This window comes from Flavipsychrobacter stenotrophus, from assembly GCF_002954265.1.
Classification (GTDB): Bacteria; Bacteroidota; Bacteroidia; order Chitinophagales; family Chitinophagaceae; genus Flavipsychrobacter; species Flavipsychrobacter stenotrophus.
In genome coordinates this window covers 57,672-115,342 of the sequence record NZ_PPSL01000008.1, presented here as the reverse complement: position 1 = coordinate 115,342, position 57,671 = coordinate 57,672, and the positions used below count along the sequence as shown (strand labels likewise).

Below are 57,671 nucleotides of genomic sequence, written 5' to 3'. Positions count from 1 at the left end.
GGCTTATTTGATTGAGAAAGACTATTGGATAATGAATGTATTAAGTGGTCTTAGACAGCAAGGATTTGAATTTGAATTGAAAGGCGGAACTTCGCTGTCGAAAGGCTATAGACATTATTGATAGATTTTCCGAAGATATCGACATACACATTAAGCCACCAAAAGATTTGCCAGTTAACACAAACCCTAAAAATAACAAGCCCAGTGCAGTAAAATCTCTTAAGGACTATTACGACTGGCTGGCCCAAAACATAAAAATTGCCGGAATTATCTCAATTGTTAGGGATGAACAATTTGATAATACCGATACTTACAATAGCGGAGGCATAAGGCTCAAATACAAAAGCTATGCCGAGAAAGAAGATGGAGTAAAAGAAGGTATCTTGCTCGAAGCAGGGTTTGATAATGTAACTCCGAACGAGAGCAGAACAATAAGTTCATGGGCCTACGACAGAGCTTCGAACACAGTCGGTGTTAATATCATCGACAATAAAGCTGTTGGTATTACCTGTTATCATCCAGGTTACACGTTTGTAGAGAAACTTCAGACAATTGCTACTAAATTTAGAAAAGAACAAGAAACAGGCTATCAAAATCAAAACCTAATGCGCCAATATTATGATGTTTATAGCTTGCTGGTAAGTAGCGATGTTCAGGCATTCATTGGTACACAGCAATATATTGACCATAAAAATGTAAGATTCCCTAAGGTAGATTTATTGACCCCGATATCTCAAAATGAAGCATTTCTGCTTAGTGACCTAGCGTTGAGAGCGCAATTTATAGAGCGATATAAAACAACAGAAAAGCTCTACTATAAAGGACAGCCACCTTTTGAAGAATTGCTTGCTAGAATCACAGAAAATATTGATAAACTATAATTATAATTTAAGGCTTCGACTATTTAATGATAGTTCGACCAGTAAACACAGTGAATTCATACTGAATACATATTTTTGCTCATCTTAACCTATTGACTAATGGTACAACGAATGACCTGGTGTGCATTGACAGAATTGATATGTACCAAATACAACCCTGAAGTAAAATTATGGTCTAATTGCACCTGTTCATCAATCTTCCCGTTACTTAAGATGAAGGATTTTTTGTACACTACCTGACCCAGCAGATCTAATATTTCTACTATTGCTTCATTGTCTCCCGGTATCCATGAACCCGACAATGTAAATGAACCAGTGTTGGGGTTTGGATAGATACCACAGCTGATGCCATCAGCTGCGATCGGTGCTACACCCAGTGCTGCGCATTGCGCCGGCGTATATATATAGAACGCAAACCGGGCAGTATCTGTTCCGCAGGTATTGTTCAACACATAATAGGCTGTATCAACTCCCGATGTGATACCAGTTACAAGACCTCCTATCGAAGTTATTGAAGCATGGTTATTGGCCAAATACCAGGTACCACCCGTCGTATAATTATACAACCTTATAGTGTCACTCATACACAGACGCACCGGGCCAAAGATGTTGCCGGCGTCTGGTAATGTAATAATACTTATTGCAAGAGTGTCGGTAGTCGGAGCACCGCAGCCATTATTTACAGTGTAAGAGATTACTGCATTACCCACATTCGTGCCTGTGACTACCCCCGTGACATCAATAGTCGCTATGGCAGGATTACTGCTGGACCATGTACCACCAGGTATCCCATTAGTGTATAATGCGGTACTGCTTTGGCAGATCAACGATGAACCGGCAATAGGTATAAATGTTGGAATTGGAACAACAGTAACAGTTGTTGTGGCTAATGCAGTACCGCAAGAATTAGTTGTAGCGTAGGAAATAATAGCACTACCGGCGGCAACTCCAAATACAGCACCTACTCCACTCACTGTAGCAATTGCCAAATCACCACTACTCCACACTCCCCCAGGCACAACATCGGAAAGAGTAGTATTACTGCCAGCGCATACTGTAGTTGTGCCGGTGATGGCTGCCATTGCCGGCAAGGGAGTTAAAATAACAGACGTGGTTGCAGTGACAGTAAAACAACTGTTACCAACAGTTAGGGTATAAACACCGGACGAACCAGCAGTAGTGACGAAAGAAGCCGGATTAAGCAGACCAGCACTGTAGCCACCGGGCCCTGACCAGAAATAGCTGGTAGCTCCCGTAGCAGCTCCAATAAGAGACAAAGTTGCACCTGTACAAAGAGAACTGGTCACTGCACTTGCGGATACCGACGTTGGTGTGCTGATAACATTTACAGATCCTGTATTCGCAGAAGTACTACCACATACATTTGTGGTTGTCAGCGTGTACACACCGGCAGATAAAGAGCTGGTAATTAAACTGACAGGATTGAGTACTGATGAAGAATAACCATCTGGACCCGTCCAAAAATAAGTAGTAGTTATGGGGCTGGCAGCAGCACCGGTAAGTGTCAGCGGAGCCCCGCTACACAACGATGGATGAAGCTGTAGCCGTTACTAATGTTGGGGCGGTATTAACAGTAACAGAAGATGTAATGGCGATGGCGCTGCCACAAACATTGTTAGCAGTAAGCGTATATACGCCTGCAGATAGTGTAGAAGTTATAAAAGGTGTGGGGTTAAGCAAAGTAGAAGTATAACTATTAGGGCCCGACCATGAATACGATATTGCGATGGGGCTGGTAGCAGTGCCTGTGAGCGATAACGTACTGCCACTGCAGAGTGTTGTTGGCAATGCAGTTGCGGTCACAGCAGTTGGTACGGTGCGAATGATTATAGAAGACGTTGTAGCAACTGAACTGCCGCAGCTGTTGGTAGCTGTAAATGTATAAATGCCGGCCGATAAAGTGGTAGTGATAATACCGGCAGGGTTCAGATCTGTCGACGTATAACTATCTGGTCCCGCCCATCCATAAGTGGTGGCCAGAGCACTTACAGCGGTACCGGTAAGGGTAAGTGCAGACCCGCTGCATATTACCGTGGCAGATGGTGTTGCAGTTATTGACTGAGGCACATCGTTTACAGTTACAGGAGCAGTAATTCCAAAGGTATTGCCACAGCTATTGGTTGCGGTAAGTGTGTATATACCCGAGGACAGAGTTGTAGTGATAATACCAGCCGGGTTTAGGCTAGAAGATAGGTAGCCGTCGGGGCCATTCCACTGGTAACTGGTGGCATTAGTTACAACACCCGTAAGTGTAAGCGTATTGCCCGCACAGAGGGTCGGAGCAGATGCGGTAGCCGTAACCGCCGAAGGTACAGTATTGATAGTAATAGATGATGTCATAGTAATGGTACTACCGCAAATGTTAGTGGCTGTTAGTGTATATACACCTGCCGACATAGTAGAGGTGGTGATGCCAGCTGGATTAAGTACTGCGGAAGAATAACTGTCTGGCCCGCTCCATGAATAGGTAGTACTCAAAGGGCTGATGGCTGTACCGGTAAGAGTAAGCACATTGCCGCTGCACAAAGTTGTTGCAGATGTAGTCGCCGTAACGGCTATAGGCGCAGTATTGACAGTAACAGAAGCCGTTGTAGCGGTAGCGCTACCGCATAGATTGGTTGCAGTAACTGTATATACTCCAGCCGATGATGCGTCGGTAATTATCGCTGGTGGGTTCTGCACCGCAGATGAATAACTGCCCGGTCCACTCCAGGAATAAGTGGTAGTAATAGGGCTGGTAGCGCCACCTGTCAATGTTAATGCATCTCCTCTGCATAATGTAGTTGGGTTTGCAGTAGCTGCAACTGCAGTAGGTACCGTGTTAACTGTTAAAGTTGTTGTTGTTGCTGTCGTATTACCGCATACATTGGTAGCTGTCAGTGTATACACTCCTGCCGATGATGTGGATGTAGTAATTACAGGCGGATTAAGCACTGCAGCAGAATAAGTACCCGGGCCGCTCCACGAATAAGTGGTAGCGCCAATGGCAGTACCGGTAAGTGTTAATGCATCACCCAAGCATAGTGCCGAGGCAGACAATGCTGCTGTTACTGTTGTTGGTACGGTTAGGATGGTCACGGTAGTCGTGGTTGCAGTTGTATTACCGCACATATTGGTGGCAGTAAGCGTATATATCCCGCCCGACGTAGGTGAAGTAACAAACCCGGGAGGATTAAGCACCGCAGCGCTATAACTGCCTGGTCCGCTCCACGAATATGAAGTCGCCCCCGTAGAGGTACCACTAAGCGTAAGTGTGCCCCCAACGCAAACACCAGTAGCCGATACTGCAGCAGAAACTGCAGCAGGCAATGTGATGACCGTTATCATCCCCGTAGTAGTAGTGGCAATTCCGCAACTGTTGGAAGCAGTAAATGTATAAATACCAGTAGATGTAACTGACGTAACAAACGCAGGCGGGTTTTGAACAGAAGATGAATAACCACTTGATCCGGACCAGCCAAAAGAAGTAGCACCTGTTGCTGATCCAGTAAGTGTTAAGGAAGTTCCAGCACACAGAGTAGTCGCAGATGCGGTAGCAAGCAATGCTGTGGGTGCTGCTGTAACGGTCACAGAGGCAGTTGTAACTGTAGTGCTGCCACAGGCATTTGTAGCTACGAGGGTATATATACCTGAGCTGGCCGTGCTGGTTGAAAATGCAGGCGGATTTAGAAATACAGATGAGTAGCTATTTGGGCCTGTCCAGGAATAAGTAGCCCCTCCGGTAGCAGTTCCCGTAAGCGTAAGCACCCCTCCACTGCATAATGCAGTTGAAGAAGGCGTAGCAGTCACAGCCGTAGGTGGTACAGTACAACTAACCGTAGTAACAGTAGCGGTAGTAGTAACCGAAGCTGTACAAGAATTAGCATCAGTCACTACGACAGTATAGGAGCCGTCATAGGCGGCAGTAACTCCGGCACCAGGGATAAACGGGTTTTGATTGGTACTGCTGAAACCGGAGCCCGCGGGACCTGTCCAGCTATACGTGAATGGTGTATAAGTTCCCGTTGGTGTACTTGACAGTGTAAATGAAGTACCTGCGGTTACAGGTGTTGTATTGGCTGCAGTTACGGGGAATGAGGCATTCGGAATGCACATTCTGAAATCATCAACGGACACTCCATTATCAGAGCCACCAGGATCATCTACGGTCCAGGTAATTGAAAAAGCAGCACCCGGTGCTATTGAAAGTCCGGTCAACGATACTGTTTTGGGAGTTGTTGTCACCGTACCTGACGAACCACTTGCAGATCCAGAGCCACTCAACGCAGCCTGTATCGTAGCGCTTGATCCTGCAAGGGCGCCTGCACTTGTTGCTACTAACCCCGACCCGTTAGCATATCTCCATTGCTCAAAATTATAAGAAATAGTCAATGCTGTAATTGTAGATGCAGTAGCATTTGTAAAAGAACCCGTAATGTAGATGATACCGGCAGAGCCGGAATGTAGCAACCCCATTGACCAATCAGATCCCGCTCCATAGCACCATATCCCCCCTGTATTACTTGTACCGGTACCGGTACCCCTGAAAGTTCCTGAGTAAGACCATCCCAACGGGGCAGTGCCTAAACTAAATGAGTTAAAATTCTCGAAGTAAGAACCACTAAAACCAACTTGTGCACTCAGATTTACTGTAACAAAAAGCAATGCAACTAAAAGCAGGTTCCTAAAAGCGCTGCAATTATTCCATCTAAAACTTATTCTCGTCTTCCTGCACTCTGATCGGTCTTCCTTCACGTGTAATGAATACAGATTCTTATTTCCCATCTCCGAGTCTATTTTGGGCAAAAATCCACCAATTGTATTACCCCAATAACAGGTCATTGTTAACGCATGATTATCGAATTATTAAACGATTTCAGTACCTTTTTTTAAGATATTCATTTTCAAACAATTACAATATCTACAATGACACGATCAAAAAGAACAAGTATTTTAACTTATGATTTAATAAAATAAATTACCGCTATCTGCTTCAGCAATCGCTATTCCTTCAATAACTTTTGTATTACTTTCTTCGCACCAGATGTAAGTTCTACCACGTATATACCAGATGTGACATTGTTAAAGGGTATGTTTACTATACCACCTTGTGTTATACCCAAATCTTTACTGTAAATATTCACACCTGACAGGTCCATTATTCTTACACTTGTCTGCTCATTCCTGGTAGAAGTGAAAAGTATGTTCAACTCTTCAGATGCTGGGTTAGGCATCATGGTTAACTTTAGATCATTATCTGCAGATCTCGATTCTGACCTAAGCACCAATTCAAACCTTGCATCGCCCTGTGATGCTTTTTCTTTGTTGATTGTAAAGCCATATTCAGCTCCCGGCTTTAATTCCGTAAACCTTTCCAATAGCTTGTCATGCAGAAATAGAGTATTCCCCGAAGGAAGCGCTACATTTTCGGACTTGATTATAAAGTTCTGATTGTATGCGCTCGCAATACCAAGGGGTATCACTTTACCCGCACTGAAAGGACGATCATCTATTGCCATTTTACGACTGTCAGATGAAAGGCTGTAGAATACAAAATCAGCATTCAATTGTTTTACTGCATCAAACTTACTGTCTTCGGCATCAGTCGAACTATCATCAAACCGAAAATGAAGGGCATCCCAGATATGATAGTTGCTGTCGTAAATGCAGAGCGTCAGATAGTCTGAAGGCATTTTGAAAAGATAATTATTGTATGCAGCTGACTTATCGCTTTCTACAAAATTGAGTGAGTCGCCATTGTGAGCTGCGCGCACCTGAAAGCAGGTATTGGTCCCTATGTTATAAGGAATTGGCGTTGAAGTACCGATAGGTACTGTCACGAAGTTTCCACCGGCTCCCCATGTAGGATCCCAGACATAAAATGCGCCACCTTGTACATTGCCTGTTTGTGCAGCATGGTAAAGAACAGTACCAATGTCAACCGGAGATGGGTAAGGGTTACCTATCATGTTGAAAGACTGATGTAAAGGATCAGCATAGCCCTGTGCCAGAAAGACCGTTTGTGATCCCTGATTAATGTATCCGGACATTTTTACAACTACAGGCGAAGGGTCATACATACCATAGTACCCCAGATACCCAAGACCCTCCCCTTTTGTACCCCTGATAAATAAACGGATGCCCTGGAATCTCTTTATCTTATTGCTGTCGGCGGCAGATGAATTGATCTTTGTAAATGGCTTCCATCCTGGATCGTAACCCAGGGTATCATTCTCTGTATAAGGGTCTAGCCTGAATGCGGATGGCGCATTACTAGATGTAGAGGTAAATCCATTGCCGGCACCTCCGGGGCCTGTAATATCTATGTATCGCTGCAACTGGCTTAGCGATAGCGAAGAATTGAATGGGTGACTCCAGAAGCGATACCTGCGAAAGTGCCCCTGCACGTATTGGTCTACCTTTACTTTTCCGTATATTGAACTACCCGAAAGAGGCAATTCGGCTATCCTTGCCGTACTTAGCGAATCGCCTGATGCGAGTTCAAGACTATCGTTAGTAGTTAGTGTACCCGAGGTTACAAATAATGTAGTACCGATCACGAGACGTGCGCCTGTGTCTATTGTAGCACCAGCGATATTATCCAGCTCAAGATTGGAAATATTACCTTTCCCCTTTATCATTTGAGGTATCAGGCCATTCAATACTATTTTGCCCTGACCGGACACCGCGCTATTGTTGATCAATGTGCCTTTTACCGCTAGCTGACTGCCACTGGCAATAACCAATGCAGAGCCCGGGTTTAACTGAATATCTCTTGCAGCACCAGACAGTACAATCGAAGGCCCGAAAGTTGCTGTGCCTATCGACACATCGTCAGACACACCAGGTACAAAACCACACGACCAGTTGGTTGAATCGTCCCAGTCAGAAGAGGCACCCAGCCATGTCATGTGAATTGGGCTTATAGTTATAGTATCCGAAAGTACTGCAGAGCAGGCAGGATTGTGGGCACCCATCAAATAATAAGTATGTGGTATCGACATAACCCCTGTTGACAGAGAATATGCGGAACCAGCAAACGTAAATGACACTGGAGTACCACCATCAATAGAATATTCTACAACTGTCCCTATCGATCCGGAGAAATCTATACTACCTGAATATCCTGAACATGGCGGATTAATACCTGTAACCAACGTGAAAGGATCTGTGTATACAGCAACATTAACCGGGTAAGCGGTGCTGCCGCAAAGGCCGTCAGACACCGTTAAATTTCCATTGAATGTGCCGGGCATGCCCGCCGAAGGAATAGCCAATGTTATAGATGATCCACTTAGCGGGGTGGCTGCAATATCAGTAAAAGCGGCAGCATTAGCTGTCGTATCCCAATCAAGAATATAAACAGACGGGCTACCTACAACGCCACTAAAACTAACAGGTAGGGAAGTTGCAGGTTGACATATTCCTCCTATCGTTCCCAGAGCAATAGCAGGAGATTGATTCACAGTATCTGCTCCCGCCATATCTGACTGGCAGCCACCCGGGCCTATAGCCACTACCCTATACACACCCGGAACAGAAACAGCTGCAAATGAGATTGGTGCGGTGGCACCACTGAATGTAGCAACAGTAGTAGATGGAAATCTTCTTAAAAGATAGTTGACATCAGATGTCTGAGAGCCATCAAGACCGGCAACAAGGCCGGCCGCACTGCAGCCGTTACCACCGGTCACGTTGTAAACTATTGGATAATTATTGACTGTTACAGGTGCCGTGGTGGCGGTAATAGTACCGCACATACTGCCGGCAGAAAGCGTATAAACGCCTGAAGAAAGCATGGAAACAGAAAGCGACGGTGGATTTAATACACCGGCAGCATACGCACCCGGCCCATACCAGTGATAGTTGGTTGCACCGGTTGCGGTTCCTGTTAAAGACAGCGATGCGCCTGTGCATAATGAAATACCGGATGCTATAGCCGTAACGGATGATGGAGCAACGTTCACTACTGTAGTAACTGTATTGGTACCAGTTGCAAAACAACCATTCACATCTGTAACGACCAATAAATAGACATGGATTGCAGGCGTTGCAGAAACGGAAGAAACTACTACGGATAAATTGGTCGCGGAACTGACTATTGAAGAAGAATAACCCGATGGGCCACTCCAGACATAAGTAAAGGGTGCCGCTCCAGAACTAAGTGTGGAGGCAAGTGTAAGATCACTTCCCGCGCAAACATTCGCCGCAGCTGAAAGCGCAGAGATGACAGGCGAAGGATTGACGGTTACGGTGACACTACCTGACGCAGTAAAAGTACCCAAAGAGGTAACAATACTCACCAGAGAATAGGTAGTAGAAACAGGCAAAGTATCTACAATAAAACCACCCCCGGTACTATTTATAATTATTGATGCCGCTACCCCATTCCGGGTATAATTGATAACTGATCCCGGATTACCATAAAAAGTAACTGTGTCTGGATTGCCGGAGCACAAAGTAGTTGCATTGGTGGTTATCCCGGCCTTAGATGAAGGTGCAAGTACTACCCCCTTAAATTTAACTGCAGCGGTGCCTGCGGCAAGAGTTGTGACAGATGACCCCGCGCCGTTGTCTGCAACCTTTATCACTGTATTTACCGGTGTGGCGGCTGTGGTAGCATATATTATATAGGGCACTACAGTAAAATCAGCCGTAAGGCCACGGCATGCGGTGGTAGTAACGTTATATGAAAAATTATAGGTACCGCCTGTTTTAGTAAATTTCTGAATACCCGCAACGTCATCTGCCACATACATTGTTTTACTATCAGGCGAGATCATAAAAGCATAAGGGCTACTTCCCCCACCCGATGTAATCAGTATTGATGTAGCTGCAGCAGTAGGAGTACCCGTGCCTACCTGGTAAATACCAGGCGAGGGCACAACAGACGAGGTGTATAGCTGACCATTAAATATGCTGTTTACCCGTGTGCTGTTGGGTGTAGCTGACACCTGAGTATTGGCGGTTGCGCCCATTAACTGTGTACCCGCACTTGTGGGAGTACCCGTAGAGCATCCGGCACCATAATAGATACTCCCCGATGCAGTGGCTGAAGAATAATCATCATAACAAAACAAGGTAGTGCCCGGTATTACAGATACTCTTGAATAGGCTTTAGATGGCAAGACCGACAGTATCTCTTTACGAACACCTAACCCCGGAATAGTAGTTATACCCGCAACACCCGCTGTGGTATCAAAACCAGCAACAATTATGTGCGTACCTTCCGCATCCAGTGTCATAAATCCTTGTTCCTGCACATGTCCTACAGGTGCCTGTGTGAGCTTAACATTACCCGATGCTGTTGGAAAATTGAGTGCACCAATTGCCCCACCGCTTGTTGTATATTCAATAAGCGACACACTTGCAGATGATGTCGAATTTCCATTTTGCTTAAGCACAATAATATTCGCATTTGCAAAAGCATTGCTAACCACAACAGGCAAAGTTGCAAATACCGAACAACTGCCTGTTGACAGACTATAGCTGGTAGTTGCACTACCTTGCGAAAGCCCCGTGATAACACCACCGGGACTAACTGTAGCAAAGGCAGGGGCACTGATACTCCATACACCTCCGGGGTCTCCAGAAGACATTAGCGTACTTATCTGCCCCGGTATAAGCGATGCCGCACCCGATATCGCACCGGCATTTGGCGACGGATTGACGGTAGTAGTTACTGTATTGACACCTGTAGCATCACAGCCATTAGCATCTGTAACTATCAGTGTATAGACCTGTGTAGCTGGCGTAGCCGGTACCGATGTAATGGTCAGGGAGTTGGAAAGCAAGGTTGAGGTTGCTGAATTACTGTAAGACGATGGCCCGTTCCATGTGTAGTTATAGCTCGGCGATGTTGCCGAAATAGAAGAGGTAAGATGCAAAGCAGACCCTGCGCATAAAATACCCTCTCCTGAAATGGACAAGATAGCAGGACGCGGCAATATGGTAACAGTAGCTGAGCCAGACATTCCAATACTACAGCCCGACGCGCCGTCTGTTCCTGCAACTGAGTAGGTGGCGGCAGCTGTTACCGCCGCAAAAGCAAGTGTACTACCTGTGCCCGCAACCGGACTACCTATCGCTGTTGCGCCACTATACAATTGATAGTTTGTGCCCGATTGAGAACCGTTAAGCCCAATAATTATGCCCGTACCACCCAAACAATAACCACCGGTACCGGTTACAGTATAGATACCCGGCGAGCCAACTGTGGTTGTTACCGTATTTATGCCGGTTGCGCGACATCCATTGGCATCAACTACCGACAGAGTATATACCGGATTCCCTGGCACCGACGGTATCGACGTTACATTTACTGAGTTTGTTGTAGCAGATGATGCAGACGATGTAGTAAAAGATCCGGGTCCTGTCCAGGTATAGGTATAAGGTAGGGCTCCCGAGGCTATTGCAGTATTAAGGTGCAGTGGGTTGCCGGCACAAACAGTAGGGTCCGAATGTATGGTTGTAATAGCCGGTGCACCACCCGGATTAACTGTCACAGTTGCACTGTCTATAGCCAGAAACGTTCCAACAGAAGTAGCAATACTGACGAGCGAATAGGTTGTTGTACTTGTGGGCGAGACACTAACAATCCCCATACCCGTTGCATCGATCGTAACTGACGAATTAGTAATACCGTTGCTATAAGTAACCGTAGCGCCCGGATTAGCATAAATGATAACCGTGTCGAGGTTGCCGGAGCAGATAGCAGGCGTCGTCACTTTAATCTTAACAAATGGAGACGGAGTAAATGAAACACCCCGGAAATTATTGGTGCTTGTTGCAGTGGCCAATGTAATAATGGTAGAACTTGCACCGTTATCAGTGATCTTAATGACTGAGTTGGCAGGCGAATTTGCCGTTGTTGCATAAAGTATAAAAGGCACCGTAGTAAAATCAACCGTCAGTCCACGGCAAGTAGTAGTAGTGACCTTATATTGGAAAACAAACGTACCGGCCACGTTTGAATATTTGAATATTCCCGCAGCGTCATCAGCAACATAAAGCGTGTTACCATCCGGGCTTATCGCGAAGGCGTACGGACTAGACAAAGTAAGACCCGATGTACTAAGTAGCGATACTGAGGCAGATGAAGTTGGCATACCAGAACCGATTGCAGATATGCCTACAGGAGATTGACCTGAACAATATAGTTGACCATTGAATATGTGAACATTCCTGAGAAAGTTATTGCTGTATACAGTTGCCGGTGTGTTCATAAACGTTATACCATTGCTGCCTGATCCTGATGCAAAATAGTTTGAACCATTTGCTGTAGCGCCATTAATATCATTTACGTTATAAACATCTTGCTTATAGGCTAGTGTAGCGCTTTTTTGCGGGTCAACTGTAAAAAGCTCTCTTTTGTATGTTGCGCTCAACTGACCGTGTGGAGAGGCAGTACCTGCCGCTGCATCAAATCCTGGCACAATAAGATGAGTTTGCTCGGCGTCCAGAGACATTTGTCCCTCAACTACACGACTGGCACCAGCTGTAATTTGAACGGCACCGCTCGACGGAAGCACTACAGTGTTTACCGAAGAACCCGTAGTTGTATATTCCAACAACGAAACCGCACCTGCCGCCTCTGTAGTACCGGCAACCTGGTAAACCACCAGATTACGTGGTGTAAATGCGGGTTTCACTGTTACCCTGGTTGTAAAGCTAACAGTTCCACAACCGGTTACCGGAACCGCGTATTGAATTGTGGATGTATCAGTGGTGCTATATGCAGCAGCAGTAGATGCTGCTATAAGAACACCTGAAGATACGTTTATAGATGCTACCGAAGAAGAAGTGCTTGACCATGCTCCACCTGTGCCGGCACCAGTTACGATTACTGTTACGATCTCTCCGGGCAGAAGTGTAAGTGGCCCTGAAATAGAACCGGCCAGCGGTGTCACCGCAAGATCAGACCCATTATCAGTTCCAATAGTTAAACTATTTACCACACGTATTCTATACCCGCTTCCCGCAGGCGTAGCTGCAGGAATATTTGCGGAAATAGCTCCTGAAGTGGTACTGGCTAGTGTGCCTATGATCAATGAGCTGGTAAAGGAACCGGCAGCATCGGATAGCTGTGCAGTAAAAATATTGCCGGGCGCAAAGGTGCCTGTGGCAATAAATGGCACACTTACGGATGCGCCACTTGCGCATAACGTACCTGAAATGGCACCGGTTGTGATACTTGTTATGGGAGCGGTTGCTGTACCATCTGATATTTTAGATAAGAACTGGTCTAAAACCCCTCCGAACGCTCCCTGAAAAGCACTTGATGTGGCTATGCCTGAAGTGCTCTGAGTAAAACCGCAGACAAATATTGTATCCGTACTACTTACAAAAATCCCGTTTGCTGCGTCCGCCGCCGGCCCGCCAAGGTAAGAACCCCATTGCAGCGCTCCCGCTGAATTGAACTTAACAATTAAAGCGTCAGTAGAACCTGCATTTACGTTCTGGAAACCACCGGTAGCTACTGCCGATGTAGATGCCGTACTACCAGATATGTATACGCTGCCATCAGAAGCGGTAGCGCAGGCATTGGCATTATCGGCCAACGATCCACCGTAATATGTGCTCCAGAGCAACGTACCGCTGGTGGTAAATTTGGCCAAAAACGCGTCGGCAGAAGTGCCTCCACCATATGTAGGTTGCGCTACCGTTGCACTGCTGGCAATATTATTTGTTGAAGTTGTTGATCCTGCGAGATACACATTTCCCGAATTGTCCATTGCGCAATTCACCGTGCTTTCAGTCATCAAGCCACCAAAATACGTACACCATAAAAGTGACCCCGGACCACCAGAAGGGTTGAATTTAGCAAGAAAGGCGTCTCCTGTACCGCCACCATAGGTTGCCTGATAGCTGCCGCTCGTTGCAATGGAAAGTGTTGAAGGAGTTGATCCACATAGGTATACATTACCCGAATTGTCTACCGCACAAGAGTGATTACCGATCACTTCATTGCCGACTCCTCCAAAGTAAGTACCCCACTGACGAACGCCGGAGGCATTAAATTTTGCAATGAAAACATCATTTCCTGTACCTCCGGACGATGGTATATTCTGATTCCCGTTGTTAGCAATATTACCGGGATTTGTGATCGAAACTGCTCCTGTAGTACCGGATAAATATACATTTCCAGATGCGTCGACGCAGCATGTCGGGGTTCCTTCCGCTCCGCTCGCACCATAATAAGTTGACCAGAGGCGGACACCAGAAGCATCGAACTTAGCCAGAAACAAATCGCTTGTGCCGCTGATGGCTGTCTGAAATGCACCCGATGTTGCAATACTGGCACTCACTGTAGTAGTTGTACCACCGCACATATAAACGTTACCTGAATTGTCCACCGCACACAACGGTGTTGTTTCATTACCAGCACCACCATAATAAGTTGCCCAGGCTCTTGTGCCATCAGGCCTGAATTTTATAAGGAACGCATCAGAAGTACCACCTCCGTAAGTTATCTGGTATCCACCTGATGCCAGCGACGTCGCATTAGTAGCTAAAGTGCCGGATAGATATACATTGCCAGATGCATCGGTTGCACAGCCATAGGCCTGTTCATTACCGGTTCCGCCATAATATGTAGTCCAGCTTACAGCTGGATCAATGGTCAATGTGGCATTACCAGGGTACGACGCAATGACAAAGCCAATGATATTATTGTCATAAAGCCTGAATTTTGTTGGTATACTCCGGCCGCTTGCAAAGCTACTGGGCGGGGCTTCATTTACCTCACCCAAACGCGTTTGCATTAGTAATGCACCATCTTTTGTTATGCTGACCCTCGAGGCATCTTTTACTTTTAGCCGTATCTGATCGGGATTACCTCCGGGTCTTACCACAAAATCATATTTTATATGCCCGTCAGCACTATACACCACCCAGTCAACGTTTGGGTATACGTTCTGATATACAACCTTTTCAAAACTAGCAACACCCGTAATGCCACTGCTGTTCATACCACTAAAAAAGTTTTCAGTATAGTTGCTTCTACCGAGTTTAACTATTGAAGCCGTCCTGGAGGCTCCAACAAGTTCCAGCGAAAAACGATGGGTTTTTACAGTCACGTTTCTTCTCCTGTTTTTGTCACCGACCAGTTTTGTAAACTGATATTCAATACCCACGGTTGTCAAACAAAAGCTCATGGCTCCTCTGTGGCCTGTAAACAATACATCATTCCTTAGCTTGCCGCTTTGGTCGTATGCCTGCCCGCTATTTTCAGTAAAAAGTAATGGCTGATGTAATAATTTTTGTGAATAGTTTTCCACTAACAGATCATTGCCCTTTGCATTACATAAAAAAGACAACAGCACCAACCCAAAGGTTATTATAGATAAAGAAAGTGTTTTCATGAGAAAGATATTAACAAGGAAGTTACTGCATGTTATATATTTGTTATATATAAAGACCCGACGATCCGCCGGAAAGAAAATTAAAATGAACATAACCTCTAGCAAAAAGGGAAATGAAGTTTGTGTTATCACTAACACTCTGGTCTATCGCCTGACCAACTTCTCTCTAAAGTTTGTTTTACCAGATGTTACTGAGACAAAATAAGTACCAGCTGCATAGTCAGAGAGATCTACTTTAATACTTCGATCGACATTAATGCCTGTAAACTGTCTCATGACTACCCGGCCATATATATCGGTTACTGCAATAGTAGCAGGTTCAATCATTTCAGGCAACAAGACTATGAATGTACCAACGGTCGGGTTAGGGTAAAGGGTAATAGCTGATTGGTTTGCTACAATATTTACCGACACTATTGAGTCACATATCGCTGGGGTATATACCGTTATCTGCCTTATAGCAGTATCCGTGTTACAGGCGTTGGTGATCGTGTAAGTCACTGTAGCAATTCCCGATGCTAAACCTGTGAGCGCTCCACCTGCTGTAACCTTAGCATAAGTGGTATCAGCAGTCCATGTACCCGGGTAAGATGATGAGCCGAGCATAATGGTAGCGCCTATGCATACGCCTGCCGGAACCGTAACACTATCCGCAATTGCAGGCGCCATAACATTGATACTTACTGAGTCTGTAGCAGTGCCGCAGCTATTGGTTACTGAATAGTAAACTGTAGCATTACCCGGCGAGATACCTGTAGCAAGTCCCCAGCTACTTGTGATCAATGTAGTTGATGGTAAACTTGTCCATACACCACTAAAAACTGAACTTGTCAACGTAATTGCATTACCGACACATACTGAAGACGGGCCGCTTATTGTGCCGGCATAAGGCGCTGGAGATACAGCAACAACAGTTATAGCTGAGGCGCTTCCACAGCTATTGGTAACAGTATAGGATATAATAGTTGACCCCGTAGTAATGCCCAACACAACACCACTACTACTCACCGTAGCCACCAATGGTGCATAGCTGCTCCATACCCCACCGGCAACCGATTCACTAAGCGTAAGATGCGCACCAACGCAAACAATTGAACCACCTGAAATTATACCCGGTACCGGTGCAGGACCAACAGTAACTATTCTTGTAGCAGCAATCGTTCCGCAGCTGGTTGTAATCGTGTACGAAATGATGGCACTTCCACCTGATACTCCTGTCACTATACCGGTAGCGTTTACTGTTGCTACAGAAGGAGATGTACTACTCCACACTCCACCTGTGGTAATTTCAAAAAGCATTGTAGTTGCACCGGCACAAACTACTGCAGTGCCGGTTATAGGTGCTACCGATCCTGTTCCGCTCACGGTAACAGCCATTGTATCTACCGAAGTGCCGCAAGCGTTGGTTACCGTATAGGAGATAATTGCAGCGCTGCCCACTGTCAGTCCTCCCGTTATTATTCCGCTGCTATTTACAGATATTATGCCGGGAGCGCTGCTGCTCCATGAGCCACCGCCAACAGATGAAGACAACGAGGCTGTACTACCCGAACAAACAAATCCGGATCCGGTTATCGATCCTGCTGATGGTGTTGAAATAACTGTCATCAGCACCAGGGCGGTGTCTGCACCACAAGTATTTGTTACTACATATAAGATTGTGTCTACACCTGTCGCTACACCTGTCACAACTCCCGTACTATTTATTGTTCCGATGGATGGCATAGTACTGATCCACACTCCACCTGATGGGGTTGCGGTCAGCGCAGATGTTGCACCTACACATACTGAAGTAACACCAGTTATAACCCCTGCTGCCGGCAATGCATTTACTACAATTGCAACTGATGCAGTATCAGTCCCGCAACCATTGGTAACAATGTATAAAATAGTATCAGCGCCTGCGGCAACAGGTGTCACCATTCCGCTGCTGTTTATTGTAGCTATCCCAGTCAACAGGCTTATCCAGGCACCACCGGTAGCTGTGTCCGCAAGTGCGCCTCCGGCACCCACACAAAATGTGGTAGCACCAGTTATAGTGCCCGCAGAAGGTGTAGGGTTGACGGTCATAATAGCGGTGTCGGAAATTATACCGCAACTATTGGTGATAGTATATGAGATCAATGTCGTTCCCGCAAGTACACCGGTTACCTGTCCACTGGAGTTGACAGTAGCAATACCGGCAACACCGCTTGTCCATGCCCCACCTGCTACACCAACACTAAGGGTTACGGCTGCACCTGAGCATACTGACGTAGCACCGGATATTATACCAACCACAGGCAAAGGATTTATAGTAAGGTCAATGCCATTATTAGCTCCAACTACAGTCGGTATCGAACCGGTTACCCTGATCCTATAGTTAACTCCGGGTGTTGTACCTGAAGGTACTACAGCAGTAATAGTATCGGAGATTGTCCCTATAAGGCTTCCAATGACTACGGGTAAGGCAAAGGAGCCTGATGCATCTGAAAGCTCCGCTGTAAAAATATTACCTGCATGGAAAGTACCGACGATAGTAAAGGGCACATCTATTGTATCTCCCTGGCAAAAAGTTGTCACAGACGAGGTATCAGTAGTGATAGACAGATCTGATATCTTAGTAAGAAAAGCGTCGGAAGCGCCACCAAATGTTGTCTGGTATGCACCTGTAGTAGCAACTCCAGTGGCCGACTTAGTAAAACCCGACATATATACACTGCCCGAACCGTCATATGCACACCCGAAGGCAGTTTCAGTAACGTTACCACCAAAATAACTACCCCACTGTCTTGAACCTGCTGAGTCGAACTTGGCAATAAATGCATCCGAAGTACCAGCCAGTGCCGTCTGGAAAGCATCTGGCGTGGATATATTGGCGGAAGATTGCGAGTTGCCTGCTACGTAAATATTAGCTGTATAATTATCAATTGTGCAGCCTGCAACACCATCGGTAGCGCTCCCTCCATAGTAGGTAGACCATATAATGTTGCCAGCCGAGTCGAACTTGGAAATAAATCCATCTGTGCCACCTCCGTTCGATGCTTGAAAAGCACCGGGCGTAGCGATACCGGCAGTAGAGGTAGTCACTCCTACCAGATAAACATTTCGTCGGCTATCAGTTGTGCAACTAAAACCACCGGCCTCATTGCCCCCTCCTCCAAAGTAAGTGCCCCAAAGTGGAACACCCATAGCATCGAACTTGACCAGGCAGGCATCGGATGTGCCACCACCGAATGCAGTTTGATGAGCACCTGTGGTGCTTATTCCGGTGGTCGATGTTGTATAGAAGGCGAGGTATAATTTATCAGACGCATCAATTGCGCACATATTACCGTAGTTGCCCGTTTCAGTGCCTGCACCTCCATAATAAGTAGCCCAGAGTATCGATCCAGAAGGGCTGAATTTAGTCACATAAGCATCAGAAAGTCCGTTCAGTACTGTCTGGTAAGCACCGCTTGTTGCAACTCCCGTTGTGGAGTTAGTGGTACCGGAGACATAAACGTTTCCTGTTGCATCAGAGGCGCACCCCCATACATATTCAGCACCGGAACCACCAAAATAAGTTGCCCACAATCTGGTACCTGATGAGCTGAACTTCACCAAACAGGCGTCTGACGCAGTTCCTGAAAGAGCGGTCTGATACGCACCGGGCGTAGCAATACCAGTGGTTGAATTCGTAAGGCAAGTCAAAAATGTATTGCCACTCATATCAACTGCGCAAGAGCCAGCCGTTTCTTGCCCCGCACCTCCATAGTAGGTTACCCAAAGCGGGTTTCCCGACGCATCGAATTTGGCAAGAACAGCATCGCCGGTTCCTCCTCCAAAAGTGGTCTGAAACCCTCCGGAGGTAGCAATACCCGCAACGGAGGCAGATAGTCCTGACACAAAAACATTCCCCGACAGATCAACCTTAATGCTATTAAACAGGTCTAAAGCAGAATTTCCGTAGTAAGTTGACCAGGTAACAGCAGGGTCGATAATAAGCGTTGCATTTTTTTCAAATGGAGCGACAATAAAACCTATGGTCCCATCAGCGTTCTTGTGGAATCCGGTTTTGATGGGCCGGCTACCCGCAAAACTTACAGGTGTCTGCTCCTTAATTGTCCCCAACCGGGTATGCATCAGCAATTCACCTTCCGCCGATATTACCACATCATCAGCATTATTAATTGAAAGCTTTATTTGCTCAGGGTTGCCACCTGGCCTTACTATAAAATCATACTTAAGACTGTTGCCTTTAGAATATACTACCCAGTCGATCTTTGGATATACATTCTCATAAACAAGTTTTCTATAGGTACTTACATTAGTAATCCCATCAGGGCAATTGGAAAGATAAAAATTCTCTTTCCTGTCTGTCATCATTTCCTTGCGGACCTTCGCATGGGTGTTGGCACCAACCAGTTGCACCGTGAGCAAAAATGTTTGCGTCTCGGCTTGTATGTCCTTGTTATTTATATCTGTAACTAAAGGGTCGTACCCTTCAGGATAATTCGTTTTTGAGAACTGGTATGCTATCCCGGTAGCTGTAATATATACGTTGGTGTTTGCACTATGGGCTGTAAACAATATATCAGGCCTCACTGCTCCCGCCATATCCGCAACCTGGCCAAGATTTGGGGTAAATAATAATTCCAGTTTGAATTTATCTGCACTTACGTCGCTCTTTGAATGAGCTGTGGCAAGTGAGGAAATAAAGCAAATTCCGACTACACAGATCATTCTAGTAAAAAGAAAAAAGACTTTGTTCATGGTAACACACTTTAGATTTTAATTATGCAATATTAAATAGCAAAATATCGCTGCAAGTCGATTCACCCGTTATTTGCACGCTAACAAATTGTTTACTTCAGCTGGCGCGACTGATTAAATATTATAAACATAACATTGTGATTTGCCACTATTGGCACGGCCACGTAGCCCTCATTATAAAAAGAGGCAAGTGCCACATATATGTGTGGCACTTGCCGGATTACAACTTATTCATTACTAGTTCTTTTCGAACTTAACAGTCTTGATAAGATTGTTATTGGTGTTATAGATCTTCACCATGTACACACCTGTTGCCAGTTTGCTAACATTGATGTTCTTAGCATTTGTCTGCTCGATCAGTGTTTTGCCGTCCATACTCAGAACAACAACATTTACATTTTCAGCAGCTGAAATGTTCAATACGTTGCTTGCAGGGTTAGGGAACAACTTGATATCGCTTGCAGTGTTAACAGTTGCCACAGCAGTAGAAATTGTATATTTTGCACCTGTACCATCGCAAATCGGACCATCAGCAGAGTTAACTGTAATAGTAGCGTTAGCAGTGTCACCACAAGGAGCTGTGTATACCACATCAAAAACGCCATCAGTAAGGAAGAACAACTCACCAGTAGCAGGATCAACAGTTGCCACAACTACATCAGAGCTGCTCCAGCTGCCACCTGCAGGAGTTGCAGAAGCAGTGATACCATTGCAGAAAATAGGGCTGTAAGATGTGCCGTTAAGATCATAAGCGCCTATCAATTCAGTAATAGTGCTTATTACAGGGCAGGTAACAGTACCCGTTACATTCAAAGCGTTAACCTGGAACGTACCTGTGCTGCTCACTGATGCGAATGGATAGATAGCTACTAATATGCTACCGGCATTAGAGAATGATGCAGGAAAATTAACATCTATTGTGCTTACGCCGCAGCTCTGGATATCTGAAGAAAGGTCTGTACCATTATCAGTCCATGTAGTACCGCCATCTGTGCTGTAAGCTATTCTTACCAACTGTGGACCTGTAGCAGAAGACCTTACTGTAGCATGAATACCAGTAACATTGATAGTAGCACCTGAAGCAGCAGGAGTAATGGTGTAAACCACGTGTGGGTTTGAAGCTGCATAGGTGGTTATAGTGTTATTAACTGTAAGACCGCTCAGACCGCCTGAACCGCAAGCAGTAGCAGAACCGAAAGCTCCCGCAGCAGAAAATGCAGAAGTAGTAACCGGGGCTATTGGAGTAACTGTTGTGCTGTTACCACCAGTGCCTAAGTAAGCAGAGATTGAAGCCGGCTCAATTACCGCAATTGTGTCTGTAACTGCGCAACCGAAACCTGCAGTGCTGTACCTTACAACTGTATAACCTGGGATAAGACCTGTAACCTCACCAGTAGTAGCGTCAATAGTTGCTACAGAGAAATTGCTGCTACTCCATGTACCGCCTGTAGTTGCATCTACCAGAGTAACACTTGAACCTGCAAAAAGATATGGAGAAGGAACACCTGAAATCGCAGCAGGAAGACCTACTACGGAGAATGATGATGTTGCAGAGTTAGCAGAACCAACACTTGCACATGTAGTAACAACCCTATACGTAATGTTAGTAGGAACAGTTGTATAAACAGGGGACAGATAAGATGTGTTAGAAGCACCGGCAATTGGAGCAAAGCCGGAACCATTGTCAGCTTCCCAGCTATAGCTGATACCAGGACCTGCGTCACCTGCAAAAGAAAGTGATGCATAACCGCTAAGGCAGGCAACAGTAACTGATGGAGTAATAACACCCGCTAAAGGAGTAACTGAACATGTAGCGTTTGAAGAAACAACCCCATCAACTTCAAGAGTATTAACCTGGAATGTGCCTGTTGCTGAAGCTGAGTAGTAAGGGAACACTGCAACTATAATGCTGCTTGCGCCGCTGATCGCCGCCGAAGGTACCCAATGCCATGTATTGGTATTTGAACCGCAGCTACCGCTTGTAGACAAGGTATGAGTAACGCCTTCATCGATCCATGTAGTACCACCGTCTATGCTATATGCAAGCCTTGCCATATCAGGACCTGTGCCAGAAGATCTTGACTTAACCCAAAAACCAAAAACGTTAAGCGCGTGACCGGCGTTTGCAGTCACAGTATAAGCAACCTTAGGACCGGAAGCGCTGTAAGATGTAACGCTTGTAGGAATAGTAAGACCACTTAAACCACCTGTTGTGCATGTAGTAGCAGAACCAAAACCTGATGCAGAAAGTGCAGAAACTGCTTCGTCAGCAATACCTGTAACAATAGTGCTTGTACCACCTGTACCAATGTAAGTAGCCAATGTACCCGGGAATACTACAGATGCGTTAGCCGTTGTTGTAGCATCGCAACCTGTAGAGATGTCTGTAGCAGTGTAGCTGATAGTAGAATTACCCGCAGAAACACCACCATAATTACCTGTAACATTGTCAATTGTAGCAACTGAAGTGTTGCTGCTATTCCAGACACCTACTATGCTTCCACCTGTAGATGCAGTAGGGTTAGTCAATGTAGCTGTGCCACCTATGTTCAAAACCAACGAACCGGTAATAGCACCGGCATTAGGCGTAGAGTTAACTGTAATTGTACCAACCGAAGAAGTGTTTGATGCACCACCCACGGTGCAGGTTGTAGTAGCTTTGTAATAGGTTGTCGTTGTAACAGTAGGTGAGCTAACAGCATTATAAGTGGTGTTAGTTGCACCAGTTATGTTACTGTAAGTAATACCGTCTGGCGACGACTGCCACTGGTAGCCTATATTAGTACCTGTAGAGAACCCTGTCAATGCCAATGCAACGTTGTTGCCACCGCAGATTGTGGTTGAAGAAGGAGTCACTGTGCCGGCCGCGATAACACCAGGACAAGATACCGGGTTAATGGTAACTGTACCGTTGATGGTAATATCGTTGAACTGGATAGTGCCGCCCGATGAAATTGGGGCATAAGGAAACAATTCAGCTGTGAAGCTGGTAACACCGGTTGGCAAAGCGCCACCAGTTGCTGTGTTCCATGAAAATACAGTAGAACCACCTCCGCAGCCTGTGTTATCAGGAGCTTTGTCAACAAGATCATTAATAACACCACCTGTGGTCACATACGCCATACGCACCTTCGAAAGACCCGAACCAGACCTTCTCAATTTTGCTGTGTAACCCGTTACATTCAGTACATAACCGGGGTTTGCAGTTACCGTGAAGTAAAGATGACCGTTACTTGAGCTGTAAGTAGTCACACCGTTGTTTGTTAAGCCGCTCAGGCCACCACTACCGCAGGGGCTGTTGCTGCCTAAACCTGTTGACGTAAGTGCGGTGCCAGTTGAGTTGGCTGCATATGTAACACTCGTACTTGTACCACCGGTTCCGTGATACGTAGCTATCTGCGCATCAGCTTTGCCGCTTAATAATTGCAAAGACAATATAATAGCACCGCTCAACAGTGTCATTGTCTTCGAAAAGCGGGACTCTTTTGCGTCGCGCTTTGTTTTCCAGATGCCGGCTTCTCTTTTGAGAGCCGCAGGAAAGCCCGTAAGGCCTCCGAGGTTAATTTGTGACATAAACAAGTTTTTAACTGTGAGACACAAATTTCAAATATTCATGTTTTGAATTTGTTATTAACATAATAACTATAATTGATCGTATTGTTACTACGAAAAAATGAGTTACCAAATAATTAACTTTAACTTATAATTAATTTCCTTTAAGGAAAACCACTATAAACAAGTAAACCAGATTGGATTATGCTTATAAATCAGGCGAAAACACGATAAACATTAATATATATATTAGATTATAATAAAAATTAATAGAATAAACGTCATTAAAGGAAATGGCAACAATTTAGTAACGCAAACTTGTTGTTTAACGATTATGTATTATATATTTAACATTGCAAGGGTATATTATGTGTTAGTCGCAGATAAATTTGTATCCCAACACAATTAATACCTCAAACCAACACTTTATGAACCCATAATATCAATATAATTAACATTTATCATAATTACATTATTGGTATAATATGTCATTAGGCTACGAGGTTAGAAAAAGTATTCAATTGTTACTGTTTGTTATTCAAAGTCTTGGCGGGAAAGTAACCCCCAATATGGCATTCATTATATTCTATCTGGCAGATCTTCGCTTCTTAAGTATACACGGCAGGTTGACTTTCGGCAATTTTTACCTGGCAATGAAAAACGGTCCGGTACCATTTAATATCCTTTCCCTATTAATGGAACTTAACAACCAAGGCGAGGGCAACGTAGCCGAAAGACTAAAAAATTTCTTTAATGTAAATATCGAGGGAGAAATACAAAATAAAGTCAAATACGATCCTGACTACCTTTCAAATGAAGAGGTAGAATCATTATTCATGACAATACAGGCGTATAAAAAAATGGACATAAATGCCTTAAAGGCCAAAACAAGGGGTCTTGCGTGGCAGCAAGCTGACACCAACAGCATTATCAGTATACTGAAAATGGCTGAAGAAATAAAAGCAAATGATTCTATAATCCAGTCTGTTGCTTCAAAATATCAAAGTGAAAAGGCCAAGGCAATAGTAAATGAAGAAAAGATAAAAGCAGCAAAACTTTTCGCAGGCGAATAAACCTCCTACTAGGCAATTAGTAATCGCTGATAATTTTCCTGGACTCCACTTATTATTCTTCTAAACAAAATTCAGGCGAAACTTTTCTCGATTTTCCATTCGCAGGTCAACAATGAATCCAACGCTATCAGCGATTATGTGGTCGTTGCAAAGAAATAAACAATAAGCATCACCGCAGGTATGTCTCCGATGCATTGCGGTACGTGGGGCATCATGCCATTGAAAAAATAGAATCTCCTGTATGTACTTCATAAATATTGCCATCTACATTATAAGCTACGCTGCCACTTATAATGTACTTTAGTTCCATAGCATCTGTCTCACAAGAGGCCTTGAAGACCCAGGTAAAAGTGTCAGTAAGACAACATCGATCGTACTATTTGGCATGTCCTGGCTCAAAATTCGCTAATAAAAGAACCCAATAGCATCTTCTTTTTGAATCTCTTCATACGATCCATTGTGGCGGACTATTACTGGTTATTTCTGCGATTGTTTTTCACGTTCCTTTACTAACTCCCTACAAGTTTTATTTAATAACACTATGCTATTCGATTTTAAAGTAAAACTGCTTCACCGTTTCTGCACTAAATACTTGCGACAACGCTGAAACATCGCATCTATCTGCCTTCCAACCAATGGATTCGATTTCTGACAAAGACACAAAGTACCTTTTGGGGGTGCGTTGTGCCAAAACCCAGTAAAATCGATACTCTTACAAAATCAGTCTTTTTTTCAATTTCTTTTGTTTTGGCTACAATAAAGACGGTTTTTACCTGAGTAGCTTTTGAGTCCATGAAGGTAATTTACATGAATGTCAAATATATAAAATATTTACCAAACTGCTTCTTTCTAACAACTTTACAGATGGCATTCATAAACTTGTGCGTTGACGATTAAGGTTCTTCACTACCTGTAATTTTTGTAGGGCTTTCTAATGTCAACAATACCTGATTAAAAACCTCTGACAGCTTCACCGCATGTGCATTCCCGGAATAGGAACTTACATATGAAAACACTAAAATGTCATCAGTGATAAGATAAAGCAGGTGTATAGCATTATGTGCTCGCTAGAAGTAGCTACGCCATACGTTGGTTAAAATAGGTGCTCCCTTATTCAATATCATTTTGAGGAAACTATATACTTTCCTTAAAGGTTCCTTGAGGTCTCGTCCAGCTATATCAAAAAATCGGTAAGCTCAGAATTCAAGTCTTCCACCTTGGCACGATATTACAGCACAATTATATTAAATGCTAAGAATGCCTATTCAGGAATTGCCTACAATTAATCTTTTGATTGTTGGTGGAGGTATTTCAGGTTTACTACTCTCTATATTGCTTGAACGCAAAGGATATAACACTACGTTGGTAGAAAAGTCGACAGAGTGGAAACCAATAGGTGGTGGAATTACACTTACTCTTAACGGTGTTAAGATGCTGCAGGATATTGGCTTGCTTGATTCCATAAAGCCATACGCCAACGAAATAAGCCACGTTGATATCACTGACCAGCTGGGCAAAAAGCTTTCTACGTTCGATCTGGCGGGATATGCTGAAGCCTACGCTAAAACATACACAGTGCTGCGTCATGATATGCACCATGCCCTGATCAGCCATTTATCAGATACACGTATTCACTTAGGCACATCATGTACTGCCATAGTAGATGAGGGAGATAAAGTAAAAGTATCGTTCACTAATAAGCCGGAGTGCAGTTATGATCTTGTAGTTGGTTGTGATGGCATCAATTCATTTGTACGGCGGACACTATTTGGTGATAAAATTAATGACTATTGCGGCTATGCTTCTTGGCGTTTCATTGCTAAAGGCGTAAAAGTACAGCAAGACACTCTTACTGAGATGTGGAGCGTTGGGAAGAGATTTGGTATAGTCCCTCTTAAAGGCAATAAGATACACTGCTTTGCATCAGTGAATACCCAGCAAAACTCTGAAGCGAACAAGAAGATAAGCCTGCATGACTTTAGGGTTCTCTTTTCGTGTTTCGGTGGTTATGTGCCTGATCTTTTAGGCGCTATTAAAAACAACTGTGATTTGATGTACAATGATCTTGAAGATGTGCATTTAAAACAATTCTACAAGGGTCGGTTGTTACTTATAGGTGATGCTGCGCATGGCATGACACCCAATATGACTCAAGGAGCATCTATGGCAATTGAGGATGCGGTAGTTTTAGCGGCAAGTCTTACAGACAAATGGAATATCGAAAATAGTCTGAAGCGCTTTCAGTCCGAGCGTTGGCCCCGAACCCGTTCCATCCAGAAGAAGTCTAATTTGTTGGGCAAAATCGGACAACTCAAGAATCCGCATTTGTGCCGATTGAGAAATTATTGCTGGCAACGAATCCCTGACAGGTGGATTCAGAACGATTTAAAAAAGTTGCTCATCAACAGCGGCCCCGATTTGCATTGAACTGCTAATTTATCATTTATGTCTTTTACAATAGCCCAGGTAGTAACGGAGAAGGAGAAGGCGAACTTCCTTAAAGTAGCACACGATATATACATATTGGATAACAACTGGATAGCCCCGCTAAATAAACAGATACATAATATTTTTGAGCCGGCTAAGAATAGCTACTTCGAACATGGATGTGCCAGACGGTGGATTCTCAAAAACGCAGAGGGAGAAAGTATCGGTAGGATTGCAGCGTTTATCGATAATGATAAAAAGAAAAATAATCAGCTTCATGCCGGAGGTGTGGGCTTTTTTGAGTGTATAAACGACCAATGTGCCGCCAATCTGCTTTTTGATACCGCCAGGACGTGGCTAGAAGAAAACCATGTTGCAGCGATGGACGGGCCGATAAATTTTGGAGAGAACGACCGTTTTTGGGGATTACTTGTTGAGGGCTTCACTGAGCCGCCGTTTACTACCAACTATAATCACCCCTATTATCGACAACTGTTTGAGAATTATGGCTTCAAAGACTATTACGAAATGACCAGCAATGTCATAGATCTTGAAAAGCCTCTGGATGAACGATTCGAAAGAATTTGGAGTAGAGTAAAAGAAAAGAACAACGTTCAATTCAGGCATCCCCAAAAAAAGGAACTCAATGTTTTTGCTCAACATTTCAAGGAGATCTATAATGAGGCGTGGCAGTTTCATGAAGAGTACAAACCTATCACGGAAACGCGGGCTTTAAAATTCGCAAAAGAGATCCGCGTGCTGTTCATAAGGAAGATGATTCCGTTTGCGTTCATTGGAGACGAGCCCGCAGCTTTCCTCATTTGCACACCAGACCTCAACCAAATATTCAAAGAATTCAAAGGACACATTGGTCCGTTTCAATTGCTGAAATTCCTTTGGCGCAGCCGAAATGATTTTGCATGGTATAGGAAGAGAGGTATTCTTACCAAGGGTCACGCCATTGCTATAGGTGTAAAGCCCAAATTTCAACAATGTGGTTTAGAGACCGGTATGATAATGTCCTCATTGGAAGACGTGCGCAAATTAGGTTTCAAAAGTATTGAGCTGCGCTGGGCTGGCGACTTCAATCCAAAGATAAACCGCCTGCACAGTGCAGTAGGTGCGGTACGGGCAAGAAAGCATATTACCTATCGATTTATATTTGATAAAAACAGAGAGTTCAAACGCTACAAGCCCATCTCTATGGAGCGGAGCCGGATTGGATAATTTATTTCAATTGCATAAAACTCTGCTTGTAATTAATTTAAGTACTTGAGATTTTTTATGGTTGCCATTCGATGTTACAAATTATGATTTTAGTAAGGACAACAATGCAACTTATTCATGCTTTCTTTCTGTCAAGCCAAACATAATCAGAGATATAGAACAATATTCGTTGTGATATAAAACGCATTTCCTTAAAATTCATATTTGGATTACCGGAAGCCAATCTCATCTTTTTGTTGATATTAAACTATTCTTTCATAATTTTTATAACGTAGAATCATGAATTGCTAAATAATTGCCCAAACGGCATATAATTTTATCCAAGGGCATAATAATTATTGTACAATATTAAATGAGTACTACAAAGGGTATTATATATAGTGAACAGGAATTAGTGAGCTTTCTCAAAGAAAATAACAAGATTGTTTTTGACTATCTCTTCGATAATTATTCGGGTAGCTTGTTTATTATAATCAATAAAATAACAGGGGATTTTCATACATCGGAAGATGTCTTACAGGATGTATTTGTAAAAATCTGGGGAAAAATGGGTTTATATGATTCCCAAAAAGGAGCTTTTTTCACTTGGATGAGGACTATCGCATCTAATACTGCAATAGATAGTTTACGCTCAAGTGGTGAGATGATTAAACGCAACACTCATTCCGAAAATGCTCCGGACAATGTTTTTGCCAGATCAGCAGAGCAAATAGACTTGATCGGTGTAACGGCCTTAATTTTAAAGCTCCGGCCTCAATTTCAAATTATATTAAAGCTCATTTATTTGGAAGGTTTTACGATTAAAGAAGTTGCAACCAAATTGAAAATACCCGAAGGAACAGTTAAGACACGCCTCCGGGTGTCGTTAAAATCGATCAAAAATAGTTTCCAATATCTCAGTCAAAAGGAATCCAATATAGCATAACAAGAAAAGAAAATATCGCGGCTCAATCCTAAGGTGAATATTACATCACATACATATTACTGCATAATCATACTATATGAAAACAGCGATACCAAAGCATACAAGTCATAAAAACAAACAAATTGTTGTGGTCGGTACTTCTGCCGGTGGACTGAAAGCATTGATAAGTTTAATTAGCCAGTTACCTTCTGATTTCCCGGCTCCTTTGCTTATTGTTCAACATATTTCTTCGGATGCAACAGGGGATGTATTGATGGATGCCCTGAACAAAAATGGAAAACTCTGTAGTCGTCACGCAGTCCAAGGCGACATTGTCCAAGCAGGCAACATTTATTTAGCGCCATCAGATCATCATTTGATGATTGAAAAAGGTGGAACCTTGTTGGTCACAAAAGGGGCGCAAGAAAACCGTTACCGCCCTGCCATCGATCCATTGTTTCGTTCTGCGGCAGTAGCGTTTGGGAACAAGGTAATTGGAATACCTCTCACTGGTTATTTAGATGACGGAACCGCAGGATTAATTGCTATACAGAGATGCGGAGGTATTTGCATTGTTCAAGACCCCAAGGATGCAGACTATCCCGACATGCCGGCGAATGCCTTAAACCAACTCAAAGTAAATTATTGTCTGCCGATTGCACAAATGGGTGGAGTGCTGTTAACTCTAATGCAGCGAAAACTTAAATCCCAAAAGAATATTCCCAAAGATATTGAAATTGAATCTACCATAGCAGAAAGGGTGTTAAGCGACTTGCCTTCCGTCAACTCATTAGGTGAACAGGTGCCATTTAATTGTCCTGGTTGTGGTGGTGTATTATGGCGTATAGATAAAGGGCCTTTAATGCGTTATCGCTGTCATACCGGCCATGCCTATACTGCAGCGGCATTGCTTGCTGAACAAACAAAACAAATTGAAGAGACGATGTGGACGGCATTGCGCATGTTTGAAGAACGGAGGAACCTGCTGACAACGATGTCCAAAAATCTGAAAGGTGGTGCATCGAAATCTGCAATTGAACGAGCTAAACAGTCGCAGGTCCACATTGAACGTATCAAAGCTATCCTTTTAACAGATGACAAGGTAACGCAAAGCGATATGCCGAAGTAACATTTAATAGTCTATACCTTATTGCGTCAATTTCCTCCTGTGTTAGGCATTCCCTTACAACTTGATGCAGACTGCATTTAAAGGCCTTAAACGGGTGGTATTTGAGCCATTCCATACCTATCCCATAGTTAATAACACGCTTTAGGAATTGTATGTATTTGATGGCCGTATTGTGCCCTATATGCTCGTCAGCCTTAAGGTATAGCTCGAAGCCCATCAGGAAGCCTTTGTTTAACTGATCGAGCGCAATGTCATTAGACTTATACTCCTTGCGGATAAATGCCTTTACCTTCAGCTGCAACGTGCAATACTTAGTATATGTTGCCTTACTGACCTCAATACCTACCTTTCGCTTAACATAGTCATTATGCAGCTGTATCAACCTGAGTAGATATTCAGACGTTTCTCCAGGGCTACGAAGCTTGTCTCGAATCATCTTGGCAGATACAGGGAGATTCTGTTTCAGACTGTCCGTATAGATTTCAGTCACTTTTGTATTGAGGGCAGCTAACAACTTGTTATTGGTAAAGGCATCTTCATCCTGATTTTTGATACGGCATTTTGCTGCATCCCAATGGACATCCCTTACGGACCCACCCGTGTTCACCCGTTCCCTTTTTCCAGCTATTGTGATACTAATGTATATAGTACGCTTCTGGGTTACTGCACTTTCTTTATGTAGGAAATATGATATGTATAGACGGTTGTCCATAATGCTTGATTTTAAAGCACCAACAGGCATCCTCACTCAACGAATATGTATATGTAATTGTCAATCAACTATTTACAGCTTTTTTTTGGGTGACACGGAGATTTTGGTTGGGTGACATGAATTAGACTCCATTTGACCTCTGAACTCTCAACTCTTGGAAGCAGGCTTCCAAGTCTAAACTGGCTCAAATGCACGCTTGGCGTGCCATCCAGCAGACTTAGGACAAATAAAAAAGGCACCGTGTAGGTGCCCTTTTTGTTTGGAAGCGGAGAGAGAGGGATTCGAACCCCCGGACCTTTAACAGTCAGCGGTTTTCAAGACCGCCGCAATCGACCACTCTGCCATCTCTCCGAGGACAAAATTAAAGCATTGAGTTGATTTTCAAAGTCTTTTTTTGTCTTTTTTGACATATTTTCTGATAGCATGTTATTTAATGATAAAGTCATTGTTATCAAATCTCTTGAAAGCCTTTATTATCAATGGTTATGTTAAAAAAATGCCAATTGAATTCTGCCAATACCGCTATAGAAATCCTTGCTTGTTTTATCATCGTATATAGTCCTAAATTTGATATCGATGTTCAACAAAATCAAACACGGCGTTTTAATACTGTTTCAGCTGGCTGGCTTATCCGCCTGTGCCCAGCACGACAATCTTCCACAATCAAAAACATTCCAGAAAATGAATGGACAAAAGAGCGAGGTCACAGCTCATTTAGACACCGCTACTTTTGGTGCCGGATGCTATTGGTGCACCGAAGCTCAGTTTCAACAATTAAAGGGAGTAATTTCTGTAGAATCGGGTTTTAGCGGCGGCCACGTAAAGAATCCTTCTTATAAAGAAGTATGTAACGGCACCACAGGCCACGCAGAGGTTTGCAACATAGTTTACGACCCCAGCATCATTAGCTATGACGAAATGCTGGCCGCATTCTGGACCACCCACGACCCTACCCAACTAAACAGACAGGGAAACGACGTAGGGACCCAATACCGGTCATCAATATTCTACCATAGTGCGCTGCAGAAGGCTAAGGCAGAAGAGTACAAAAAGAAGCTAAATGATGAAAAGGTATTTGACAAACCGGTAGTAACAGAGATCGTACCGTTTACCGTGTTCTACAAGGCAGAAGATTACCATCAGGATTATTACAACGCCAATGGCGATGCTCCCTACTGCTCCTTCGTTATAAGACCAAAGGTCGAGAAGTTTCAAAAGGTATTTAAGGACAAATTGAAATCAACCAAATAGAAATAACACCTCATTAGAAAAGCCTTCTCACGAAGGCTTTTCTATTTTAATGACTTGACGTTCAATCATTACCTGCTGTTATTATCTACAGCCAGTACTGTACGAAGATTAAGGTCATGTGCTGCACGCATCACAGCTACAATATTATCGGCAGTAGCCAACTTATCTGCATTAATAACTACGGTAGGTTCAGCGTCCTGCGACTTTGCTAAAGCACCTGATATATACTGCTTCAATGAGTCTACCCCAACCCCGGTAGTACCAACAAAAAACTGTTGCTTATCGTTAATGGATACTACTACAGTTTGTTTAGCTTTAGTATCACTCTTAGCTTTGGGTATGCTCAATTTCACCACATTGGGGTTAGCCAATGTAGATATGATCAGGAAAAACAAAAGCAGTATGAATAATATATCATTCAGTGCAGATGAATGTCCGTGCGGTTCGTCTCTTAAATGCCTCCTGATGTTCATTATTCTCCCTTTGTTTCCATGACGATATCCAAAAACTCTACAGAAGCCGCTTCCATGCGGTTTACACTCTTATTGATCTGTGCATTAAGATAGGCACTACCCAGATAGGCAAACAAGCCAATGATAAGGCCCGATGCTGATGTTACCATCTTGGTATAAATACCGCCCGCTATAGTCTCTAGTGAAAAGCCCTGGTGCTGTACGTTAAAGAACAGAATGATCATACCGGCAATGGTACCCAAGAAACCCAGAACCGGGGCTATCCCTGCTATTGCATTGATCACAGATAGATTCCTTTCCAGTTTATACACTTCCAGTTTACCATTGTTTTCAAGTGTCTTCTCCACTATATCATATGGCTTATCTACCCTTTCGAGGCCTTTTTCTATTATGCGCGCTACCGGTGTATTACTGGTCCTGCAGCTAGCCTTGGCAGCTTCAATGTTCTTGTTCACAACTTGCTCTCTGATCCGCGCCATAAACTTATCGTCTATTACCGACGCTTTACGAATGATCGAAAGACGCTCAAAGAACACATAGACCAGTACCAATGAACAAAGCAATAGCGGTATCATTAATACCCCACCTTCCATCAACAAGTGAAACAATGAGATCTTTTCTGCCGGCACTGTTGCGGCCTGCGTTACCACCTTCGCAGCGGTATCCGGCAGTACGGTTGCTGCCTGAAGAAATAAAACGGAAAGTATTTGCATGAGTTAGTTTTCGGATGGTAAATGTAAGAAAGTAAACACAATATTTACTGCTGCTACTGTGCCTTCAATACAGGCTCAACAACGTAAATTTACCGCATCTATTGTATAGCGCTCCGTTAATGTTTTAATAAACCCACCGGGAATTGATTACTCTTTGGGCAACTTCAGGAAGAAGCTAGTGCCTTTGCCCTCCACACTTTCAAACCACAACTCCCCTTCTATAAGCTCTGCCAGTCTCTTTATTACCGACAAACCCACACCATGTGATTTTTCTCCTTTTAGCCCATCCCTACCGGCCAGGCCTTTTTTCTTAAAAATATGTGGTTTCAGGTCATCGGGAATACCAATCCCATTGTCGGTAACAGAGAAAATATAGTCGCTCCCCTTTTCGTCAATTGTAATTATTATTTCGCCGTCTTCGCGCGTAAATTTTATTGCATTAGAAATAAGATTGTGAATGATCTGGAAGAACTTCACGCTGTCTGTGGTTATGTAATTATCAGAGATATTTACATTCAATTTGAACTTCTTTTCAGGAGACAGCTCCTGTAGCTTATTAAGCACTGTATTTACCTTATCAACAACTGTAAATCTCGTTTTCTTTACAAAAATGCCTTGTGAATCTTTATGTTCATCGCTCAAAAAGTCCTCCACAATATCTATACATTCCTGCGTACTTTCCTGCAACATGAGTAGCAGGGAATTGACGTCTCCCTTATTACCGGCTACAGACTGTTGCACCCACGACAATACATTTTGAGAAAAAAGCAGCGGGCCCGATAAATTATGGGTGATCATGTCCAGAAAAGCATCTTTCTGCGCTGTAATTTCTACCAGGTAGTTTTCATGCTCCTTATCATTGGTTATATCCTTAATAAATCCGGCAATTGTAGAATCACTTATCAGGAAGGCGTCGCAGCTTAGATGTTTCTTGTCATCCTCCAGGTTAATTTTGAGTTCGGTAGTACTGATGCTGCCTTCCGCTAACAGCGTTTGAAACCTCGATTGCAGGTATTGATGATCTTCAGTAAATATATAGTCGAGTATTATTCGCGTTTGTGCAAAAAGATCTTTCCCATCTAAACTGAATATCTCAATAAACGTTGGATTAATGTATAAGAATCTCTGTTCGGTATAATCATAAATAAATACACCATCGTGCGATCGCTCGCCGATCTTCTTAATATCAATATATAAATTGTTGTTAGCGGTCATTTATGTCTTTATTATACCCCTGCTAATAGCCAGAGAGATAAGCTCCATGGTGTTCTTTACTTTCGCCTTCTGCACCATGTTTCTCCTATGGCTTTCTACAGTTTTTTCTGTAATGAATAACTCTTTGGCTATGTCCTTACTAAGAAACCCCTTTGCCATAAGCTCCAGCACTTCCTTTTCGCGTTTGGAGAAGAATTCATTGATTGCCTTTAATTCTATTGCCTGACCGTTTATATAGTCGCTTACGTTCTTTAAATTCTTCCCACTTTCACTGCATATAAAAATCCCGCCATCATAAACAGTTCGTATTCCTTTGATGAGGTAATCATATCCTGTCCGCTTTGAAACAAAACCTTTTGCACCCGCAGCAAACATCTTTACTACCTTATCACTATCATCATACATAGAATGTGCGATAACTTTCACCGATGGATAATTATTTGTTATATATCTACATATTTCAAATCCATTAGAAGTCTTAACATCCTGCATTCCATCAAGGTAAATATCTAACAAAACAATATCTATATTTTGGCTATCTAATGCAGCATACAGATCATCAACATCCCGGCTATCTCCGATCCACTTAAAATCCGGTTCCTGGGTAAGTAAATACTTGATTCCGTCTCTAATAATTTTATAGTCTTCCAGGTTGTAAATCGAGATCATGGGGTGGATTATGGAGAGTGATAAAATTACAATTACTTTTTAATAACCAATAAGTTAGCGGAAAAATCAGGGAAATCCCCTAATAGTTTTCCGATATAATAAAACTACTTTTGAACGTCTAACTTCATTTGCATTATCCGCAACGTATGAATTGTAATTTTTCGATATTGCTTGCTGATGACGACGATGACGACCGGTATATTTTTGAGTCTGCGCTGAATGAAATCAACAACAGATGTAGTGTTGCTTACGTAGATGATGGCGAAAAACTGATCAATTTCATTAACAATTCAAACTCCGTTCCCGACATCATTGTCTTAGACATCAATATGCCTAAGATAAATGGATTAGATTGCCTTAAATACATTAAAAATAATAAAGAATATAGTTTTTCCCGAATATTAATGCTTTCCACAAGCACTAATGAGCACGATGTAAGAGAAGCTTACAATAATGGTGCCTCATTATATATAAGGAAGCCACAAAGTTACACAGAATTGAAAAATATATTAGCTTATTGTATAAGTGACGATTTTATCAAAAGTAAGGAAGTCCATTTCAGTTCGTTTTTTATTAAAGATAGTTCTCAACTCTACTAGCTTACTCATATTTTAGGCTGAACGAACCGGACTCCCTCCCCAGTTTGTTTCCGGTTGCAGGTTCTCTCCTTTCATTACCAACGATAGTGGATCAACACCTACATCGTTACCAATTTCACTATCATAGAGTATGATAGAGCGAGCGCCAATGTTGCAGCGCTGCCCTATTTTTATCGGACCGACCTTCATTACTCTATCCTCAAACAAATGGGTCTGTGGTCCGCAGTCTTCATTAAGTGCAGTATCATCGCCAATACTTACCATGTCAAATTCGGTAATGTCGGTCGTGTTCATCCATACACGCTTGCCTATTTTCACACCCATTAATCTTAACAATATGGGCAACCAAGGGGTACCACGCATATAATCCAGCACAAATGGCACTGTCAATGCTTCATAAGTAGATGTGATAGCCTCACTTATCCACACCTTTGGCGTCCACATAGGCTTCTGCTCGGCATTGAACCTGCGCACAAACACCCACTTCATTACAAAAGTGACCAGAAAGGCAGGCAAGCCCATGTAATAGAGATAATAGACAGGCAATGTATAGGCTATTTCCCACCAATGCTTTTCTACAAGCAGATCGTGAGAATAGGCAATGAATAATATACTGCAAATGATGATCGTAGTTTCTGGTATGAGTATGCGGATAAACTCTACAATGGTCCTACCCAGTATACGTTGAGGCGAAGGCCTAAGCGTCTGCTCAGCAGGAAATGTACGGCTTTCCTGCCTGCGAGGCAACGCTATGGCCGGTGAGCCAAACCAGTCTTTGGCCTTGGCACCTTCCAGTTGCTGTGCATCAGGCGGTGTTGACAGGACCCCTATCAACATTCTACCCGGCAAGTGATACCCTTGCGGTATCAAAGCACTGTTACCTACAAAGCTATTGTTACCTATAATGGTCTTTTCCAGAATCAATTGCTGACCTCTGACATCAGATTCACCCAGTGTTACTGCATCAGCCACAAATGCATTCTTGCCTATTTCCAGCAGTGGATGTGTAACACTACTTGCTGTTGAAATTTCGGTATTCTTGCCCACCTTAGCACCAAGTGCCCTGAACCAGATACTTACAAATACTGTGGCATATATGGGGTGAAGTACTATTAGCGACAAGCTCATCAACTGATCAGCAAACCATTTCCTAAGATAGAAACCGCTATAGATCGGATATTTGCCCGGCTTTATGCCCCGCTGCAGCAGGCGGGTGAGGCCTATTGTCACCAGCGAGAAAATAATGATATAACTCAATGCTAATGAAGGTGTTACGATCATATAACTAAAGTCATAATCAGGCGTAGAATTATCCAGATCATTTAGGATAATAACAGTAGGCAGCAGAGGCAATAAGATCACAAAAGGGAACAGCAACAATAGTAAAAGGAATATTACTTTATAGGTCCTTCTCCGTGCGTTTGAAACAAATATGGGTTGCGGAAGTTCATCTATTGGCTTGGTCTGTTTTAATACCGCCGGACTACCCTGCCATATCTCACCGCTCTTAATTGTCTTGCCCTCTTGCAGATAACTAAGGTCCTGCAGTTCACCCCAATCTTCTACTGTAGCACCACCCGCTATAATGGCACTACTCCCTATGTAGGCATGAGCACCAATGTGTACTTTACGCAATTTCAACAGTCCATCTTCCACCCATGCATTGTTGATCACCACCTGCGAACTAAGGCTGGCGTCGCTGCCAATACTTACCAGATCTTCTGCGCCTATGGTAATGGCAGCCAGCTGCGTGTCTTTGGCCACGGTCACGCCCATTCTGCGTAAAAAGCTGCAATAAAGTGGTGTGCCATTCAAAAACTCTGATGGCAGCAGGCGCTGAAACGTCTTTACAAACCACCAACGGAAATAATAACCACCCCACAACGGATAATCGCCTTCCTTCATCTTACCAATCACCAGCCACTTCACCAATATGCTGAGCGTGGCAAAGAATGGTGGAATAAGGAAATACACTCCAAGGGCCGTAGCTATACCCAGGCCAATGTTACCCGTATACTCTTTAATGCCGTAGTAACCCAGGTATGGGAAAAATATCTGCACAGCAAATAATCCGTACATCAGCAACAGAGACAATGTCTGCGCTGCCCAGCACATGTAAAACCGCTTTTTAGATATCTGGTTAAATACCTTTTTCTCTTTAGGCTTTTCTGCCTTTTTACTTTCCCAGTAATTAATGAGGGCACCCAATGGACGGTTCAGATATATATCCTTTAGCGAAGCCTGGGGAATATTAGCCTCCTTACGCAACCGCGACACAAATGAGGCCGCAAGCAAGGAATGCCCACCCAAATCGGTAAAGAAATCGAGAGATCCGTCTATTTGCCTGTTAGGGAAATTCTTTCTCAGCGCCGCAATTACCCTGTCGCCCAACGGCGCATCAATATCTATAATATCGTCTGCGCCTGAAACCGAGCTTTCCATAAGCATGGCAGGGACGGGCAGTTCTTTACGGTTGATCTTACCGCTTGGCAGACGGGGCATTTCGGATAGCTGCACAATAACACTCGGCACCATGTAGGCCGGCAGTACTTTGGCCAACGCATCTCTTATGCTCTGCTGATTCATATTCACAGGATCATCACAAACTACATAGCCTGCCAGGTGATCCTGTCCGTTTATATCTTTCTTTACCGCCACTGCCGCGGCAGTAATATCAGTAAGGTTACTCAGTTGATTTTCTATTTCCCCCAACTCTATACGATAGCCACGCAGTTTGATCTGGTCATCTAGTCGGCCCTGAAAATCGATGCTTCTGTCGGGATTAATGATAGCAGCATCACCCGTTTTGTAAACAAAATCTCCCGGCAGCACCGATAGACTTTCAGGCTTGGCTACAAACTTTTCAATAGTAAGGTCGGGCCTGTTCACATATCCATGAGATACGCCGGGGCCTGTTATCACCAGCTCGCCCCGCTCACCTACGGGCAACAGGTTAAGCTGTTCATCAACAACTGCAAGATTATAGTTAGGTAATGGTTGACCTATAGTTATTGGTTCGCCCGGCTTTAATGTAGTAATAGTTGCTGTAACGGTCGTTTCAGTTGGACCATAGCTATTAAAGAATTGCCTTGGCGGTACTGACCATCGAGACACAACCTGTGCGGTACAGGCTTCTCCACCTGCATTCACTAATCTTACCAACGGCACATCATCGTTCATTACCGCCAGCAGGCTAGGCACAGTATGTAGTACTGTTATATGCTGCCTGCGCAGCACCTCATCCAGCTCATCTATAGATTTGGTTGTAGTTGCATCGGCAACCCACATAGTAGCACCAACAAAGTAAGAGATCCAAACTTCTTCGCACCACATGTCGAACGACACAGAAAATCCCTGATATACTTTATCGGTTGTCCGTATGTTGAGTACACTCTGTTCGGCACGCACAAAATGAGTGATCATTCTGTGGGTAATCGGTATACCCTTTGGTTTACCGGTACTACCAGATGTATATAATACATATGCCCAATTATCAGGCGCAGGACCATCTACCAAACTAATTGTTGTATTTGCTGCGGGCATACCCACAACACCGAAAACAGGACAATCGATATTCAGGGCTCCGTCACTGATACATGCTTTCGCCTGCACCTCATTCAGCACCGTTTCTACTCTTTCAGCAGGCATTTCCCTATCCAGTGGCACATAAGCGGCCCCACATTTCACAATACCCAGAACCGCTACATGCAATTCCAGACTACGCGGCCACCAAAGCCCTACCGCATCACCCGGCTTTATGCCCTTTTCAGACAGATACAAAGCCATTGCATCGCTCCACCTGTCCAACTCACCATAAGTGACAGACCTGTCATCGAATATAAGCGCTGTCTTAGATGCGTGTTTTTGTGCAGACATACGGAATACTTCTGCCAGAGTTTCCTCCAGCAAAAAATCAGGGCGCGATATTCCGAGTACTATACCAGGGGGCATTCAACAACTTAATAGGTAAAATTAAAAAAACGAAAACTGCACTTATTGAGCAGCCATACATTCAGCGTGAAAAGTACAACAATATCTCCACTGCACGACTGAAATCTTATCCAAATTCCTGCCAGAGAATTATGATAACAATCATGTTTTGGCTAATATATCTTTCAACCCGTAGAGATAAATGTGTTAATAGACATGCACTAATTAAACTGTGTTGTTTATTTTTGCTACAATATACCTGCACACAAACAATATGACTCCTGAAAGAACCAATAAAATACTTCACGTACTCAACCGTCGCCAACCCGATCTGGCCGTTGTAATGGAAAATGTTTCTGATCCACACAATGTTTTTGCCGTAATGCGCACCTGCGAAGCAATGGGCGTGCAGAACATATATGTGCTGAATACGGTAATGAGCAGGCATAAGCATTTTGGTAAAAAGAGTAGTTCAAGTGCCCTTGGCTGGCTTACAGTTCATGAATATGACAATACCGACACCTGCATGAAGGCGGTAAAGGAACGGTATGGGAAAATATATGCTACCCACCTGGGGGTGGAATCAAAGTCGCTTTACGATCTTGACCTCACAGAGAGCATGGCGCTGGTATTTGGCAATGAGAAAGAAGGGGTAACAGATGCCTGCCTTGCATACTGCGATGGTAACTTTATCATTCCCATGGTGGGTATGATACAATCACTCAATATTTCTGTGGCTTGCGCAGTAACATTGTACGAAGCATTCAGGCAAAGAAGTGTTGCCGGTTTCTATAATGGCGAATTAAGGTTAGGAACAGATGAGGCAACTGCCCTGTCTAAGAAATGGAAACTGTTCAGCGATACACTGCCACCCGGAGAGATCGTGTAAGAAATTGTGGATCATTCTCACTGCACTTTTTATCAACAAATATGTCAGTTTCTATCCTTTTGCCCTGTTTGTCGGGATTTTTCATCGGGCATGGAATTTGAATAGATGTTTGATTTTGAATGTGTTATAATTTTTATTGATGCCCGCTATATTGGTTGGCAGATGTGGTGTTGATTGCGGCAGTATAGTATTGTCGGTTTGGGTTTCGTGGTTTGGTGTAAGCGGGATGATGATGGCTGTATTGGTTTCCGCTTTGTTTGCTTCATGATCTGCCAGAGCCGCTTCTGCCTGCTGTAGTTCGGCCATGTCTTTTTCTTCTTCTTGTTCCAGGGCTTCGAGGTTGTCCTTGACATCACATACATTTTTGTATGCTTTGGGGTGGAACGGGCTGACCAGACCTTTGATGTATTTGTCGGTTAGGGTCACTACTGCCTTGCCTAGCTCGCTGTCATGGTCGTTGATGAACGAGGTCAGTTCGGTAAATGCTTCGATGTAAGTGCCGATATTGAGCTTCTGAATGTGTTTTGTAGACGCGAATAATTTACGTAGCATTTCCACTTCCTGGTATGTGGGGCAACGGTCTTCGCGGGCTTTTATTTTGTTGTTGACTGCCTCGATGTGGTCATACACATCTTGTAGCAGCGATGCGGGTGTTTGGCGTGCTGCTGTTTTCATTTCTTCCCAGCGACCGTGTTTTATCCAGAGGTAGAGGGTTTTGGTGTTGATGTCGATGAGGTCGGCGATCTCGGCACGGGTTCTGTCGGAGTGAAGAAAGAGGTTTCGTGCGGCTTGTTTTTTGTCGTTGTTGCTTTCCATGTGATTCTCGTTAAGTCAAAAGTTAAAACCTACCTGCCGGTAGGCAGGGTCAAAACCAAAAAGTGGCGGGATATGAGATTTGTACATGCCGCGATTTTGGGGAGGTAAAGTTGCCGAACAACGAATAAATGGAGGGAACGAAAATCTATGGTGGTACACTTTCCGTACCATGATGGTACGCTTTTCGTACCACAATAAAACTTTTTTGTGTGGATAACTCGTGTCAGTTTTCTCACAGTTAGGATGGAGTGTATTATTTTTTCGTAGTTATGAAAAAATATTTTCGCATATGAGAAAGTTTTAGGTATGATACCAGTTCGACTTTAAATATACACCCCATGTAATAACCACCTCCCCCCAACATTTCGGCTGAAAAAGCCGAAATGTTGGGGTACTCCTCCTTCAAAAGGAGGAGAGTGGTTGACGTATTCAAAAGTGTAAAATAGAAGTCTATTTGATATAATTAGCTTTGGCCAGGTGGTGCGGGACTACAAGTACTCCATAAGGGTCATACAGAAATACAAAAGCCTCCCGCTGGGAGGCTTTTGTACTACGGTATAAGTTCAATATTTACTTTACAAACAAATTAACAATAGCAAAGATGATCGCAGCCATCAGGGCACTGATAGGAATAGTAATTATCCATGCCCACATTAAGTTGATAGTAAGTCCCCAACGTACTGCCGATAGTCGTTTAGTAGCTCCAACACCTATGATAGCACCGGTGATGGTATGCGTGGTACTGACGGGAATCTTGAGGTTTTCTGTAAGAAACAAAGTAATAGCGCCGGCCGTTTCCGCAGCAACGCCTTCGAATGGCGTAACCTTGGTAATACGCGTTCCCATGGTCTTAATGATCTTCATACCGCCACTCAAAGTACCTACAGAGATTGCAGTATAGCAAGCCAGAGGCACCCATACAGGCATTGCAGAAAGGCTAGGAATCATGTGATCACACAATAAAGCTGCGGAAATAATACCCATAACTTTCTGAGCATCATTACCACCATGTCCTATACTGAAAATTGCAGATGATATAAGCTGGAATTTCTTAAGATAGACATTGGCTTTTGCTGTATTTAACGATCCTAATATCATAGTGAATATGCAGATGGCAAACAACACAGTAGCAAGGAGAATCCACTTTAAATTTTTACCCTCCAATATCACATTCAAAATATGGCTTTCGTACAGATTTTTGAGTTTGGTTGGGTCTGTATCTATTGTATAATACAAAAACACCGACAACAAAGTCATGATGACCAGTGAAACTATCTTTGGCCACGGTCCTTTTCTGAATGAATAAATGAACCAAAGCGAAATGATGAAGGCCATGATCATACCTATGAAAGGCGCGAGAAAGATAAAACTTACAGTTTTGATAATTGGCTCGGAATTAACTGCTCCAAAACCGGCATGGGCAATGGCCGCGCCTGCAAAACCACCTATCAATGTGTGCGAAGAACTGGAAGGAATTCCGAACCACCAGGTGATCAGATTCCAGATGATAGCTGCAATGAGGCCCGACATAATAACCGGCAATGTAATTGCACTGTCCTGCACCGTTTTAGCAATGGTATTGGCAACACCATGATCTTTAAAAATGAAGAAGGCCACGAAGTTGAAAATAGCTGCCCATATTACTGCCTGTAATGGAGTAAGCACCTTTGTAGAAACAATAGTTGCAATAGAATTAGCCGCATCATGAAACCCATTGATGTAGTCAAACCCTAGTGCAAGTATAATAATAACGATCAGTAATACTGACATAAGCGCCTTATGAATATTTAATAATGATGGACTCTATTACATTAGCTGCATCTTCACACTTGTCAGTAACAATTTCGAGCATCTGGAAAATATCCTTTTGCTTGATCAGCTCAACAGCTGATATCTGAGAAGAAAACAATTTAAGCAAAGTAGCGTCCAGCAGATCGTCGGCATCATTTTCGAGACTATTGATGGCAACGCAGGATTTTGTAATGCCGGAAAGATCTTTCATCTCTCTCAAAGCAAATACTGCTACATTAATTGCATGTACTGATTTCGCAATAATGTCGGCAAAGCCGGCTAAAGCCCCATTTGTATCGTTGATCTGGTAGTTCACTACCCGCTTACCTGCGCCCCACATATAATCTGCAATATCATCAAGCGAAGTAGCCAGGTAATGGATGTCTTCCCGATCAAGAGGTGTAATGAAATTTTGGCCCAACTGGATGAATATTTCATGGGTAACATCATCATTCTTATGCTCCATTTCTTCCAGCTTTCTCAGGATAGCGTCTCTTTTCGAGAGATCTGTCTCTTTCATTGCCGCACTGAACATGTCGCTCATCTGCACAAGGTTAACAGCTACCTGCTCAAACAAATTGTAAAATACCTTGTCTTTAGGAAGGAAAATCTTTAAAATCGAACCGAGTGACATAATTCAAACCAAAATTTGATATACACTGCAAAACTATCCCCATTATCCCGGCTTTAAAAGCCATTACCCAGTCTTAATGATTTGGTAACATTGACCTGAATTTCGGCCAAAACAATTGATTCTTAGATGGTTTATAGGGCACCACAGTGCACAATTTATGAACTGTTTTATATACAATTAACCAATTTAGCTCTAAAGGAGCGGGGTGTTGAAATTGCTTTCAACACCCCGCTCTTATATAAAAATAGATATTTACAACCTTGCGCTCTGTATACGAAGTACTTTTCTGTTCTTCTTCTGCACCCTCATTTTTTCAGGTACCAGCTTCAGAATTTCATCCATCATAGACTGGAGTATGGAGAAATGAACAAAATGATCATTTGTTACGAGGCTAATTTCGCGTACCGGTTCAGGCTCTACGAAGTAGCGTACATTTTCTATCCTGTCTTCGTCAAATTCTGTTGTAGCCATTTCAGGGAGAATAGTTAATCCGCCATTCTTATCTACCATGCGGCGCAGTGTTTCCACATTGCTGCTCTCATAGCGAAATGGCCTCTTGGCCTGCAGGCGCTGCACTTGGTCGCTGCACAGATCAATGATCTGATTGCGCATACAATGGCCCTCGTTCAACATCCAGATGCGCTCCAACTCTACATCCGAAGGCTCGATCATGCGCTTCTTCAGCAACTTATCATCACTGCGGAGGTAGGCAACAAATGGCTCATAATACAATGGATATTCCTTGATATCTTTCTGCTCTAATGGCGTGCTCAACAAACCGGCATCTATTTCGTTATTGCGAAGCGCTGTGATGATGCGGTTAGTTTCCATTTCAGTTACATCGAGCCTGATATCGGGGAAATTGATAGCATAATGTTCCAGCAATGTAGGCAGTATGCTAGGTGCAATTGTAGGAATTACAGCCAATTTGAAGGTGCCCGAAATAACATTTTGCTGCTGTTGTATCAGTTCGTGAATACGTTCAAACTCTTCGAGTGTTTTACGAATCTGATCGATGATCACCTTACCCATTGCCGTTATGTCAATAGGATGCTTGCTGCGATCAAATATTTTAACCCCCAGTTCTTCCTCCAGTTTTTGTATCTGCAGGCTGAGCGTGGGCTGTGTTACAAAAGATTTTTCTGCCGCCGAAACGAAACTCTTGTAAGTAGCGAGTGCAATAGCGTATTCTAATTGTATTATGGTCATATGGAAGTGTGATGTTATCGTGAATCAGGATACAAACATACAATTATACTAACAAACTATTGTTTAATTTTTTCAATAAAAAACTAAACAAAACTAATTGCCAACATTTTAGCCATACTATTTTTTGATAACGGGTAGTGATTTACGCGGTATCATTTCATCGCGCATGGCAGTATTATACACAAATGATGCTACTATTATAGATGCCTGCATAAGGTCATTACCGTTGATACGATCATAAGAATCCATATTGGTGTGGTGCGTGCGGCTACCATATTCCAATGGATCCTGAATGAACTGGAAGCCGGGTATACCCACTTCATCGAAAGAAATATGATCGGTAGAACCGGTAGTTCTGATAGTAGCAGTGGTAACTCCCAGATCTTTAAACGGCTCCATCCACGATTCAAAGATATTTCTCACCTCATCATTGCTCTGCAGGTGAATACCCCGGATCTTACCTGCACCATTATCGAGGTTGTAATAAGCAGATACCTTTTTGTGGTCATCTTTTAACTCCATAGTAAGCCTGTCTGCAAAGTGATTTTTTACATAAGCACGAGAACCCAATAACCCCTGCTCTTCCCCACTCCACAGCACAATACGAATGGTGCGGCGTGGCTTGATATCAATGGCTTTCAAAATTCTCATTGCTTCCATCATTACCACTACACCTGTAGCATTATCTGTAGTACCGGTAGATGCATGCCAGCTATCCATATGTGCGCCAATGATGACCAGCTCAGACTTTAGTTTTTTATCTGTGCCTGGGATTTCGGCTATAACGTTGTTCTCAATACTATCAACAGTCTGGAAGGTGGTGCGGGTATCCATTTCTATCTTTACTTCTTTGTTCACTTCCAGCAACCTTATTAAACGGGCCAGGTGTTCACTACCCATTTCCATTTCAGGCAATACCGGTTTGGCATCCCAGGCGCGTGATGCGCCATTGCTGGTAAATAAAGTACCCATTGTACCACGACCGCCACTCAGCACCGCAGTAGCACCTTCGGCATACAAAAACGAGTCGACCATTTTTCTGAGATTGCCTCCCGGCCTGCCTGCCGGTGCCGACGCTTTAGGTTTCTGACTAAGATTTGTAGCACTCTCTTCATTATGCCAATCGAGCATTTTAGATAACTCTTCGTCTGTATAACGCTTGGCATCCGCAGTGAAATTTGGTTTTACCTCGGTACTCATGCCGCCCATTACCACTATCTTGCCACGTAGTTGCCCGGCATATTTAGCCATATCCTGCACACTGTCTATTTTTACCAATACAGCGTTACCACTTACCAATCCATTGGTACCGGGTGTCCAGGCTTTAGGGCAGGCAATCAAAGCCTGATAGTAAGGTGCGGTCATGGCCACATAGTTCTTATTGATCTCCCAGCCTTTGCCAAAGCCTCCCCATGGCTCTATTGCGGCATTAGCCAGTCCCCATTCTGTTAGCTTATTCTTTGCCCATACTTCCGCGCTTTTCATACCTGCCGAGCCGGTGAGCCTCGGGCCGTTAACGTCGGTCAGCTCAAACAAAGTACCCAACACCTTGGAGTTGTTGAATCCTTCATTTTTTATCTGCATTACCGTATGAATATCAACCCTTTCAGAGTGATCACCTTTAAAAGACAGAATTGAAGCCGCGACTGCCAGAAGTATAATTGTATATTTCATTAAGATTTTTTGTAGTCAGCAAAATAGGAAAAAAGGGAGAGAAATTTTAATTTGGTTGTAGAATTACGTTGACTAGATAAATTGTTAAAGCCTTCGGGCATGTCCCGGTTGGTGTATACCTTTTGAATGTGAACTCATACGACATTAGCCACTATTCACTTACTTTTAATTACTAAAATACCTACTTTGAAAAGACATCTCTCTTTCCTCCTGTTCATAATTACCGGCACTATTTTAACCGGATGCGACTCCATCTCGTTTCACACAATAGATGAAAAACCACAGATAAAAGTTGATACTAACTTATTAGGTTTATGGGAAACGGATCAGCATGAGTTTTACTTAGTTCAGACCTTTGATGAAGTTTACAAGCCATTCCCGGAGATCGACAAAAAAGACAGTGGCTATGTTTTAGAAGAGCATAATAAGGTATACCTCTATTATTTAACTGAAATTGGGGAGCGGAAGATGGCAATACCCCTGTTTATGGCTTTTATGTCTAAAACAAGTAAAGGAATGTTTGCTAATATATGTGCAGTTCCAAGAAAAACCCTTCATCATAGAGAACCGAAAAGCGCCTATTTTTTTGTAAAAATAAAGATAGATAAAGCTCATAAAGAGGCTATACTCACACCGCTTTTCGATACTACTTTACATGTTCTTACGAGTTCAGCGCAGGTAAAAGAGAGGCTTGAGCAGGATGCCGACAAAATATTACAACCGCGCAGTAACATGATTTTTAAGAAAATAAGCAACAAGCATGCGTCTGTTAAAGAAGCCCAGGCTCTGGCACATAAGCTTTGGAGACAACGAGTAGATATGCAGCCAGACGTAAATCCGATGCAACCCGCAAAAATGATTCAACGATAGAGATCAGGAACTTTGCCATACTCTAATGCCGCAGTCACAGGAGTGCGCCCTTACAGGGCTTCGTCATTGGGGTGTTTTCTACGTAGGGCTAACGCCCCACGCTATTGAGTTTGCCCTTTCAGGGCAATACATTTAGAGTATTAAAAACCATAAGGTCAATGACATTGCCCTAACGGTGCAATGACATGTTTTGAATACCATATTTTGTAGTCTAACTGATATTAGCAAAAAAGAGAAACTTCCGAATAATACACAAAGACGATACGCCTCGATGTGCCGTCGGTCAGACCGACAGCCGGCGAAAATGAATAAAGCCGCAAAATGCGGCTTTATTATCATCAAAAATATTATTTTCCATTAACCCATTATCCCATTTTTTCTCTTAGGTGCATCAGCATATCTGCTGTCATGCTGTCGAGGTCGAAATTGTTTCTCCAGCCCCAGTCTGAGCGGGCTACAGAATCGTCTATGCTCTTAGGCCATCCGTCGGCTATTGCCTGGCGGAAATCGGGTTTATAGTCTATTGTAAAATCGGGGATGTGCTTTTGTATGGCTGCGGCAATTTCTTTAGGGGAGAAACTCATTGCCGACAGATTGTAAGACATTCTTGTCTTCATCATTTCTACCGGTGCTTCCATCAGTTCTATGGTGGCGCGAATAGCGTCGTCCATATACATCATGGGCAGGTAGGTGTTTTCCGACAAGAAACTTGTGTATTTCTTATTCTTTAGTGCTTCGTGATAGATCTCCACCGCATAATCTGTTGTGCCACCACCGGGTTCAGACTTCCAGCTAATTAGGCCAGGGTAACGGATGCTACGCACATCAAGTCCCCAACGCTGGTTGTAATACTGGCACCACAGTTCACCGGTGTACTTACTGATGCCGTATACTGTACGTGGTTCTACTATTGTTTGCTGAGGAGTGTTTAACGTGGGTGTGGTAGGACCAAAAACAGCTATAGAACTTGGCCAGTAAATCTTGGTCAGCTTTTCCTGTACACCTATTTCCAGTACCTGCAGCAGGCTGTTCATATTCACATCCCATGCCTTCATAGGCGCTTTTTCTCCCGTTGCAGAGAGCATAGCTGCCAGCAGGTAGATCTGTGTAATACCTTCTTTCTTCACTAATTCATGAATGGCTTTACCATCCATTGCATCCAGTATCACATAAGGCCCTGCATCTTTCAGTAAGGGGTGCGCTTCGCGAAGATCGCTGGCTATAACATTATCAGTGCCATATACCTTGCGTAAGGCCATTGCCAGTTCCACGCCTATTTGTCCACCCGAACCTATGATGAGTACCTTTTCCTGCTTCATTTTTGTTGTGTAGTTAGTTGCTTATTTAGTATAAAGTTGCTTTCGGAGTATAATACTCATTGCCAATAAAACTTATCTAATATACAGGTGGAAAATCATACCACATCGTTGTTTTCAATACATTGTAGTTAGAATCCAATTTAATTGATATTTTATTATACTTTTTTTTATTATTTTCTGTTTCTACCGATATCACTCCATCAAAAATATTATATTTATAGCATGTAATCTGCCATCTTTTCACACCCCATTCATGTAAATATGCGCTATCAACAACTGGTTTTATTCTCTTTTTTACTTCTCTATAATAAATTCGCTTTCCGGAAATTGTGTACATACGATGAGATGTATTACATCCGACAGCTAATAGACAGAAAATAATAACTGCACACTTTATCATAAGTAAGTGTGGTTTAAAGCATCTCTTTTTTGATATTGCCTATAAAGTCATCAAACAGGTAGCGGCTATCGAATGGACCCGGTGTTGATTCAGGGTGATATTGTACGGAAAACGCTGCCCTACCCTTCATGCGGATACCTTCAATAGAACCGTCATTAAGGTTTACGTGCGTTACTTCTACCTTATCGCTGTTCTTCACGGCTTCAGGATCTACGCCAAAACCATGGTTTTGGGTAGTGATCTCGCTCTTGCCTGTAATGATGTTCTTTACCGGATGGTTTAAGCCGCGATGACCATGGTGCATCTTGAACGTAGGGATGTCATTAGCACGAGCCAATAACTGGTGACCTAGACAGATACCAAAGAATGGTTTATTGGTAGCCAATATATCCTTTACTGTTTTCACCGCATAGTCCATAGAAGCAGGATCGCCGGGACCATTAGATATGAAGTAACCATGGGCTTCAAACTTCTTCAGTTCATCAATACCAGTCTTTGCAGGGAATACTTTTATGTATGCACCTCTGTCGACCATGCATTGTATTATGTGCTTCTTTACACCGAAGTCCATAACAGCAATACGAATGGCAGCATCTGGTGAACCTGCAGTGTACGGTTCTTTTGTAGATATTTCCGATGAAAGCTCTAGTCCATCCATATCGGGCACTTTGGCCAATGCTTCTTTCAAAGCAGCTTCATCAGAAAACTCAGTGCTGATGATGCAATTCATAGCGCCCTTGCTTCGAATATGCTGCACGAGTGCGCGGGTATCGACATCGTGAATGGCAACTATGTTATTATTAACAAGGTAATTTTCAAGGTTGTCGTTCGCGTTCATACGCGAAAAACGATCGGAAATATTCTTACAAATAAGGCCGCTGATCTTTACAGAATCACTCTCCACATCTTCGTTCTTCACTCCGTAATTACCCACATAAGCATTATTCATTATCAATACCTGCCCAGTATATGAAGGATCTGTGAATACCTCCTGATAGCCGGTCATGCCAGTATTAAAACAAATTTCGCCACCAGTAGTGCCTTTGGCGCCAAAGGATATGCCTTTAAATATTGTACCGTCCTTTAATAATAACCAGGCGGGAGTATTTTGTGTAGAAGCCATGTAAAAAAACAAATTGTGCAAATGTAACAAAATTGATTTTACCGCTCAATGCTTATTTCTCATTTTTGATAATTGAATTTGTAAGTGGTTCATGCAAACATGCATACCGCAAGATGGAATGTTTAAAACGACAGAACGATTGCAGTCAACCTACATAAAGCGATATAATTGTTACATTTGTACTTTAAAGCGGCCATTGAGATGAAGTTATTTACCAACAAGGATATTGAGAATTACTACGACCAGACGGAGGTGCACTACCGTATGCACTGGAAACTGGAAGAAGGTATGGGGCTGCACTATGGCATATGGGATGAAAATACCAAAAACCTGGCGGAAGCCGTCCTTAATTCCAATTACCTGTTGATGAACATGGGTGGTATTAAATCTACCGACGTAGTTCTTGATGGTGGCTGTGGTATAGGCGGATCGAGTATATACCTGGCAAAAAATCTTGGTTGTACGGTAAAAGGTATTACACTTAGTGAGAAACAAGTAAAGACCGCAACGGAACTCGCCAATAGCAAGGGCGTAGGTGATAAAGTAACTTTTTCACAACAAGACTATACCAAAACTAACTTTGCAGATAATACATTCGACTTTGCCTGGTGCATAGAGAGTATGCAGACAGCCACCAATAAGGATGATTTCTTCAGGGAAATGAAGCGCATTATAAAACCGGGTGGAAAAATACTGTTTGCAGATATCTTCAAACCTCAGCCATACGACATTACCGGTGAGCAGGATATGCTGACCATGCTGAATGGTTGGGCTATGTCTGACATTCTATCTATTTCTGAACTGCACGAGGTAACCTCCCGCAATTCTTTTGAGGTGAGCAAGATAAGGGATGTGAGTAAGGAAGTGGTAAAGTCTGTGAACCGCATGTACATTGCCAGTCTGGCTGGTGCGATAGGCACCAAGGCTTATAATATGATCTACAATGCCAGTCATTTTTCTAAGATCCACTACAAAACCGGCCTGGCGCAGAAAAAGGCATATCTGAAACAGAAATGGGGTTACTACCTTGTTATGTGCGAGAATAAAAAGTAAAAAGTAAAAAGTTAAAAGTAAAAAGCTATTATGTGGCTGTATGTTAATCGTATACAAGGAGAACTCTTTGCGCGACACACATTGGCTAATTGTCTCATTGTCAAATTGCCGGATTAAAACAAGTTTGTGTTTTTACTTTTGAATTATTATCTTGCAACAGCAAAATACTTTTGTAAACAATGAAACTACGCCCGACTATACTTTTAGCAATAGCATTTACCAGCATGATGTCTTATACCTCATGTGTTAAGAAATACATTTGTCATTGCGACATTAAGTACAGCGGCTACCCTGGTCTTCCTGCCTCTAACAGCAAGGAATTTGAGATACAGGATCTGAAATCGGGCGCTAAAACTACCTGCGAAAAAGAATCGGACAGCACCGTTAATAATAACATCACTGCCGTAGAAACCTGCTACCTATACTAGGGTTATCTGTAATTATTCTTTAAGGTTCCTTTATCATTATCAATAGACATTAATGCGCTAATTTTGGAGCGTTATTTACTATTTATGGATATTGAAGTTCACCCACCTGTTGAGAAAAAAGGATTTTCTGCTAAACGCATTACCGGCCTTATCTTATTGATATTACTGGCCGGCATTTTCTTTTTTTCAGGCTATAGTAAGATACACAGCTATAATGCTTTCGACAATTTCCAGTGGACATTTATAGACCTGGGGTTTGATAGTCAGCTGGTAGCAGGAATATTAGCACGAGGAATGATAGGCCTGGAATTTATGCTGGGTTTGTTTCTGCTGTTACATATATACCTTGAAAAATTCACCTACAAGGCTGTAATCAGTATTCTGATATTTTTTATCATTTACCTGATCTTTGTGATCATTAAACACGGCAATGCAGGCGACTGTGGCTGTTTTGGGGACAAATTGTCTATGTCGCCACTTAATGCTATAATAAAGAATGTGGTGATGATAGTCATGACGGTGGTACTGATGTTCATATACAAAGTGAAACCGTATAAGTACCAGGACATAATGCTACCGCCGGTAATAGTAGCGGCTATGTCTATATGCTTTATTGTCAATCCGTTGGACACCAGCAACGCACCTGTACCTTATAAGAAAACACTAGATATAAGTCCGCTTTACAGCTTTACGCCCAAGCCTGCTGTAGACCTGCTGCATGGCAAGCATATTGTGATCTTTGCCAGCTACTATTGTCCACACTGCAAGAAAGCGGCATACTTGTTACAGATCATTCACCGCAAGCACCCTGAATTTCCCATTTATATGGTGTTGGCGGGCGCTCCGGAACAAGAAAAGCAATTCTTTGATGAATCTCACGCCATAGACATTCCGCATCTTTACTATCCGCATAATGATGAGTTTACGCTGATGGCGGGTGAGGGCACTCCAGCTATCTATTGGATCAATAATGGGAGGGCGGAATTTCAGAGTAACTACTACCAGTTGGATCCGGTATATATGGAAAAGTGGTTGAAGAAATAAGGAGGGATTTGTTGTGGCTCTGTCCGGCCGTCTCTAAGCCAAACCTTACCCAATTTTTGTATTGAAAGCGATAGAGTTTTTAGTGCCCTGATCCGCAGATAACCACCTCCCCCGACAGCATCGGCTGAAAAAGCCGATACTGTCGGGTACAGAGCTACGCTCGTGCCGTTACCGGCACCTTCAAAAGGAGGAGAGTGTATAAGGTACCCCTCATCTTGATATATAATTAGTATAAAAATCTGAGTGAGGGATAACCTCTCAAAGGGATATGTAAGTATTTGCATGAATGACATGCGTGGCATGTTCAGAAGATCAGACGGCATAACACCTAAATTTTCATCCTTCAGCCATATTCATCTTTCAGACTATTCTGCTAACTTTGCAGCATGGCTACCAATAAGATCATTGTTGCAATAGATGGTTTTTCATCTTGTGGTAAAAGCACTATAGCAAAGCAGCTTGCTGTAAGGCTTGGGTATGCCTATATTGATAGCGGCGCAATGTACAGGGCCATTACATTGTATTTCCTGCGCAATGGCGTTAACTACAATAATCATGATGAGGTTGTTGCTGCATTGAACGACATACACATCACCTTTGTATTTAACGAAGACTCTAAAACATCGGACATTTATCTAAATGACGAGGATGTATCTCTGCCTATAAGAGATATGCTTGTAGCCGATAAGGTAAGCCAGGTGGCTGCAATAAAGGAGGTACGCCACTTTGCCGTAGCCCAACAGAAACGCCTGGGTCGTAAAAAAGGCATAGTGATGGATGGTCGTGATATTGGCTCTGTTGTCTTCCCTGATGCTGAACTGAAAGTATTTATGGTAGCCGATCCCGCAGTGCGCGTTATGCGCCGCTTCAAAGAAATGCATGCCACCAACCCACACATAACTATAGACGAAGTACGCCACAACCTGGAACTACGTGATTATATAGACAGTACCCGCGAAGAAAGTCCGCTGCACCAGGCAAAAGATGCCCTGCTGCTGGACAATAGCTCCATGACCCGTGAAGAACAACTGGACAAAGTGATAGGCTGGGTGAAGGAAAGATCTATGGCGAGAGCGCAAGCGTAGGCTGCTACTTAAGAACATGACATCTAGTTCATCACCCATTTAGAATATAAAAATAAATATCTTACGAATATTGCCGGTGGTTTAGGGGATTTCTCATGAAATCAATATTTTATCCCGAAAATTTGTTGTACAATTGCGCAGCATTTTCAACATACTCATGGATTTTAAATATACTGATACACAGCTATCTATTGCGGAAATGATCCGCGATTTCGCCAACAAACACATCCGCCCCGAAATGATGGAGTGGGATGAATCACAAAAATTCCCTGTTGAAGTTTTCAAAAAACTCGGCGAATTGGGCCTGATGGGTGTTTTGGTTCCTACTGAATATGGTGGTTCCGGTCTCGGTTATTTTGAATACGTAACTGTGGTTAGTGAAATAGCTAAGGTTTGTGGATCTATCGGTTTGTCGGTAGCTGCCCATAACTCTTTGTGCACAGGCCATATCCTTTATTTCGGTAACGAAGAACAGAAGAAGAAATACCTACCTAAGCTGGCTACCGGCGAGTGGATAGGAGCATGGGGACTTACCGAAGCCAACACAGGAAGTGATTCGGGCAACATGGCTTGCACCGCAACACGCGATGGTGATGACTGGATACTAAATGGTACTAAGAACTGGATAACTCATGGCATCACAGGTAATGTAGCTGTAGTATTGGCTCGTACAGGTGAAAAGCGTGCTAAGAATAATGTAACTGCATTTATAGTAGAGCGTGGCACACCGGGCTTTGCAGCAGGTAAGAAGGAAAACAAACTGGGTATGCGTGCAAGTGAGACCGCAGAGCTGGTATTTGACAACTGCCGTATCTCTGATGCACAGCGCATGGGCGAAGTAGGCAGTGGCTTTAAGCAGGCTATGAAAATACTGGATGGTGGTCGTATCTCTATCGCAGCGCTTTCATTGGGTATTGCAAAGGGTGCTTACGAGGCATCTTTGAAGTATTCAAAAGAGCGTCACCAGTTCGATCAGCCTATCTGCAATTTCCAGGCTATCGCTTTCAAGTTGGCTGATATGGCTACTGAGATCGAAGCATCTGAATTGCTGATCTACCAGGCTGCTGACCTGAAGAACCGCAACATGCCAATGACCAAGGAGTCGGCTTTTGCTAAGTACTATGCATCTGAAGTTTGTGTAAGGGCTTCTACTGAAGCGGTACAGATATTCGGTGGTTATGGTTATACCAAAGACTTCCCTGTAGAAAAGTACTATCGAGACAGCAAGTTGTGCACAATAGGTGAAGGCACCAGCGAAATACAGAAGCTGGTTATTTCAAGAGCGATATTGAGCTAGTAACTAATTAAGATAAATAAATGAGCAGGCCATTTCGGAAGAGATGGCCTGTTTTGGTTTTATGTGGTTGGTTATGTTATTTCTTCAGGAAGAGCTCATTCAACTGTAGTACCTGTGGGGTTATGGCGGTAACGTCTTCATTGGTGATCACATAATCACAGCGACCCATCTTCTCTTCCTCGTTCATTTGTTTTGAAATGATGTCGAGAACCTTTTCACGGGTCTGCCCTCCCCTTGCCATTGTGCGGGCTATGCGCAGCTCTTTAGGCGCATACACCCCCACCATTACATCCATCTCTTTATAACTGCCACTCTCGAAGAAGATGGCAGCTTCTTTAATTATGTAAGGCGCTTGCTGGCGACCTACCCATTCTGCTGCATAGGTAATAGTAGCAGGATGCACGAGTGCATTGAGTTGTTGTAATTTCTCAGGTTGGCGGAAGATGATGTCGGATACTCTTGCTCTGTCTAACCGGTTATTGTTGTAGACCTCATTGCCCAACAACCGACTAATAGCAGTAATGAGTTGCTCATCATTTTCCATCAGGTAGCGGGCTGCATTATCTGCATTGAACACAGAGATACCCAGCGTTTCAAACACTTTGCAGACTACTGATTTGCCTGATCCTATTCCTCCTGTGATACCTACTTTTAGCAATGTGTTGTTGTTGTTAAACGCTATCCAATATATCAGGCGTCATTTATTTAATGTGAATTCGCTTAGTTAAACATGCGATACCTTCGGCATCGTTCCCAAATCATTACCGGCTTTTGCTATAAACATGTGATACCTTCGGCATCATCACATGCTATTTCGGGCCTTAAACAAAATGACATTGACCAGAATGCCGAAGCAACTGAACCTACCATTTAATTTCAAGCAAATACTAATACGCTGACACATACACTAATCAAAAAAAATGCCAACTATCGTTTAAAGATAGTTGACACCATTAATATTATTCTAAAAGATTGATTTATTTGGTAGCTACTGCAACACCTGAAGCAGCATCTTGTTTCTTGCGGTAAGCTGCTGTTGTTTCCATAGAAACAGCTGCACGCTCTATTTTTACCACCATACCACGAGCTATTTCCAACTGTAAAGTACCATCTTCGTTAGCTTTCTGTATTGTGCCGTGTATACCCGCCGTAGTGATCACGTATTCACCAGCGTTCATGCTTTCAGCAAATTTCTTTTGTTCTTTAGCACGCTTTGCCTGTGGGCGCAGCATAAAGAAATACATAACGGCAAACATACCCACCATTAGAACGATAGACATGTACGGACTCTGTCCACTTGCCTGCAACATAATTGAACTTAATACTATCTGCATTTTTCTGTTTTTTGTATTTAAAATATTGCCCTTTAGTGGCTTTTACATTTTACTTATTCTTTGGCACTTCTACTTCACCCTTGATATACAGCATGTGAATGCTACGTACAGTATTAGTAGTAATGGTCACCGATTTTTCCTGGTGTCCACCCTTTCCTGCTGAGTTAAAGGTAACCTTTATTACTTCAGTCTTACCGGGTGCTACGGGATCATGAGGATATACCGGAACAGTACAACCGCAAGAGCCAGATGCATTAGTGATGAGCAAAGGCGTCTTACCATTGTTAGTAAAGGTAAACTCATGTGTTACTGACTCTCCCTGATGGATGGTACCGAACTCATGAACTGTGTCTTTAAAATCCATAGTAGGCTTGCGGGCAGCAGATACTGTATCTATGCCGTTAGCAGTGTGCGGATTGTTCACAAGGCTTGTAGGCAACTGACCTTTGGGAGCCTCAGGAGTATTGCTGTTGCAAGATGCAGCACCAATACCTAAAAGAGCAATTAAAAGATAGCGTTTCATATTCATTCTATTTTATCTTCCTGTTCTTTCTTCTTTACGGATCATGTTTTCCTTTACCAGATCCTTCAGCAAATTGTCCAATACACCATTTACAAACTGTCCGCTCTGTGGCATACTGTATTGCTTGGCTATATCTATATATTCGTTGATGGTAACCTTGGTTGGTATAGTAGGAAAATAAAGGAACTCGCACACAGCCATACGCAGCAACAAAAGATCTATCAAAGCTACGCGCTCCTTATCCCAGTTGTTCAACTTTGGCTCTATTAGTTCCAGGCAATAAGCTTCCTTATCCAGCACTGCCAGAAGCAGATCATGCGCATATTCCTT

The 57,671-nt window shown here is 43.2% G+C and carries 38 protein-coding genes and 1 tRNA gene (1 of these 39 only partly in view); 15 read left to right on the top strand and 24 right to left on the bottom strand.

All coding sequences use genetic code 11. The features are described 5' to 3' along the window. The first annotated feature begins 107 nt into the window (after positions 1-107). On the top strand, positions 108-881 hold the full coding sequence (locus CJD36_RS21175) for a nucleotidyl transferase AbiEii/AbiGii toxin family protein (protein WP_205685673.1): 774 nt from the start codon (positions 108-110) through the stop codon (positions 879-881). Positions 882-970: 89 nt separating this feature from the next. Here the strand turns inward: CJD36_RS21175 and CJD36_RS21170 are convergent, their stop codons facing one another. The 5 genes from CJD36_RS21170 to CJD36_RS21150 all read right to left on the bottom strand — a co-directional run bounded on the left by CJD36_RS21170 (position 971) and on the right by CJD36_RS21150 (position 23,551). Then, complete coding sequence (locus tag CJD36_RS21170; RefSeq protein WP_105041210.1) at positions 971-2,428, bottom strand: T9SS type A sorting domain-containing protein; 1,458 nt, start codon at positions 2,426-2,428, stop codon at positions 971-973. After that, positions 2,421-5,666 carry a beta strand repeat-containing protein gene (locus CJD36_RS21165; RefSeq protein WP_105041209.1) on the bottom strand — a complete coding sequence of 1,082 codons (3,246 nt, stop codon included), beginning with the start codon at positions 5,664-5,666 and terminating at the stop codon, positions 2,421-2,423. The genes CJD36_RS21170 and CJD36_RS21165 overlap by 8 nt, the downstream gene beginning before the upstream one ends. A gap of 218 nt (positions 5,667-5,884) precedes the next feature. Then, entirely contained in the window at positions 5,885-15,244 is a 9,360-nt protein-coding gene (locus CJD36_RS21160; protein ID WP_133162748.1) for a DUF7948 domain-containing protein, read from the bottom strand. 144 nt (positions 15,245-15,388) lie between these two features. Then, complete coding sequence (locus tag CJD36_RS21155; protein WP_105041207.1) at positions 15,389-19,978, bottom strand: DUF7948 domain-containing protein; 4,590 nt, start codon at positions 19,976-19,978, stop codon at positions 15,389-15,391. 237 nt (positions 19,979-20,215) lie between these two features. Then, positions 20,216-23,551 carry a beta strand repeat-containing protein gene (locus tag CJD36_RS21150; protein WP_105041206.1) on the bottom strand — a complete coding sequence of 1,112 codons (3,336 nt, stop codon included), beginning with the start codon at positions 23,549-23,551 and terminating at the stop codon, positions 20,216-20,218. A gap of 464 nt (positions 23,552-24,015) precedes the next feature. Between CJD36_RS21150 and CJD36_RS21145 the strand changes: the two genes are divergently transcribed. The 5 genes from CJD36_RS21145 to CJD36_RS21125 all read left to right on the top strand — a co-directional run bounded on the left by CJD36_RS21145 (position 24,016) and on the right by CJD36_RS21125 (position 30,290). Then, positions 24,016-24,603 carry a type II toxin-antitoxin system antitoxin SocA domain-containing protein gene (locus tag CJD36_RS21145; protein WP_105041205.1) on the top strand — a complete coding sequence of 196 codons (588 nt, stop codon included), beginning with the start codon at positions 24,016-24,018 and terminating at the stop codon, positions 24,601-24,603. A gap of 1,257 nt (positions 24,604-25,860) precedes the next feature. Continuing rightward, on the top strand, positions 25,861-27,030 hold the full coding sequence (locus CJD36_RS21140) for an FAD-dependent monooxygenase (RefSeq protein ID WP_161499408.1): 1,170 nt from the start codon (positions 25,861-25,863) through the stop codon (positions 27,028-27,030). Positions 27,031-27,048: 18 nt separating this feature from the next. After that, positions 27,049-28,257 (top strand): N-acetyltransferase, encoded by a 1,209-nt coding sequence (locus CJD36_RS21135; RefSeq protein ID WP_105041203.1) that lies wholly within the window; start codon positions 27,049-27,051, stop codon positions 28,255-28,257. A gap of 352 nt (positions 28,258-28,609) precedes the next feature. Next, positions 28,610-29,182 carry an RNA polymerase sigma factor gene (locus CJD36_RS21130; RefSeq protein WP_105041202.1) on the top strand — a complete coding sequence of 191 codons (573 nt, stop codon included), beginning with the start codon at positions 28,610-28,612 and terminating at the stop codon, positions 29,180-29,182. 76 nt (positions 29,183-29,258) lie between these two features. Next, positions 29,259-30,290, top strand: a complete 1,032-nt coding sequence (locus CJD36_RS21125) for a chemotaxis protein CheB (RefSeq protein ID WP_105041201.1) — start codon at positions 29,259-29,261, stop codon at positions 30,288-30,290. On the opposite strand, the gene CJD36_RS21120 is transcribed toward CJD36_RS21125, so the two are convergent. Next, positions 30,241-31,002, bottom strand: a complete 762-nt coding sequence (locus CJD36_RS21120; RefSeq protein ID WP_161499407.1) for a phage integrase SAM-like domain and Arm DNA-binding domain-containing protein — start codon at positions 31,000-31,002, stop codon at positions 30,241-30,243. The genes CJD36_RS21125 and CJD36_RS21120 overlap by 50 nt on opposite strands. 266 nt (positions 31,003-31,268) lie before the next feature. Beyond that, a tRNA-Ser gene (locus tag CJD36_RS21115) sits at positions 31,269-31,353 on the bottom strand. A gap of 225 nt (positions 31,354-31,578) precedes the next feature. On the opposite strand from CJD36_RS21115, the gene msrA reads away from it, so the two are divergent. Beyond that, positions 31,579-32,253 (top strand): peptide-methionine (S)-S-oxide reductase MsrA, encoded by a 675-nt coding sequence (gene msrA / locus CJD36_RS21110; protein ID WP_205685668.1) that lies wholly within the window; start codon positions 31,579-31,581, stop codon positions 32,251-32,253. Positions 32,254-32,321: 68 nt separating this feature from the next. Here the strand turns inward: msrA and CJD36_RS21105 are convergent, their stop codons facing one another. The 4 genes from CJD36_RS21105 to CJD36_RS23545 all read right to left on the bottom strand — a co-directional run bounded on the left by CJD36_RS21105 (position 32,322) and on the right by CJD36_RS23545 (position 35,323). Further along, positions 32,322-32,726, bottom strand: coding sequence for an ExbD/TolR family protein (locus CJD36_RS21105; protein WP_105041199.1), 405 nt, complete (start codon positions 32,724-32,726; stop codon positions 32,322-32,324). Continuing rightward, positions 32,726-33,439, bottom strand: coding sequence for a MotA/TolQ/ExbB proton channel family protein (locus CJD36_RS21100; RefSeq protein WP_105041198.1), 714 nt, complete (start codon positions 33,437-33,439; stop codon positions 32,726-32,728). Before CJD36_RS21100 ends, CJD36_RS21105 begins: the two co-directional genes overlap by 1 nt. 147 nt (positions 33,440-33,586) lie before the next feature. After that, positions 33,587-34,654, bottom strand: a complete 1,068-nt coding sequence (locus CJD36_RS21095; RefSeq protein WP_105041197.1) for a sensor histidine kinase — start codon at positions 34,652-34,654, stop codon at positions 33,587-33,589. Beyond that, entirely contained in the window at positions 34,655-35,323 is a 669-nt protein-coding gene (locus tag CJD36_RS23545; protein ID WP_105041196.1) for a LuxR C-terminal-related transcriptional regulator, read from the bottom strand. Between the two features lie 146 nt (positions 35,324-35,469). Here CJD36_RS23545 and CJD36_RS21085 point away from each other — a divergent pair, with 146 nt between their 5' ends. Next, a complete protein-coding gene (locus CJD36_RS21085; RefSeq protein WP_105041195.1) occupies positions 35,470-35,922 on the top strand; it encodes a response regulator in 453 nt (150 codons plus the stop codon). 12 nt (positions 35,923-35,934) lie between these two features. Here the strand turns inward: CJD36_RS21085 and CJD36_RS21080 are convergent, their stop codons facing one another. Then, entirely contained in the window at positions 35,935-39,873 is a 3,939-nt protein-coding gene (locus CJD36_RS21080) for a Pls/PosA family non-ribosomal peptide synthetase (protein ID WP_105041194.1), read from the bottom strand. A 253-nt stretch (positions 39,874-40,126) separates the two neighbouring features. Between CJD36_RS21080 and CJD36_RS21075 the strand changes: the two genes are divergently transcribed. Beyond that, positions 40,127-40,741: a TrmH family RNA methyltransferase gene (locus tag CJD36_RS21075; RefSeq protein ID WP_105041193.1), complete on the top strand. Its 615-nt coding sequence runs from the start codon at positions 40,127-40,129 to the stop codon at positions 40,739-40,741. 81 nt (positions 40,742-40,822) lie between these two features. Here the strand turns inward: CJD36_RS21075 and CJD36_RS21070 are convergent, their stop codons facing one another. The 5 genes from CJD36_RS21070 to CJD36_RS21050 all read right to left on the bottom strand — a co-directional run bounded on the left by CJD36_RS21070 (position 40,823) and on the right by CJD36_RS21050 (position 46,865). Further along, entirely contained in the window at positions 40,823-41,557 is a 735-nt protein-coding gene (locus CJD36_RS21070; RefSeq protein WP_105041192.1) for a terminase gpP N-terminus-related DNA-binding protein, read from the bottom strand. A gap of 570 nt (positions 41,558-42,127) precedes the next feature. Beyond that, positions 42,128-43,327, bottom strand: a complete 1,200-nt coding sequence (locus CJD36_RS21065) for an inorganic phosphate transporter (protein ID WP_105041191.1) — start codon at positions 43,325-43,327, stop codon at positions 42,128-42,130. Positions 43,328-43,334: 7 nt separating this feature from the next. Then, on the bottom strand, positions 43,335-43,982 hold the full coding sequence (locus CJD36_RS21060; RefSeq protein WP_105041190.1) for a DUF47 domain-containing protein: 648 nt from the start codon (positions 43,980-43,982) through the stop codon (positions 43,335-43,337). Between the two features lie 252 nt (positions 43,983-44,234). Then, positions 44,235-45,191: a hydrogen peroxide-inducible genes activator gene (locus CJD36_RS21055; RefSeq protein WP_105041189.1), complete on the bottom strand. Its 957-nt coding sequence runs from the start codon at positions 45,189-45,191 to the stop codon at positions 44,235-44,237. Between the two features lie 117 nt (positions 45,192-45,308). Continuing rightward, positions 45,309-46,865, bottom strand: coding sequence for a M20/M25/M40 family metallo-hydrolase (locus CJD36_RS21050; RefSeq protein ID WP_105041188.1), 1,557 nt, complete (start codon positions 46,863-46,865; stop codon positions 45,309-45,311). A 186-nt stretch (positions 46,866-47,051) separates the two neighbouring features. Here CJD36_RS21050 and CJD36_RS21045 point away from each other — a divergent pair, with 186 nt between their 5' ends. Further along, positions 47,052-47,735 (top strand): hypothetical protein, encoded by a 684-nt coding sequence (locus CJD36_RS21045; RefSeq protein WP_105041187.1) that lies wholly within the window; start codon positions 47,052-47,054, stop codon positions 47,733-47,735. A gap of 365 nt (positions 47,736-48,100) precedes the next feature. Here the strand turns inward: CJD36_RS21045 and CJD36_RS21040 are convergent, their stop codons facing one another. From CJD36_RS21040 to carA, 3 genes are all read right to left on the bottom strand, one after another. Next, on the bottom strand, positions 48,101-49,054 hold the full coding sequence (locus tag CJD36_RS21040) for an NAD-dependent epimerase/dehydratase family protein (RefSeq protein WP_105041186.1): 954 nt from the start codon (positions 49,052-49,054) through the stop codon (positions 48,101-48,103). A gap of 76 nt (positions 49,055-49,130) precedes the next feature. After that, on the bottom strand, positions 49,131-49,391 hold the full coding sequence (locus tag CJD36_RS21035; protein ID WP_105041185.1) for a hypothetical protein: 261 nt from the start codon (positions 49,389-49,391) through the stop codon (positions 49,131-49,133). Between the two features lie 76 nt (positions 49,392-49,467). Continuing rightward, positions 49,468-50,577, bottom strand: coding sequence for a glutamine-hydrolyzing carbamoyl-phosphate synthase small subunit (gene carA / locus CJD36_RS21030; protein WP_105041184.1), 1,110 nt, complete (start codon positions 50,575-50,577; stop codon positions 49,468-49,470). Positions 50,578-50,778: 201 nt separating this feature from the next. Here carA and CJD36_RS21025 point away from each other — a divergent pair, with 201 nt between their 5' ends. From CJD36_RS21025 to CJD36_RS21005, 5 genes are all read left to right on the top strand, one after another. Further along, a complete protein-coding gene (locus CJD36_RS21025) occupies positions 50,779-51,630 on the top strand; it encodes an SAM-dependent methyltransferase (RefSeq protein WP_105041183.1) in 852 nt (283 codons plus the stop codon). 179 nt (positions 51,631-51,809) lie between these two features. After that, the gene (locus CJD36_RS21020) at positions 51,810-52,058 is read left to right on the top strand and encodes a hypothetical protein (protein WP_105041182.1); all 249 of its coding nucleotides are present in this window, start codon (positions 51,810-51,812) and stop codon (positions 52,056-52,058) included. An 84-nt stretch (positions 52,059-52,142) separates the two neighbouring features. Continuing rightward, positions 52,143-53,102 (top strand): TlpA family protein disulfide reductase, encoded by a 960-nt coding sequence (locus tag CJD36_RS21015; RefSeq protein WP_105041181.1) that lies wholly within the window; start codon positions 52,143-52,145, stop codon positions 53,100-53,102. A gap of 386 nt (positions 53,103-53,488) precedes the next feature. Further along, on the top strand, positions 53,489-54,187 hold the full coding sequence (cmk, locus tag CJD36_RS21010; protein WP_105041180.1) for a (d)CMP kinase: 699 nt from the start codon (positions 53,489-53,491) through the stop codon (positions 54,185-54,187). A 157-nt stretch (positions 54,188-54,344) separates the two neighbouring features. Then, entirely contained in the window at positions 54,345-55,484 is a 1,140-nt protein-coding gene (locus CJD36_RS21005; RefSeq protein WP_105041179.1) for an acyl-CoA dehydrogenase family protein, read from the top strand. A 76-nt stretch (positions 55,485-55,560) separates the two neighbouring features. Here the strand turns inward: CJD36_RS21005 and coaE are convergent, their stop codons facing one another. The 4 genes from coaE to nusB form a co-directional block, all read right to left on the bottom strand. Then, a complete protein-coding gene (gene coaE, locus CJD36_RS21000) occupies positions 55,561-56,142 on the bottom strand; it encodes a dephospho-CoA kinase (RefSeq protein WP_105041178.1) in 582 nt (193 codons plus the stop codon). A 319-nt stretch (positions 56,143-56,461) separates the two neighbouring features. After that, entirely contained in the window at positions 56,462-56,818 is a 357-nt protein-coding gene (yajC, locus tag CJD36_RS20995) for a preprotein translocase subunit YajC (protein WP_105041177.1), read from the bottom strand. Positions 56,819-56,867: 49 nt separating this feature from the next. Continuing rightward, positions 56,868-57,341 (bottom strand): DUF1573 domain-containing protein, encoded by a 474-nt coding sequence (locus tag CJD36_RS20990; protein ID WP_205685667.1) that lies wholly within the window; start codon positions 57,339-57,341, stop codon positions 56,868-56,870. 12 nt (positions 57,342-57,353) lie between these two features. After that, positions 57,354-57,671, bottom strand: partial view of a transcription antitermination factor NusB gene (gene nusB / locus CJD36_RS20985; protein WP_105041175.1) — the 3' portion only. 612 nt of this gene lie beyond the right edge of the window; the window shows 318 of its 930 coding nt (coding positions 613-930); the start codon falls outside the window, past its right edge — the gene reads right to left on this strand; the stop codon is at positions 57,354-57,356.

Bases quoted from the DNA above. Each gene is read 5' to 3' on its own strand.
- CJD36_RS21165 (WP_105041209.1), bottom strand. From the start codon at position 5,666: ATGGGAAATAAGAATCTGTATTCATTACACGTGAAGGAAGACCGATCA.
- CJD36_RS21160 (WP_133162748.1), bottom strand. From the start codon at position 15,244: ATGAAAACACTTTCTTTATCTATAATAACCTTTGGGTTGGTGCTGTTG.
- CJD36_RS21155 (WP_105041207.1), bottom strand. From the start codon at position 19,978: ATGAACAAAGTCTTTTTTCTTTTTACTAGAATGATCTGTGTAGTCGGA.
- CJD36_RS21150 (WP_105041206.1), bottom strand. From the start codon at position 23,551: ATGTCACAAATTAACCTCGGAGGCCTTACGGGCTTTCCTGCGGCTCTC.
- CJD36_RS21145 (WP_105041205.1), top strand. From the start codon at position 24,016: ATGTCATTAGGCTACGAGGTTAGAAAAAGTATTCAATTGTTACTGTTT.
- CJD36_RS21140 (WP_161499408.1), top strand. From the start codon at position 25,861: ATGCCTATTCAGGAATTGCCTACAATTAATCTTTTGATTGTTGGTGGA.
- CJD36_RS21135 (WP_105041203.1), top strand. From the start codon at position 27,049: ATGTCTTTTACAATAGCCCAGGTAGTAACGGAGAAGGAGAAGGCGAAC.
- CJD36_RS21130 (WP_105041202.1), top strand. From the start codon at position 28,610: ATGAGTACTACAAAGGGTATTATATATAGTGAACAGGAATTAGTGAGC.
- CJD36_RS21125 (WP_105041201.1), top strand. From the start codon at position 29,259: ATGAAAACAGCGATACCAAAGCATACAAGTCATAAAAACAAACAAATT.
- CJD36_RS21120 (WP_161499407.1), bottom strand. From the start codon at position 31,002: ATGGACAACCGTCTATACATATCATATTTCCTACATAAAGAAAGTGCA.
- msrA (WP_205685668.1), top strand. From the start codon at position 31,579: ATGTTCAACAAAATCAAACACGGCGTTTTAATACTGTTTCAGCTGGCT.
- CJD36_RS21105 (WP_105041199.1), bottom strand. From the start codon at position 32,726: ATGAACATCAGGAGGCATTTAAGAGACGAACCGCACGGACATTCATCT.
- CJD36_RS21100 (WP_105041198.1), bottom strand. From the start codon at position 33,439: ATGCAAATACTTTCCGTTTTATTTCTTCAGGCAGCAACCGTACTGCCG.
- CJD36_RS21095 (WP_105041197.1), bottom strand. From the start codon at position 34,654: ATGACCGCTAACAACAATTTATATATTGATATTAAGAAGATCGGCGAG.
- CJD36_RS23545 (WP_105041196.1), bottom strand. From the start codon at position 35,323: ATGATCTCGATTTACAACCTGGAAGACTATAAAATTATTAGAGACGGA.
- CJD36_RS21085 (WP_105041195.1), top strand. From the start codon at position 35,470: ATGAATTGTAATTTTTCGATATTGCTTGCTGATGACGACGATGACGAC.
- CJD36_RS21080 (WP_105041194.1), bottom strand. From the start codon at position 39,873: ATGCCCCCTGGTATAGTACTCGGAATATCGCGCCCTGATTTTTTGCTG.
- CJD36_RS21075 (WP_105041193.1), top strand. From the start codon at position 40,127: ATGACTCCTGAAAGAACCAATAAAATACTTCACGTACTCAACCGTCGC.
- CJD36_RS21070 (WP_105041192.1), bottom strand. From the start codon at position 41,557: ATGGAAAGCAACAACGACAAAAAACAAGCCGCACGAAACCTCTTTCTT.
- CJD36_RS21065 (WP_105041191.1), bottom strand. From the start codon at position 43,327: ATGTCAGTATTACTGATCGTTATTATTATACTTGCACTAGGGTTTGAC.
- CJD36_RS21060 (WP_105041190.1), bottom strand. From the start codon at position 43,982: ATGTCACTCGGTTCGATTTTAAAGATTTTCCTTCCTAAAGACAAGGTA.
- CJD36_RS21055 (WP_105041189.1), bottom strand. From the start codon at position 45,191: ATGACCATAATACAATTAGAATACGCTATTGCACTCGCTACTTACAAG.
- CJD36_RS21050 (WP_105041188.1), bottom strand. From the start codon at position 46,865: ATGAAATATACAATTATACTTCTGGCAGTCGCGGCTTCAATTCTGTCT.
- CJD36_RS21040 (WP_105041186.1), bottom strand. From the start codon at position 49,054: ATGAAGCAGGAAAAGGTACTCATCATAGGTTCGGGTGGACAAATAGGC.
- CJD36_RS21035 (WP_105041185.1), bottom strand. From the start codon at position 49,391: ATGTACACAATTTCCGGAAAGCGAATTTATTATAGAGAAGTAAAAAAG.
- carA (WP_105041184.1), bottom strand. From the start codon at position 50,577: ATGGCTTCTACACAAAATACTCCCGCCTGGTTATTATTAAAGGACGGT.
- CJD36_RS21025 (WP_105041183.1), top strand. From the start codon at position 50,779: ATGAAGTTATTTACCAACAAGGATATTGAGAATTACTACGACCAGACG.
- CJD36_RS21020 (WP_105041182.1), top strand. From the start codon at position 51,810: ATGAAACTACGCCCGACTATACTTTTAGCAATAGCATTTACCAGCATG.
- CJD36_RS21015 (WP_105041181.1), top strand. From the start codon at position 52,143: ATGGATATTGAAGTTCACCCACCTGTTGAGAAAAAAGGATTTTCTGCT.
- cmk (WP_105041180.1), top strand. From the start codon at position 53,489: ATGGCTACCAATAAGATCATTGTTGCAATAGATGGTTTTTCATCTTGT.
- CJD36_RS21005 (WP_105041179.1), top strand. From the start codon at position 54,345: ATGGATTTTAAATATACTGATACACAGCTATCTATTGCGGAAATGATC.
- yajC (WP_105041177.1), bottom strand. From the start codon at position 56,818: ATGCAGATAGTATTAAGTTCAATTATGTTGCAGGCAAGTGGACAGAGT.
- CJD36_RS20990 (WP_205685667.1), bottom strand. From the start codon at position 57,341: ATGAAACGCTATCTTTTAATTGCTCTTTTAGGTATTGGTGCTGCATCT.